A 57,671-nucleotide genomic window follows, 5' to 3' on the forward strand; every position below is an offset into this window, starting at 1 on the left:
TGAGATCGAGGACTCGCTGTCGGAGCGGATCTTGTTCAACGAGCTGAAGTCCGGGCAGAAGGTCGTCGTCGACTGCGAAGGCGACCCCACCGACGAGAACTCCAAGCTCGTGTTCTACGACCCTCGCGCCGCCGAGGGGTTGATCTCCACGAGCTGACGCATGGTCGAGCGCGCTGATGCATGATCAAGAGAGCTGGGAACGTCGTAGCACGCGTCAGGCGACGTTTTCAGCTCTCTCGATCACCCGCTTGTACGATCGTATGAGACGATTGTGCTACTGTCTTCGGCATGGGAAATCGCGAGGATCTACTCGAGGGCGCCAAGCGCTGCCTCTACGAGAAGGGGTACGTGCGGACCACAGCGCGCGACATCGCCACGGCGGCCGGAGTGAGCCTCGCCGCGATCGGCTACCACTACGGCACCAAGGACGCGCTGCTCAACGCTGCGCTGTTGCAGGCGCTCGAGGAGTGGGGTGAGGACCTCGCTCGGGCCATGACGGTCGACGGCGACCCCGCAGCGAGTCCCGAGGAGCGCTTCGCCGCCGCCTGGGACCAGGTTCTCCGGTCTTTCGAGAAGAGCCGGCCGCTCTGGCGGATCCAGTTCGAACTCGTCGGTCATCTCGACGCCAATCCCGAGTTGCAGGCGACCTTCGCGGCCGCCAATCAGGGTGCCCGGCTCGCGCTCGTCGAACTGTTCGGCACGCTCAAGGAGACCCTGCCCGACCCGGCCGCCCAGTTGGCGCTCGGCACCTTCTATCAGGCCTTGCTGGGTGGCGTCGCCACGCAATGGCTCGTCGACCCCGGCACGGCGCTGACCGGCGGCGACCTCTTGACGGCCCTCTCGGCCCTGGGTACGCCCCGGCCGCGGTGACTTGGGCCAGCCTCCTGACGATGTGGAGTAGCGCGTCAGACCGGCGGCGAGCTGGTGCTCGCGCGTACAACCAGGTGGGCGACCGTCTCCTGGGAAGAGCTGGGCGATCGGCCGTCGATCACGTCGAGCAACACTCGCGCCGAGTGCGCGCCGTACGACTGGATGTCCCAGGCCAGCGCGGTCAGCGCCGGGCGTACGAGAACGCAGAGCTGTGAGTCGTCACCGGCCACGATGGACAGTTCACCGGGGACGGACACACCCATCTCCTGCGCCACGTTGAGCGCGGCGACCGCCATCACGTCGTTGTCGAAGGTGATCGCGGTCGGCCGGTCACGCCGCGACAACAGCGCCCGGGTGGCGCGCGCGCCGTCCTCCCAGGTGTAGTCGGTGTCGATGATCTGCGGCTCGCCGAGTCCGTGGCCCCGGACGGCTTCGCGGAACGCGGCGATGCGTACCTGGGTGTGGTGCAGCGCGGGCAGTCCGGCGACTCGGGCGATGCGCCGGTGGCCGAGCGCCACCAGGTAGTCGACCGCCGCCACGACGGCCGCTGCGTCGTCGGTGCCGACCGAGGGCAGCTGCGTGTCGATCCGGGGACGCCCGACCAGGACCGCCGGCATCTGCAGCTCTTCCAGCACCGGGATGCGCGCGTCATCGGCCCACAAATCGGTCACGACCATGCCGTCGACCCGGCGCTCGGCCCACAGCAGGCGCATCGCGTCGATCGCCGCCTTGTGGTCCTCGACGACCTGCAGCAACAATGCCGTACGCCGACCGGCAAGCTCGCCTTCCAGCCCGGCGATGAACCGCATGAAGAACGGCTCCACCCCCAGAGTGTCGGCTGGGCGGGCGATGGCCAGGCCGACACAATGCGCGCGCGACCCCGACAGCGATCGGGCGGCGAAACTGGGCCGCCAGCCGATCTTGTCGGCGATCTCCAGGATGTGCTTGCGGGTTTGCGCGGAGACACCGGGCCGGCCGTTGAGCGCGTAGGAGACGGCCCCGATCGACACACCGGCGCGCGCTGCGATCTCCGCGATGGTCGGCCGTTTCATCTGCTTACCTCCAAGGCCAGGATGTCGGCGTTGGTCCGTCGCGAGGGCCGTCGCTTAAGCGCTTCAAGAACCGGGTCCGCGCCGCGAGTACACGGCGCGGCCCGGTGAATACCGTTTAAGGGTTCTGCGTCAGCAGGTGAGCCTTGAAACCCTCACCGAACGTCGCGGTCGGCGTACCGGTGTAATCGGTGATCAGGACGTTGCCGGAGCTGCAACCCCATGGGTTCCACGTCCAGGCGAGGTAGCTGACGCCGTGCGCGTCGGCCCACGCCATCACCTGGTCGATGTAGTCGTGCGCGCAGGTGTTCTGGCCGATCTCCCCCGCGACGACGGGCACCTGAGCGGCGACGGTGCCGATCTGGCTGTCCCAGCAGGAGGTCGTGACGCAGGCGTTGAAGTTGTACGAGTGCCAGGAGGCCACGATGTTGCCGGCCGGATCGGTCGGCTTGTACGCCAGCCACTGGGTGAGGTCGTTGGTCCAGGTCAGGCCGGCGACCATGATGATGTTCGTCGCCCCGGTGGCGCGGACCGCGTTGACGAGGGTCTGCATACCGGCGACCTGGTAGGAGAAGCCGGTGCAGGTGCCGCCGTCACGCAGGCACTTCCAGGCGGCTGCGGCATCGCTCCAGTTGTTGGCGGCGTCCGGGTACGGCTCGTTGAACAAGTCGAACACGACGGCGTTGTTGCCCTTGAACATCGTGGCGAGCTGCGTCCAGAAGGTCGGGGCGTACTGGGCGTCCGGCATCGGCTTCTGACAGGTGGCGTTGACGTCGGCGCAAGCCGATGAGGTGCCGGTGTACGCACCGTGGTTCCAGTGCATCTCGACGATCGGAGTGATCCCGTTGGCCACCAGCAGATCGGCGTACGCCTTGACCGCCGTCTGGTAGGTCGAGCCGCTCGGCGTGCCGAAGGTGCCCAGCCAGCAGTCCTCGTTGAGCGGGATGCGAACGGCGTGGATGTTCCAGGCCTTCATCGCGTCGACGCTGGCCTGGTCCGGTTGCGCGCTGTCCCACATGCCCTTGCCCTGCACGCAGGCGAACTCGGCGCTGGACCGGTTGACCCCCAGGAGCCGATACGTCGCACCGCTCGCGGTCACGATCTTGTTGCCGGAGACGTGCAGCGCGGGCGCGGCGGTCCCCGAGGTGCCGGTGACCGTGATCGAGATCGGCGTGGTCGTCTTGGTCGCGCCGAGGTTGTCGACCGCTCGGGCGCTGACCGAGTAGGTTCCGGCCGCGACCCCGGTCCACGTGTACGCGTACGGCGACGTGGTGTCGGAGCCGACCACGGTGGAGCCGTTGAGGAAGTCGACCCGGGCGACCGAGCCGTCCGCGTCGCTTGCCGTCGCGGCGAAGTTGACCGTCGCCGGAGCGGTGAAGGTCTGCCCGGCTGTCGGGCTGGTCAGGCTGACGGTGGGCGACTGGTTCGTCCCCGAGCTCGTGCTGGTGCTCGGGCTCGGACTCGGGCTGCCGGTGCTACCGGTGCAGGCAACTCCGTTGAGGGCGAAGTTGGTGGGCTGCGGGAACGGGTTCGGTGGAGTGGTGCCGGACGTCGTGCGGGTCCAGTCACCCTGGAGACCGACGCTCGCGTTGGTCTGGCCGGTGCCGATCGATCCGTTCCAGCCGGCATCGGTGGCGGTGACCGAGGTGGTGCCGGTGAAGGTCGCGTTCCAGCCACTCGTACGCGTGTGGCCGGTGGGCATCGTGAACGTCAGCGTCCAATGCGAGATCGGATCGCCGAGGTTCGTGATGGCGACAGTGGTGGTGAACCCGCCGGACGTGGGTGTGGATTGCCACGCGTTGAGGTTCTGGTAGGTGACCGAGCAGCCGGTGGTCGCCGCCGAAGCCGGTGACATGGCCGCGAATCCGGCCACCACCAGCGCACCGGCGGCGAGGGACGCCAGCAGGGCTTTTCGGTGATTCATCGAGGTCTCCTCGTTTCGGAGGGCTGTCGCATGGAGGATGATGCGCTTAAGCCTTTAAGTCAAGCGCATGAATATCGACGCACCTCCGGGCGACATCAGCCGGGGCTCCCCTGCTGTTAACCGTTTCAGCAGGAGTTCGGCGTACCCGGTCACGGTAGGCTGCTCGCAAAGGCAGTCAGGAGCCGTCCGTGTCCAAGGTACGCAAATCCGTCATCGTGGCGGCGCTACGAGATCGAGGGCTCAGCGAACGCGCGGATTGGGTGGACCGAGCGATGCCGGACGAGATCGACGTCCACCGCAACGCCAGTCTCTTCGACATGCTCGGGATCGAGCCAGACCTGCTGGGGATCGAGTCACTGGACCAGACGGAGCCGGAGACCCGGCCGACTGGCGACGCCGGCTAGCGCCGCGGGGCAGGACTCCCCGCCGCAACATGATCGACCTGGTTAGCTGGACTCGTTGTAGGCTGGAGACCACTCCGGGGATTCGGTGCCACGTCCGTGACACCAAGATGCTCCGGTTCCGGCAGGGCAAGGAACGGTCGGCCCGCAAAGCCGGCCCCCTCCGCATCGCGGCTCAGCTTCGCACACTGCGGTCATTCCTACGCCGTCTCGGTCAACGCGTACGGAGAGTTCCTGTGACTCGCGGCAACCGTTCACCGTCCACCTCCGCGTACGCCGGACCGGCGATGCCTGATCGTCGCCTGAGCAGCATGTTCGCCCCTCGGTCCACGAAACCGCCGGTCTCGGCCACCTCGATCGGGATGCTGGGCGCATACGTGCCGGACGACGATGGGCTGACCACGTTCGCCGCCGAGTTGCGGCAGGCGATGCTGCATGATCGGCCGGAGATCGTCATCAGCGTCGTGAGCGCCGGAGTCGCCGCGTACGCGCCAGAGGTAGTGCACGGACTGGATCCAGCGCCGGCGGGCAGCCGGCCCGCGGCGGCGATCCTGAATCAGAACGACGCGGTCATTCTGCACCTGCAGACCGGCGTCTACGGCGGCACCGAAGGCGATCAGGTACTCGAGATCCTGGAGTGGCTCACCGTCCCCGTCGTCGTGGTCATCCACGACGTCCGGTCACAGCCGACCGCACGACAGCGCTTCATCGTCGAGGTGCTCACCTCCTCGGCCGATGCCGTCGTCACCTTGTCCGAGACGGGCCGTCGCATACTGCTCGACGAATACCGGGTCGAGCCACGCAAACTCATGAAGATCCATCATGGCTCACGTCTGCCGGCTATGGCCCCGCTCGAGAAGGACACCCGGCCGCGCCGGCGGCCGCGGATCCTCTCCTGGGGCGTGCTCGGCCCCGGCCGCGGCGTCGAGTCGGGGCTCCGCGCCGTCGCGCATGCTCGCAGACTCGGCCCAGCGCAGCCCTTCTACTCCGTCGCCGGGCCGCTGGATGCGACGCTCGATGGCCCGCAGCAACAGGCTTTCCGCAGCTCTCTCCGGGTTCTGGCCGACGAGGTCGGCCTGACCGACAGCGTCGAATTCGAGATCGGCCCGCTGGACAACGAGCGGCTCGGCGCGCTGATCGAGCGCGCTGACATCATCCTGCTGCCGCAGGCGCCCCACGATCCCACGGCTTCGGCGATTCTGGCCGACGCCATCACCGCCGCGCGGCCCATCGTCGCGGCCGGCTTCCCTTATGCCACAGAGATTCTCGCGGAGAACCGGGGCGGGATCGTCGCAGATGATCCGGCCGAACTCGGCGACGCGCTCACCCGCGTCATCAGGGATCCGGAGCTCGGCAACGCGATGGCCCGACGAAACGAAGCCCTCGCCCCCGCGTTGAGCTGGCCGGTGGCTGCCGGTCAATATCGTCAGCTGATCAACGTGCTCCTGCGGCGGCCGGCGAACCACTGATCACGCACTGTGGCGTTTACTGGAGAACATGGACGACGACGAGCGTGCGGAGTTCGGTGTCCGGTACGCCGGAACGCTGTGGTGGACCGGGTTCGCGACGTTCATCCTCGGTACCCTCGTCCGCGTGGACGTGCTCGGTCCTCACCCGATCTGGCTGATACTGATCCCGGCGTCGCTCATCACGAACATCGCCGCGTGCATCGCGATGAGCTGGGCTGGGCCGATCGCCGAGGAGCGGTTCCCGTTCCGGATTCCTGCCCGCGGTGGCGACACGATATCGGGATTCGCGTTCCCCGTGGGGTTGGCGATCGCCTCGGGACTGCTCCTCCTGAGCGGCTTGAACCAGAGCTGATCCTGGTGCCGACGACGGCCGCCGGCACCAGAATCGCCGCATGAAAGTCTCAGCGCAAGTACGCCGCTAGGGGAATCTGCTGGTCGCGGAGTGCTTTGGCGACGACTCCGGCGATCTGCCGGGCACCGGCCGCCTCGAAATGGGTGTGGTCGTTGCAGAAGAAGGCACCCACCGGGCCGGCGGAGTAGTCGCCGTTGTTCGGGCAGAACCCGAGCGTGTTGTAGAGGGTGTAGCTGAGCCGATGCAGGTCGATGACCGGTACGCCGTTGGCGCTCGCGGCGTTGTTCGTCTCGGTGAGGAACCCGCGATTGCCGACGGCGGTGCTGCCCGAGCAGGTGATCGCAGCGACCGGGGTGAGGAAGATCGGATGGGCTCCCCGGGCCTTGACCGCAGCCGCCATGACCCCGAGTAGTTGCTGGTATCGAGCCGAACCGACGTGCCGCGGGCAGGTGCTGGTCGAGTCGTTGATCCCGAACTGGATCAGCAGGTAGTCGCCCGCCTTCAGGCCGTTGGTCGCGTCGAGCATCGCCTGCCAACGACTCGAGTATGTGACGGGACTGATGACGCATTCGCCGGACGAGTCCATGGTGCTGGTGACGTTGGGGTCGTACAACCAGGTCTGAATGCTGCGGCCGCCCACTGCGCTGTTGCGTACGGTCGCGTTGGCGGTGAAGTACTGGGCGAACTGATTGCCCCAGCCGACCGGGCATACGCCGCCCGACGGGTCCGCCATCGTCGAGTCTCCGGCCAGCCAGACGGTGACCTTCGGCTGCCCCGCGGTCGGGCTCGCTGAGGGAGGCGCGCACGGCGAAGGACTCGGTGCGGAGTCGGTCGTAACGTCGAGGTAGTCGATGTTGGCCAAACCGTTGGCGGTGGTGGGATTCAGCCGGATGGTGTTGCTTCCGGCGTCGACGGGGAAGGTGACCGTTCTGGTCGCCCAGGTGCTCCAGCTTCCCGTGCCGTCGAAGGCTACGGCCGACGCTCGGGTCACCCCGTTGACCAGCACGTCGGCGGGGCGGCCGACGGTCGTGCCGTTGGCGTACCGGATGCCGACGGTCGCTGTTCCCGCCGCTGCTGTCGTCACGGTGAATTGTGCGTACGCACCGACGGCGTTGGTGCCGTTGCAGAACCCGGAGCCGGAGAACCCGGGCCAGTTGGAGTCGATGGTGCCGGTGCAGACTGCCGCCTCCGCCTCGTAGCGCACGGTCGCCGCCGCCGCGGTCGTCGCCGTGACGACGGTGACCATGGCGACGGCGCTGGCGAGCGCGGCGACGCCGGCGAGGATCAGCCGAGATTTCATGTCTCACTCCTGCCGCGTCAGATGTACTGGTCGAGGATCGGGCGCAGTCGTTGCGCGATCTTCACGTGCCCGGCCTCGGTCGGGTGGACGTTGTCGCTCGTGTCGGTCGCCGGGTCGATCCAGCCCGTGGTGTCGACGAAGTGGACTTTTCCGTCCCCGGCTGCGTTACGAGCGGCGACGGCGTTGCGGGTCTCGGTGACGTAGCGGGCTCGGAACACGCCCGTCGCGAAGATCTCCGCGTTCGGGTACGCCTGACGCACCCGTTCCAGCATCACGACGTAGCCCTGCTGGAACTGCGTACTCGTGACGCTGTGGCCGACGTCGTTGGTGCCGAGATTGATGACGACCGCGGTCGCCTGGTAGGTGGCGAAGTTCCAGTCGTCGTAGGACACCCACGCCGACGAGCGGCGGAACCAGTCCATCATGCCGAAGCAGTCTTGGCTGACCAGGCACGCGCCACCTTGGGCGACCTGACTGTGCCCCGCGCCGAGCCCCTCGGCTGTCAGCCACGGGTACGCCGTGAACGGCCGGTCGGCGTTGGGCTGGCCGACGGTGATGGAGTCGCCGATGAACTCCACGAAGTTCACCGGCCGCCCGATCGCCGCCGTCTGCGCTCCACTGGCGAGGATGAGCCCGCCGAACACCGGATCACCGGTGTAGGAACCGGCCTTCTCGCGGTATCCGATCCGGATCGTGTGCGAGCTGCCGGACAGCCCTATGGCGAGGGAGACGTTGCCCGATACTCCGCGCCGCCATTGCAGGGGTGCCTGGTCGATGGAGTAGTACAGATCGATCATGTTGCGTTGGCGTACGCCGATGCTGCTGCCGGTGAACCGGGCGTCCAGATAACCACCGGCCCACCCCATCGAGAAGTACGCCGGATCCGACCGGTTCCACCGCCCGTAGTACTGGATGTTCGTGTCGGTCGGCGAGCCGTTGCCGCCTACCGGAGTGGAAGTGTCGACCTCGATGTAGTCGACGTTCGGCAGTCCGGCGCTGGTGGTCGGGCTCAACGTCACGGTGTTGCTGCCCTTGGCGACCGAAATCGTGGTGGTCTTGGTTGTCCAGCCCGTCCACGTGCTGGTGCCTTCAAACGACAACGTGGTGACCCGGACTCCGTCGACGAGAAGGTCGGCCGGTCGTGCAGTCGTCGTGCCGTTGGCGAAGCGTACGCCGATCGTCGCTGTGCCCGCTGTCGCGGCTGTCACCGTGAACTGCGCCGTCGCACCGACGGCGTTGGTTCCGTTGCAGAACCCGGAACCGGAGAAGCCGGACCAGTTCGAGTCGATGGTGCCCGTGCAGACCGCCGCCTCCGCCTCGTACCGAGTAGGGGCCGCGACGGCGGCGTTGCCCGCCACCGCCAGGACGGTCGTGGCGAGCAGAGTGCAGGCGAGAAGAGAAGTTCGGAGCCTCATGGTTCCTCCCTGGACCGTCGCCGTCGCGGGTACGCCGGTTCGCCCCGACCGGCGTACCCGCGACGGTGATCTCAGCGGACGTAGATGGTCGGCTGCGGTGGGGTGCTCATGCCGTCGCCGATGAAGTAGGACGGGTGCGGCGGCTGGTTGTAGGCGGTGTTCTGCCAGGCCAGGGCCACTCGGTACTGCGGATCGTGCAGCAGTGTGTACAACCGGCGATCGGTCGGCGTCGGAGTCGAGTAGATCCGCAACGCCGAGCTGTCACTCGTACGCCACACGACTTCCTCGCGCCAGTCCCCGAACAGGTCGCCGGAGATCGCCGGGGTCGACTTCGTGCCGTTGTTCGACGCCACGTTGCTGCCGGTCAGCAGCCGGGTGTCGGACGAGGTGCCGTACTTGTCGATGTGCGTACTGTCGAGCAGTTCGCGTACCGGGTCGCCGTCCCACCAGACGAGGAAGTTGATCGACCCGGGTTTGCGGCCGATGTTGGCTCCGGTCGCACCGTTTCGCAGGCCGTCGACCGCCGCCGACCACGCCTCCGCGCCCGGCGAACCCGCCCACACGTCGTCGGCGACCGCACGGCCGTTGTCACAGCCACACGTCGGGTTCGACCAGATGATCTGGCCGGTCCGCGCGTCGGCCATCCACGCCGCCACCTCGCTGGTGGTCTCGCTGGGCTTGAAGACCTCCAGGCCCGGCCGTGACGGGATCAGGTCGCCCACGTGGTACGCGTCCCCGTGGTGCGTGCCGTTGGTCCACAACCCCGTGCCGTTGTCGTCGACCGCCATCGACCCGTAAAGGACCTCGTCGCGGCCGTCGCCGTCGACGTCGGCGATGGACAGCTGGTGGTTGCCCCGGCCGGTCCACGTCGACCCGGACACGTTGCTGTCGAACGTCCATCGGCTCGTCAGCGCCCCGTTGCGGAAGTCCCACGCCGCGATCACCGTACGCGTGTAGTAACCGCGCGCCATGATCAGACTCGGGCGCTGGCCGTCGAGGTACGCGATCCCGGCCAGGAACCGGTCGACCCGGTTTCCGTAGGAGTCACCCCAGCTCGACACCGTTCCCCGGGGCACGATGTAGTTCGCCGTGGCGAGGATCGATCCGTTGGTCCCGTTGAACACCGTCAGATACTCCGGGCCCGACAGGACGTAGCCGGAGCTGTTGCGGTAGTCGGCCGACGAGCTGCCGATCACCTGACCCGTCCCGGAGACCGTGCCGTCGGCGGTCTTCATCGCCACCTCGGCCCGGCCGTCGCCGTCCAGGTCGTACACCTGGAACTGCGTGTAGTGCGCCCCGGCCCGGATGTTGCGCCCGAGGTCGATCCGCCACAGACGCGTACCGTCGAGCTTGTAGGCGTCCACATAGACGTTGCCGGTGTAGCCGGACTGCGAATTGTCCTTGGCGTTGGACGGATCCCACTTCACCACGAACTCGAGAACTCCGTCGCCGTCCAAGTCCCCGACGCTCACATCGTTGGCCGAATACGTGTACGCCACCCCGTCCGGCGTGGTGCCGCCGGCCGGGATCTGGAGGCGTACGTCGCGATAGCCGTTGGCGAAGGCGAGTGACGCGGCCGACGCCGCCTGCTCAGCCCCGTTGACCACCGCGCGAACGGTGTAAGAGGCGTCGGCCGCCGCTCCGGCGTCGAGGTAGTTCGTCAGCGCGCCGGAATAGATGCGGGTGCCGCCTCGATAGAGGTTGAAGGTGACCGAGGACGACTCGGTGCCGAGCAACCGCCAGCTCACCAGGTTTCCACTGCCGGAGCGGACGCTGATGAGGCCGCGGTCGAGGTCTTCCATCTGCCGGCCCGAGGTTCCGCCACCGCCGCCGGTGTCCGCGTCGAGGTAATCGATGTTGGCCAGACCGGCCGCCGTGGTCGGACTCAGCCGGATCGTGTTGCTGCCCGCGGCCAGAGAAACGGACACCGTCTTGGTCGCCCAGGTGCTCCAGGCTCCGGTGGGATCGAACGCCGACGCCGACTGCGCGACCGAGCCGTTGACCACGATGTCGGCCGGCCGTCCCGTGGTGGTTCCATTCGCATACCCGATGGTGATCGTGAAGGTGCCGGAAGCGGCCGCGGTGAGGGTGAATTGCGCGGCCGCGCCCACGGCGTTCGTGCCGTTGCAGAAGCCGCCGCCGGAGTAACCGGCCCAGTTGTTGTCGATGGTGCCGTCGCACGTGGCGGGCGAGTTCTCCGCCTCGTAGCGAGTCACGGCGGCCGCTGCCGGCCCACCGGCGGTGAGCAGGGCGCCGACGGTCACGGCCGAAGCCGAGAGCGCGACGAAACGATGTCTTGATAAGTAGCGTGCAGCCGACGATGAGGGTGATTTCATCCGTGGACTCCTGCGGGTGACGAGACGGCGACCGGCCAGTGGGCGCTGGTATGGCTCCGGTCCGCCGCATGAGCGGTGCAGCCCGGGTGGCTGCCTGATGCTCGCGAAACTAAAACGTTCCAACTAGCCCGTCAAGAGTTGGGGTGGATCGTGGCACACGCTTCTGGCGTCTCCGATGGGGTTCTCCCAGGTGCTGCGTCCGGGTATCCATCCAACAATCGACAGTCCTTGACATCCTGCCCAGTCGCCGCCCACCGTCCGACCCGACCTTGTCTTTCAAAACGTTTCAATCGGCGGAGGGACGGCTTGGGCCGACGCCCCCCGGCGTCGGCCCAAGTGCGAGCTAGCGGAGCGTCACGCCCGGAGGTTGTAGAAGCCCGCCATGAAGTCCGACTGCGACGAGTTGTCGTAGAGGTTGACGTAGATCTCGGTGCCGTCGATGTACGAGTAGTTGCCGTCCTTGCAGTTCCCGGACGACGTGCCCAGCAGCGACTCGTAGTACCAGTTGTACGACTTGTACGCGAGCTTGGCGTAGATGGTGTCGCCGTCACCGGCGGTGTCGCAGATCTTGAGGTGCTCCCCGTTCGGGTGCCACTCCACTCGGAACGCCTTCGAGGTGTTGCAGCAGGGGTTCGGCGTGAACGTGGCGTAGAGGGCGACGCCGCCCGGGTCCTTCTCGTACGAGACGCCGTCGACGATGCAGTAGTTGCCGCTCGACCGCACGGTGTAGTCGAAACCGTACAGCGAGCTGCAGGTGCCGCTGTTGAAGCTCACCCATCGCCACGCGCCGTCGCTGTACGCGTTGGCCGGGGCGGCGGCCGTCAGCGTGGTGGCGATTGCACTCACGAGCGTGAGCAGCGCCATGAGCAGGATTCTTCTGGTCTTGTGCATGACTTCCCTTCGGTTCTGCGGGCCGGTTAGGGCCAGCACCCACCGAAAGGTAGGCGGTCGATCTTGCACCGCCCTTGAAGGAATCTTGAATCCGCAGGTGCCGGGGCTGCTACCGGCGCAGGCGCAGCCGGGCGGCGACGGCCATGACCGCGCCCAGGACGAAGACGATGGCGGGCAGGTGGTCCAGGGCGAGGAGGCGGCCGGCGAAGCCGGTCGCGACGAGCAGTTCACGCCCATGACAACTGACCGTCCCGGGTCCTTCGACGTCGATCAGCACGCCCCGATAACGGGTGTCGTAGGTGGACGCGCCGGACGGGGGTGGCAGCTCGACGGCCGAACTCTGCCCGTCGGCGAGCGAGATCTGGCAGGACGATCCCTCGTGCCCCAGTCCGGTCTCCGCGGCGAAGACCGTGCCCGCGCTGGAGAGGCGTACCGTCTTCTCCTCGGAGCCGGACGACGCGATGTTCACGAACGTCATCGCCGCCACGCCGAGTCCACACAGAATCACTCCGAGCACGAAGGCGATCACCCATGGGCGGCGGCCGGCTGTCGGGGCCGGCCCCGGCTGGCCGGTCATCGCTCGTCCCGCCGTTCCCGGTCGCCGCGCTCGCCGGCGCCCTCGTCGTCCGAGGAGGCGGACGGTTCCAGGTAACGGCGATACTTCTCGTCTGCTGCGTACGGGTCGTCTTCGCGCTCACGTTCGTAGTCAGCGACGACCGAGTCGAGCTCTTCGTTGAACCGGCGTACGTCGAACGACTCCAGATTGCGCAGCCCCCGTTCGAGCACCTGCCGATACTCGGGGACGGCCCACATGTCGCGTACGCGCATCGCCCCGTCCCGCAGCTGACGGCCGATCTCCCGCGTCACGGGGTCGGAGCTGGCCGCCATCCGCTCGTAGACGAGCTTGCGGCGGGAGTGGTCGTCGGCGAGCTGGGCGGCGAACGGCAGCCGGCTCACTTTCGCCATGAGCATCTCTGCGGTAGGCGTCGGCTCGGACAACGGAACTCTCCTTAGCGGCTGACGGTCAGTACGCGTACGGGGGCGTCGGGGACGGCTGAGGCGTCGCGGTCGGCGACGGCTGGGTGTTCGAAGGCGTGTTGGAAGGAGTCGGCGTCGGGGACGGCCCCGGCGAGGGAGTCGGGTGCTCCGGCTCCGGCGGCGGCGTCGGCGCCGGGTTGTTCGGCAGCTGGACCGACAACCAGGGCAATTCTGGCATCGCCCCGCCGTTGGGCGTGCCCATGCCGTTGGCGGCGGACTCGAAGAGCTCGATGAGCGCCTGGGCCTTCCGGGGGATCTCGAAGATCTCCTTGAGGGTCTTGAGCAGCTTGTAGCACTCGTAGAGCGCGACGCTGCCGAAGATCACCCCGCCGATGATCGTCTCGCTCGTGGCGGCGGCGGCCGCGCCGTCGGCGGCGACCAGGATGGCCTCGTCCATGGCGTCGGCGACCAGGTCCGCCACGACCGCGCCGAGCTTCTCCATCGCCTCGGCCGACTTCTCGTACTCCTCACCGAGCTTGCGCAGCGGCTCGGCGGCCTCGGTCATCGCCTCATTGATCTTGAAGATGTGGTTCTCGCAGCCCTCGGCGGCGTTGCCCTCCCAGCAGTTCTGGATCGAGCGAGCCGCCCAGTGCAGGTTGGAGGCCATGTCCTCGCAGGCGTCGGCGACGTTGTCGAAGACGTCCTTGCACCCGCGGAAGGCGACCCAGTCGCCCGCGAAGACCTTCATCATCGCGTCGAAGAGGTCGTAGGGCTTGTCCAGCAGACCGAACTTCACCAGGACTTCCGACGCCTCGAAGATGATGTCGCGAGCGAGCATCGTCGGGCTGCCAAGGTCCAACATGGACGGTTGGTATTGGAACTCGGCGGAATGGTCTTCGATTTCCTTGTAGCGAGACTGCGGCTCGGTCTTGTCGGCGAAGTCGGCCACGCGGTTGTACGCGTAATACTGATAACCCTCATAGGGCGTCTCGACCTCGGCCGACGGATAGGTCGAATCCAGCTTCGCCGCCGACGCCTCGTCCGTCTGCCGGTAGTACACAAGAGCGTTGGTGACCGCGGTACTGGTCCCCTTCGCGCATTCGCGGTCGACCTTGCTCAGCCAGTCGGTGACCGTCGAGACGCTCTTGTCGTGCGTACCTTCGAGCAGGTTCAGCAGACCCTGACCGGACCACCCGATAGCGGTCTTCTCCTTGACGTAGTCCTTGCCCTTGGACGCGTCCTCGCCGAACCTGTCCAGCATCTGCGGCAACTTCGCCAACGATGCCGGCTCGACCGTGAATGACATGTGCCAAACCCTCCCCAGTGCGCATGGCCGAGCACACTGTAGGTGCTGAGTCGGGGTTGCACAGGCACGTCGAGCGAACCGCTGTCGCGGCCACCCGGACTAGTTGATCATGGACACAGACCGACCGTACTTGATCGATGAAAGGACTGAACTGGAGATCCATCCGAAATACCACTCAGCCTCGGGCACGCATTTCCTTGCCGAATCCGGTGCCGGTGGGCTCGCACATGACAAAGTCGTCATCCATTCGCCGCCGGAATCGCAGCGCAAGCGCCGAACCGCCACACCGCCGGGGCGGCAGCGTATATCGTCACCTTATGGCCGGTTTGCACGCCGGAACCGGCCCGGCAGGCAGCTCGACGTCAAGATCAGCGCCGCAGCGGAGGGGACGAGAAGAGATGCCGTACGGCGAAGAACCGACCGGCCAGGCGAACCGCGGTCAGCTGGCCGCCAAGCTCCGGCAACAGCGGGAAAACGCCCAGCTCTCCATCGAGGAACTCGCGAGCCGGATCGGCATCACGCCCGCCGACGTGGAGGCGATCGAGGGCGGCACCCAGCCGACCGCTCGCCAGCTCGTCTACGGCTGGCTGAACGCCTGCGGGATGCTGGGCCCGGAACGCCGGGCCATCATGGACCTCGCCGGTAAACCCGCCGCCCGCTGACCTCCCAGACGGCCGACGCTCGATCAACGCACAGGTCACGCTGTCTCGGGCAGCGAGACGTCCGCCGTAAAAGCGTTCTGCTCACGCGCCACGACGCTCGCCTCGCGGATCTCGGCATTCTGCTCCCGCGCCTCGATCCAGCGTTCGCGCGCGTCCAGTTCGTGGTGGCGTACCGTCGCGCGCTGATCGTGGGAACTCGCGCTCTGCTCCAGCGCCGCCGCCCGGAGTTCGCGCTCCTCGGCCGCCTGCTCCCGATCGTCGACCACCTGTTCGCGCAGGTCCGCGTTCCGCTCGCGGGCTGCGACGGCCAGCTCCCGCGGCCCGAGAACCCGTTCGCGGGCCTCCGTCTCCTGCGTCCGGGCGTCCAGCGCAGCATCGCGGTCCGCCGCCGCCTGCTCCCGCTCCCCCAGCTCACGGTCGCGGGTCAGCGCCGCCGCCTCGTGAAGTTCGAGCACTTGCTCTCGGGCGTTGACTCCGCGCTCCCACGCGTCCACTCGATACTCGCGCCCCGCGACGTCGTGCTCACGCGACTCCACGGCCTCTTCGCGTACCTCCACGCCGTGCACACGTGACTCGATCTCGGTCACCACGTCCGCGCCCATCTGCCAGCGGTCCACGGCGTCCGCGTACAACTCGATGGCCTCGATCGCCTCGGGCCCGCCGGCCTCGCGGACCGGCCAGGGTGACCACTTCAGCGCGTGTCGGTCCAGGTTTCGGACCATGATCTGGTACGCCTCGGTAGCCAGAATGATCGCGTTGTCCGCGGCCCAGTACACCGGAGACTCCTCGCCGAGCAGGTCGCGGAGTTTGGCGCGGTCGAACTCGGCCAGCGTCAGCCGCCGCTCGACCTCGGGCAGGTCGTCGGCCAGGTCAGCGGAGATCCCGGATTCCGCCGCGCTGACCAGGAACCCGCGGACGAAGTCGAGGTCGGCGAGCAGCGCCGATGGAATCTCGGCGAGCGGACGGTCCAGCACTGGCGGTCCCGCCTTGAGCTTCGCCCAGCGCTGGATCGCCCGGATCATCGGGAAGACCACCACGACGGCGAGCATCACGACGGCCGCGATCACGATCGACCCGGCCCACGGCCCGGTGACGTCGACGATCGGACCGGTGCCCGCAGTCAAGTCGGGACCGGGAAGGGAGTCGGCGACGTGCCACCCGATCGTCAGCAGCGCCCTGGGGGCGTCCAAGTTGGTGCTGCCGAGTAGGAGCAGTGCGCCCGCCGCAGCCGTCACTACCTGCAGTCCCACGTACGCGTACCCGCCGAGCTCGCGGCGCAGATCGTTGGCTCCGCCGACCGGCAGCCGGGCGTTCGCCGAGCGAGCGAGACTCCGTGAAAGCAGATACGCAAGGTACGCACCCGTCAAGCTCACGGCCGCCGTGGCGAGGGCCGAACCGAGGGCGAATCCACCCGGCGTCCAGCCGATCGAGGTCAGCAGCCGATCCCGGCCCGGTGCTCCGGCACCGGCGAACGCGACCAGCAACCCGAGGCCGAGGAGGCTCTCCGGAAGCTGCGGATCCACCCACACCGGCAGCAGCAAGACGGTCAGCACCGCCCAGAGGCCGAGGGTGACGACGATCTTGCCGGGCGCGCCCCATCCGTCCACTCTCGACAGCAGCACCTGACGCACTGGAGTGTCGATCCACACCAGCCCGGCTGCCACCACTAGCTGCATCCACGGCCCGCCCGAGATCGGGGCCCACACCGCAGTCGCCAGGCTCATCGCGATCCAGAGCAACGCCGCCAGCAGGACACCCCCGACGACGGCCACGACGACGGCGATCCCGCCGAGCCGGGGGCCGGCGGTGACGCCACCGACGACGAAGCCGGCCGACGTCACCAGCGCAGCGAGCAGGCTCGACCGGCGCAGGCGTACGCCGAAAGCGGTGAGCGACAACGACTTCGGACGGCTGGGCGGAGCCGCCCGATCGGCAGCGTTGCCACCGGTCAAGTGATAGCTCGCGAGCAGCATCCGCAGCAGCGGGACGACGAGCGCCACGAGGAAGACGACGTAGATGGCGTGCTCGCCGGGAACCGCGTCGACGACCGGCTGACTCCACTGCAACCGTCGCGGGATCGCCAGCACAGGTACCGAGTCGGCCAGCCGCCACGCGTACAGCTGCTCGGCCTGCCACAGATCGATCGTCCGCCCGGACAAGGCGACCGTCGCCGCCGCGCTCGCCTGCCCGGCTGCCACCAAAGTCGCCACCGACACGAGCAGCGCGATGAGATGGGCTCGGCGACGAGGCGTGGTGGCGAACGACCGAACGGTTTCGCGTACGACCATCACCAGCAGCACCGCAGCCGTCGCCGCGATCGCCGCCACGGCGAGCCAGCCCAGGGCGGCACCGGAAGCCAAGGCCACCCCGAGAACGGAATGCACGGCGGCCGCCGCGACCCCGATGCCCAGCGCCGACACCGCGACCTGACCCAGCCACGTACGCAGCGGCAAACCGCCGGAGTCGAACCGAGTGCCGTCCCGTCGCCGCCAGCCGTCCAGCCATCGAGCCGGGCTCCGCGCCCACGTCGTCGCCTGCTGACCCCACGCTTCTAGCGGATTCACGGCGATCTCCCGACCGGAGCGGCGTACTCGGCGACTTGCGGTACTTCGACGCGTTCCGATCTGATCCTGCGCGACGGACGGAGGCTCCCGCAAGCGCTCATTCGAGTGGCGGACACCGATCCCCGCGCGTCCGGGAGGCCGGATCACGCTCCCACTTCTACCGTATATCGGACAAGTGGGCTTGCGGCAAGACCCGGGTCGTGGCGCAGAATCGTCGGCCGGAGCCGCGGCCTGCGGCACAGCCGACTCGGAGGTATCACGTTGATCGATCGCTACGTCTTGGACCTCCAGGAGGTCGACGAGGGTCAGGTCGCCCTGGCCGGCGGGAAGGGAGCACAGCTCGGCGGCTTGTCTCGCGTCGAGGGCATCCGCGTGCCGGCCGGCTTCTGCGTGACGACGGAGGCCTTCCGGCGGGTCCTGGCCGACGTGCCGTCGATCGACGAGCAGCTCGCCGAGCTGGCGCGCGTTCGCCTGGACGACCTGGCCGCGATCCGTACGCTCAGCGCGGCGATCCGCGAAAGCATCGAAACCGCCGTCCTCCCGGAGGAGGTCGCGTCGGCCGTCACGAGTGCGCTCGCCCGCGCCGGAGTGCAGGCGGCGTACGCCGTCCGGTCGAGCGCGACCGCCGAGGATCTGCCCACCGCGTCCTTCGCCGGGCAACAGGACACTTACTTGAACGTCACCGGGCCGGACGCGATCCTCCGGCACGTCAGCCGGTGCTGGGCGTCGCTGTTCACCGAACGAGCGGTGGTCTACCGCCGGCGTCAGGGCATCGACCATCGCATGGTCCACATGGCCGTCGTCGTTCAGCAGATGGTCTTCGCCGAGGTCGCCGGCATTCTGTTCACGGCCGACCCCGTGACCGGCGACCGCCGGACATCCACTGTGGACGCTGGATTCGGCCTCGGCGAGGCGCTCGTCTCCGGCCTGGTGAACCCGGACGTCTTCCGAGTACGCGACGGCCGAGTCGTCGCCGAGACCGTCGCCGCCAAACAGCGTGCCGTCCGCCCACTGCCCACCGGTGGTACGCACACCGTCGAGATCGCACCGGACCAGCAGGAACAGCCGACGCTCACCGAGGCGCAACTATTGCGGCTCGTGGAGCTCGGACGGCGGATCGAGGCGCACTTCGGCCGGCCCCAGGACGTCGAGTGGTGCCTCGTCGGCGATGAGTTCCAGATCGTGCAGAGCCGGCCGATCACGACGCTGTTCCCCGTTCCAGCGGCGGCCGACGACGGCAATCACGTCTACCTCTCCGTCGGACATCAGCAGATGATGACCGACCCGATGCGCCCGCTCGGCATCTCCGTCTGGCAGCTGACGGCGATGGCTCCGATGCTCCAGGCCGGTGGACGGTTGTGGGTGGACGCCACCCAGCGCCTGGTCACGGCGGCCGGGCGTACTGCCCTGCTGGATTTGGTCGGGCGATCCGATCCGCTGACCAGGGACGCGCTGGAGACCGTGCTCGACCGAGACGACTTCCTCTCGCTCGCTCCTTCGGCTCATGCGGCCGGCCCGTCGGCCCCGGCCGCGCCGAAGCCGCCGCCCATCGAGACCGATCCGGCGATCGTCGCCGGGCTGATCGAACGCAGTCAGGCATCGCTGGCCGCTCTCCGCCGCGACGTCGAGACGCGGACTGGGCCGGAACTGTTCGAGTACTTGCTGACCGCCTTCGGCGAGCACAAGAAGATCCTCGGCGAACCGCTGAACTTCCAGGCGATCATGGCGGGGATGGAGGCCACCTGGTGGCTCAACGACCAGTTGCTCACCTGGCTCGGTGAGAAGAACGCGGCCGACACCCTGACGTTGTCGGCTCCGGACAACATCACCTCGGAGATGGGGCTGGCGCTGCTCGACGTCGCCGACGTGATCCGCCCGTACCCGGAGGTCGTGGCGTTCCTCCAGAGCGTCGCTCTCCTGCCGGGCGTCGACCAGGACGGCTTCCTCGACGAGCTCCCGAAGTTCGCCGGTGGCGTCGAGGCGCGTACGGCGATCGAGGCCTACCTAGAACGGTATGGGATGCGCTGTGTCGGCGAGATCGACATCACCCGGCCCCGGTGGAGCGAACGCCCCGCCACTCTGGTGCCCGTCATCCTCGACAACATCCGCAACTTCGAACCCGGTGCGGCGAAGCGGCGCTTCCAGCAAGGGCAACAGGCCGCCTGGGACAAGGAGCAGGAGGTGCTCGCCCGACTGCGTACGCTGCCGGACGGCGAGCAGAAGGCCGACGAGACCAAGCGGATGATCGACCGCGTCCGGACCTTCATCGGCTATCGGGAGTACCCGAAGTACGACATCATCAGCCGCTACTTCATCTACAAGCAGGCCTTGCTGCGGGAGGCGAAGCGACTCGTCGAGTCCAATGTGCTCGCCGAGGTGGAGGACGTCTACTTCCTCACCTTCCCGGAGTTCCACGACGCCGTACGCACCCATGAGGTGGATGACCAGCTCATTCGGCACCGGAAGGAGGACTTCCAGGCGTACGCCGCCCTCACTCCGCCCCGGGTGCTGACCTCGGACGGGGAGGCACTGTCGGGTGCGTACCGGCGCGACGACGTGCCCGAGGGTGCGCTGGCGGGGCTGCCGGTCTCGGCGGGAACCGTCGAAGGCCGGGCTCGCGTCATCCTCGACATGGCCCAGGCCGACCTGGCGGCGGGCGACATCCTCGTCACCGCCTTCACCGATCCCAGCTGGTCTCCCCTGTTCGTGGCGGTCGCCGGGCTGGTCACCGAGGTCGGCGGCCTGATGACGCATGGTGCGGTGATCGCCCGCGAATACGGGCTGCCGGCCGTCGTCGGAGTCGTCGACGCCACTCGGCTGATCAAGGACGGGCAGCGTATTCGCGTACACGGGACCGAGGGTTATGTCGAAATCCTGCCGTGACCAGCGAATTCGTGCCATGGGGTTTGCCAGATTGGCTGGGTTCGGCGCATAGTTGCAGCAAGACCCCCTTTCGTGAGGATGGCTCTCGTGCCTGTCGATGGTGATCGTTCCGAATTCCCCGATGTAAGCCGATCTAGCGAGATGACGCACGCGGCGATGATGGAGCGCTGGCAGCTGGGTCTCGTGACGCCGATGTCGGCGACGATCAGCACGTTCGCCAAGACCGACGGCAGCTGGTGGACGGCCGTGGAAGCGATGTGGCAACGCGTCTCAGTCGCCGCGGAAAACGATCGCCTCGACTTTCACCACGATCGCTTCGGCCGCAGCGAGCAGGCGTCGGGGCCGGCGACGGCCGTGCCGGCCAGCCCCTGGGACAAACGTCCGCCGTCGTCCCTGTTCCGGGCACCGGGTACCACCGCCTGACGGCGGAGCGACGTCAGCCGCGGTTCCCCAGTAGTTTCGCCTCGAGTCGCTGGGGCACCGGCCAGCGCACGTCCCGGGCCCAGCCGAGCTTCTCGAAGATCCAGATCAGCCGGGCAGACGGATCGATCTGACCCCGCAGGACGCCGTGCCGGGCTCCGGTCGGGTCGGCGTGGTGCGAGTTGTGCCAGCTCTCCCCGAACGACAGGATCGCCAGCGGCCAGAAGTTCGTGGCCTTGTCGCGGCTCTCGAAGGGGCGCTCGCCGAAGACGTGGCACACCGAGTTCACCGCCCAGGTGACGTGGTGCAGCAGCGCCATGCGTACCAGTCCGGCCCAGAAGAAGGCCGTGAGCGCCCCGGTCCAGGAACCGCTGATCAGCAGCCCGCACACCGCGGGCGCGAGCAGCGAGAGCGCGGCGAGCGGGCCGAACAGCCTGCCGACGAGGCGCATGTCTTTGTCCCCGAGCATGTCCGGGGCGAACCGCGCGCGGTTGCTGAGCTCACGCCGGAGCATCCAGCCGACGTGGGCGTGGCCGAGGCCCTTGAGCAGTGCGCCGACTGACGTGCCGTAGCGCCACGGCGAGTGCGGATCGCCGTCACGGTCGGAGAAGGCGTGATGGCGGCGGTGGTTGGCCACCCACTGGATGGGCGAGCCCTGGACGGCGAACGAGCCGGCCACCGCGAGCGCCACCCGCAGCCCGCGACGGGCCTTGAACGAGCCGTGCGTGAGCAGCCGGTGATAACCGGCGGTGACGCCGAATCCGGCGATCAAGTAGATCGTGACCGCCATCGCGATGTCGACGCCGGACAGCCCCCAGCCCCAGGCGAGCGGAATCGCCGCTGCCAGTGCCACGAACGGGAGTACCACGAAGATCCACATCGTGATCGCCGCGGCGGTGCCCTGCCGTGCGTCCAGCAGCGGCTTCGGGCCCGGACGGACGTCGGCGGCCGGCGGGGTGTTGAGCGTCGTCATCTGCTTCCCAACGAGATCGGGGGTTCGGGCGTCCGACGCTACCCGCCCGAACGCCGAAATCGTCAAGATCACCTCATAATTCGCGCATTTGTCATTTTCGGTGATCTCGGTCGCTCGGCACCGGTGCCGGCCGCGCCTCGCCGATCATGCCGTACGCTGGACGGAGCGGTCCGCTCCGTTCTGCCTCGGACCGCCTCGCATGTCGACCACCACGCGCCGCGGCCGAGACCGGTCTGCGCCGGGCAGGACGACCCTTCTACGTTCGGAGTACGCATGGCGGCTCGCCGCCCCTCTTCCACCACTTCTCGCCCTTCCACCCCTTCCCGCGTCGCCTCGCCGCCCGGAGCGCAGTCGTCCGGTGCCGCTTCCAAGGCTGAGCAACCGGCTGGCAAAGCTCAGTCGGGGTTCGCGCAGCTGGGCCTGCCCACGGCGCTCGTCGCCGCGCTCAGCGGGCAGGGGATCACCTCGCCGTTCCCGGTTCAGCAGTTGACCATCCCCGACGCGCTCGCCGGACGCGACGTGCTGGGCAAGGGCCAGACCGGCTCGGGCAAGACCTACGCCTTCGTCCTGCCGATGCTGGCCCGGCTGGCCGCCAGCGGGCGACCCCGGCGGCCCGGCCGTCCGCGCGGCCTGATCTTGGCCCCGACCCGCGAACTCGCCGACCAGATCGACGCCAGCCTCGCCCCGCTGGCGAAGGCCATGTCGCTGCGTACGCTCGTCGTCTACGGCGGCGTCGGGCACGGCCGCCAGATCAAGGGCCTGCGTGACGGCGTCGACGTCCTCGTCGCCTGCCCCGGACGGCTCGCCGACCACATCGACGCGGGCCACGCCGACCTGCGCGACGTCGAGATCACCGTCATCGACGAGGCCGATCACATGTCCGACCTCGGCTTCCTCCCCGGCGTACGCCGTCTGCTGGAGCAGACGCCCGCCGGTGGGCAACGGCTGCTCTTCTCGGCGACGCTCGACGCAGGCGTCGATGTTCTCGTACGGCGTTTCCTGCACCAGCCGGTACGGCATACGGTCGACGCCGCTCAGCAGGTGGCTCCGGCGATGGACCACCATGTGCTGCATCTGGAGGCGCAGGATCGGTTCTCCGTCCTCGTCGATCTGACCAGCGCACCCGGCCGGTCCGTCGTCTTCACGCGGACGAAGTACGGCGCCAAGGCGCTCGCCCGCAAGCTCGTCGCGGCCGGCGTGCCGGCGGTCGAGTTGCACGGCAACCTCGGCCAGACCGCCCGCACGCGCAATCTCGGCGCGTTCTCCGACGGCACGGTGAACACCCTGGTCGCCACCGACATCGCCGCCCGGGGAATCCACGTCGACGACGTCGCACTGGTCATTCACGCCGATCCGCCGCTGGAGCACAAGGCGTACCTGCACCGATCGGGACGCACCGCCCGAGCCGGGGCGGCCGGGACGGTCATCACCCTCGCGACCGACGACCAACTGGGCCAGGTCCGGGATCTGACGCGCAAGGCCGGGGTCAAGTCGACCACCACCAGGATCAAGGCCGGTCATCCCTTGCTCGCCGAGATCGCTCCCGGCGATCGCAGCCTCGCTGCCCCACCGCCGCCGGCCGCCGCGACTCCCGCCGCCCCGAGTTCGCGGGGACGGCGTCGGCGTCCGGCCCGCCCAGCAGCAGATTCAGCTGGTACGCGAGCCGGACAGCCCAGCGCTCCGTCGGGTGCGGCGGCGTTCTCCGCGCGTACGCACGGTGGATCTCGCCGGGGCCGCCGGAGGCCGGCTGCCGGGTCCTGAGCCGCTCCGATCCGACGCGCGTAGCATCGCGGGCGGATCTTGGAGGTAACCGGTGTACGGACGCGACGAGGAACGCGCCAGGCTGCGTACGCTCGCCGAACAGGTCTGCGCCGGTAACGCGACGGCGTTGGTCCTGCGCGGCCCGGCGGGCATCGGCAAGACCGCGCTGCTGGACGATCTGGCAGCGCGGGCCGGGCTCGACGTCCTCCGGGTGACCGGAGTCGAGACCGAGACCGAGCTGCCGTACGCCGCGCTGGATCTGTTGCTGCGCCCGGTGTTCGATCGCATCGACGCCCTCCCCGAAGCACAGCGGGCGGCGATGCGGGGAGCGCTCGGGCTGTCGTCCGACGGAGTCAACCGGTTCCAAGTCGGGCTCGGCGTGCTGACCCTGTTCGCGGAGTCGTCGGCCGACCGGCCGCTGCTCTGCCTGGTCGACGACGCCCAATGGCTGGATCGCGAATCGGCCGACGCGCTGCTGTTCGCCGTACGCCGATTGCACGCCGAGCCGGTCGGAGTCGTGTTCGCCGCCCGGGATGACGGCGGGTTCGCCGAAACGTCGGGGCTGCCCGAACTGCACCTCGGGGGCATACCGGCGGACGCCGCCGAACGACTGCTCGCCGAGCACAGCGCCGACCTGGCGTTGGGCGTACGCGATCAGATGATCCGGGAAGCGGAGGGCAACCCGCTCGCGCTGCTGGAGTTGCCGCGGTCGTTGACGGCCGAGCAGCGTGCCGGTGGGTTTGCGCCGCTGACTCCGGCGTTCGTGGAGGTCGGGACGCTGCCGAGCCGGGTCTTGCGCGGTTTCCGCGAGCGCATCGCGGCGTTGCCCCCGGGCGTGAGGATGTGCCTGCTGGTGACAGCAGTGGCAGGCGACGACGAGCGGGACACGATCCTGCGCGCGGCGCTGGCGGCGGGCGGCTCGCTGGACGACTTCGCAGTGCTGGAACGGGCCCGGCTGATCCGCTCCGACCCGTCGCGGATCGCCTTGTGGCATCCGCTGATCCGGGTCGCGGCCCAGGTCGGGGCGGATATCAAGGAGCGGGTGGACGCCCATCGGGTGCTCGCCGACGCGGCCGGTGACGATCGCGGTCTGCTGCATCGCGCCGCCGCCACGTTGGGCATCGACGACGAGCTGGCCGACGCCCTCGACGGAGTGTCCACCCGGGCGGAGCTTCGCAGCGCGCTGTCGATCGCATCGTCCACTGCGGAGCGAGCGGCCGGTTTGTCGAGCGAACCGGTGGATCGGTTCCGCCGGCTCGCGTACGCGGCGACGACTGCGCTGGAGGCGGGCCAGCTCGACCGGGCCGAGCAGTTGGCCCGCCGGGCGGGGAAGCGCGACGACGACCCCGCGTCGACTCGGCGGCTGGCCGGAGTCCGGGCGTTGCTGGAGTTCGAGCGCGGAATTCCGGGGACGGCGGCGCGCATCCTCGTCGACGAAGCGGTCCCCGCAGCAGCCGGAATGCCCGGCTATCTGGCCTCGGTGGTCGCCCGCGCCGCCGTGTACGCCTACAGCGGTGCTCAGCAGGAGGACGTGTTCGCACGCCTGACGACGGTGGCGACGGGGCCACTGACCGGACTTGTGGCTGGGTTGGGCCGAGCAGCCGCCGGAGAGCCCGCAGCCGCCGTGGACGACCTCAGGTCCTATGTGGATGCAGTCGAGCAAGCGGGTACGCCGATACCGCAACGGTTGGCCGCCGCCCATGCCGGATTACTGCTCGGCGACCACCGACGAGTACGCGACCTGGCCGAGGGTCTCGTCGCCGACTGCTATCACGAGGGCCGGGCGACGATGCTCCCCCAGCCGCTCGGCCTGCTGGCCGTCACGCACCTGCTGCTGGGCGATGCGGAGGCAGCCGTCGCCGCCCGGGATGAGGCTCTGCGTACGGCGGTCGACACGGGGCAGCAGCATCGCCGGGCTCAGCTGACCGGGCTGACCGCCTGGATGTACGCCGTCCACGGTGAGGTCGACCTGGCCCGCCAAGCGGCTCAGCAGGCACTGGCCGTCTCCGAGCACCGGCAATGGACGGCCGTCGTCGGCTGGGCCGTGCACGCGTCGACCACGCTCGACCTTCAGCTCGGCCGGTACGACAGCGCGCTCGATCGGCTGCGATCGGCGGCGACCGGCCCGGCTCGGCACAGTCTCAGCATCCAGCTGCATACGCTGCCCGACCTGGTCGAGGCCGCGACGCGGCTAGCCGGTCACCCGGAGGCGGCCGCCGCGAGTGTCCGATTTACTCGGTGGGCGCAGGCGACGGACCGAGGCTGGGCGCTGGCGGTCGCCGCGCGGTGCGCCGCCCTGCTGACCGAGGACGCTGAACCGCACTTCGAACGCGCGCTCGCGCTGCACGCCACGGATCCCCATCCGATCGAGCACGGCCGGACCCATTTGCTGTACGGGGAATGGCTACGGCGACGGCAGCGGCGAGCGGAGGCGGCTGCGCAGCTGACCGCCGCCCGCGACCTGTTCCACCGTCTCGGCGCGGCCGGCTGGCAGTCTCGCGCCGATCGTGAACTCGGCGCGGCCGGGTACGCCCCGGCCCCGGTCACGGCGGATCCGCTCACCCCGCAGGAGCGGCAGGTCGTCCGGCTTGCCGCCGCCGGGATGTCCAATCGCGACATCGCCGCCCAGCTGTTCCTCAGTCCGCGTACCGTCGGGTACCACCTGTACAAGGCGTACCCGAAGCTGGGGATCTCGTCGCGAGCGGAGCTGGCGGACTTGCTTAAGCAGACCGATCCGGATACCTAAGCGACGTCGCCGCCGCCGTCCCGAAACCAGGTAATGCGACAGACGCCCTGGTCGGGTGCGGTTTCCTACCGTTGACGGCATGATCACCTCTGTACCGCGCTTCAGCCTCGCCGAGCGGGATCGGCGCTGGGGACTGGCCCGCGACATCATGGACGCCGAGGGGCTCGACGCGCTCATCGCGTACGGCGAGCACGAGTGCGCCGACCTCGCTCCGTTCGCGCCCGACGCGTACTTCACCAACGACCGGCCCGGCTCGATCGTCGTCTTCTGCCGCGACGCCGACCCGATCCAGCTCACCTGGTCGAACCTGCCGATCACCGACCACATCGAGGCGGCCAAGCGCGGCGACGACTTGTGGATCGCGCCGCAGAACATCCGGGTCGCGAAGAACGCCGCCGGAGTCGTCGAGGTGCTGCGGGAACATCGCCTCGAATCGGCCACTGTCGGCGTCCTCGGCCTCGATCCCTACCCTCCGTTCCACATCAACCCGATCCTCCCCTATCGCATGTGGACAGAGGTGCTGGCCGAACTCCCGGGCGTCACCTTCCTCCCGGTCGGGCTGGGCTACCTGTTCGCCACCATCTGCCAGTCCGACGAGGAACTCGCGGTGATCCGGTACTCCGCCGCCGCCGGTGATGCGATGGCGCAGGCGATGCTCGACGCCGCCGGTCCCGGGGTCAGCGAAGCCGACGTCTACGCGGCCGGGATGGCGGCGGCGTTCCGGCTCGGCGTCGCCGCTCCCGACATGCTCATCTCGTCCGGTCCCGGCTTCGTCTCGTGGGGTCCGGCGGTCTGGTCCTACCGGCCGCAGGCTCCCCGAATCCTCGCCGACGGCGACGTGATCATGGCCGAGGTGTTCTGCCGCTTCGGCATGAAGGAGACCCAGCACCAGGTGGCCATCGCGATCGGCGAACCCCACCCGGACGTCAAGGCGGCCGCCGAGATCGCCCGCGCCAGCTACGACGCCGGCCTCACCGCCGCGCAGCCGGGCAACACCTTCGGCGACGTGGTCGAGGCCATGGAAGCGCCGCTCCGCGCAGCCGACGCGTGGAACGTGCACCCGCTCATCCACTCGCTCAACCCGATGGGCCCGGTCTGCGGCTTCGGTTCCGGCCTGCGCCGCCTGCCCGAGGCCCGCGCCTACGGGCGGCTCTTCGACGTCCCGACCATGGGTGGCGAACTCCCGCTCGCGCCCGGCATGACCTTCGCCTTCGAGCCGAACGCCGTCGTGGGCGGCCGGCTCGCGAACCTCGGGGGCACGGTCGTCATCGGCGACGACAGCGCCGTCGAGCTCAATCCATTCACTGCCCAGATGTTGTACGCGAAGAAGTAGGAGCCTTCTCATGATCGTCGTCGAGCACGAGACCACGTATCTAAGCGAGCCTGCCAAGGTCGCCGACGCAGTGGCCGATCTGGCCGGTTACCCGGCCTGGCAGGCCGACGTCCTCGAAGTGTCCCGTCCGGACGCGGCCCCGATCGCCGTCGGCACTCGGCTCACCCAGACCCGCAAGGTGATGGGCCGCCGCACCGAGGTCACCCTCACCGTCACCGACTATCAGCCCGGACACGGGATCACACTGCGAACCGACCCGGGCGCGAAACCGGCCGTCAGTCAGGCGTACGCCGTCCACCCGGCCGGCCAGGGCAGCCGCCTGGTGTTCCGGCTGGAACTCGACGGCGTGCCCAAACTCGCCGAGCACCTCGTCAAGGCGCAGCTCGGCAAGCAGGTTCCGGCGATGTTCGAGCGCCTCGGCGTACTCCTCAACCGCTGACCGCGACCAGTCGGCATTGCTGCACTTATCGACGGATCCGATTGCAGCCTGAGTACGGTGGCCGTTCCCAGGCTGCAATCGACCGACCCTGCACATCATGCAACCGCAGTCATCGGCCGCCGCAGCGAAATCGCCTGTAGGGCGTGATATCCGTCCGCTGCGATCCGAGCCAGAAACCTGTCACGGCAACCATATGTCGTCCCGTCCGCTGCCATGACCAGGAACAGATCTCCCCCAGCCGCCTGTCCTATCGGGCAGATCGTCTGCCCGATACGCCTTTCGTACGTGGCCGCCAGCGAACGCGGAATCCGCCTAGTTGCTGGCGACGCTGAGACGTAGCAAGTGTAAGAACCACCAACAACAGGATTTCGCGGATACTCGAATTCGAGGCCTCCGCACGAGGACATGAATTCGAGTATCGCGTCCGTCACGATATAGTTCCGTTCATTCCATGCATCGATGTCGGGCCTAATATCGTGAGTTCGAGCCGCGGTCCATCCAATCCTTCCCAGAAACTCCCTCAGCTGCGAATCGGGCGGGATATCTTCCTGTCGCACTAATCCCACCTTTCTGTCGCGCCACCGCCTCCACGATTTCCCGGCGTTCGCGAAAGACCGGGGCCTCGAGCGCTTGACTCAATCCATTAGTGGAAAGCCGATGGATGATGGCTCGCAAGAGCCGGCGGAGTTCGGGCCGCGACGCCGATCGACGTCGCGGCCCGAGTCGCCGAGTCGGTGGTTAGGCCGGGAGGTTGTCGTAGCTGTACCAGCGCGACGCGTCGAGCACATCGGCCGGGCGTAGCGCCTCACCGAGCAGGGTGACCATGGTGTCGTTCAGCCCTTGGCCGCTCGGGATCTGCTGATCGCCGTCGCCGGGAGAATAACGGCGGCCGTTGCGACCCAGCCAGGCCTCCCACAACCGGTCCACGTTGCAGTGGTTGAGGTAGAACAGCGGATCGTTGGGCGAGCTGCCCGGTCCCATGTCGCCGCCTATCCAGACGTGGACCCGATTGTGCATCTGCGGCGCGGAGGCCTGCCCGGGGCGACGCGGATCGATCCAGCCTTCGACCCGGTTGCGGAAGCCGTCGGCGCTGACGTCCCACGGGACGGTGTCGTATCCGATGCCCTCCTCGAGGGCCGTCTTGACGTCATCGGCGACCGGCAACCCGGGCACGTCCGGATCGCTGCCCGCGTTGCGCTGCAACGGTCGTGGCGCGGCTGACCAGAGTTGCGTGCCGTGCCCGACGAGGCGTACGCGCATCGCCGCGAGTGGGCCGCTGACCACGTCTCCCCGGGCGTCGCCCAGTCCGGCCGAGCCCCAGAGTGAACTCGCCGGCTGCTGATCGGCGGGCAGCCCGCCGTCGGCGGTCCAGTCCCAGTAAGGCAGACCGGCCTCGGCGTCCCCGGTGACGCGCTGGATCTGCTGCTCCAGGCGGAGCAGGAACATCCGGTGCCAAGGCAGGAAGATGGGTCCACCATGGGCCAGGTTCCGCATCGGCCGCGGCGGGGTGCTCGGCATCTGCATGGCCACGAAGTGCCACAGCACGAAGAGGTCCCAGGTGGTCAGCGGCTGATCCACCCCGTAAAGCCGGAAGCCCGGAATCGCCGGGGACAGGATCTGGTTCAGCTGCGACGTGGTGTAGCCGGACCGCTCGGCGTTCAGCGCGACGACGCCGGCGAGGTACCGGTCACGGGCTTGCGCAGAGGTCTGGATGTTCGCGCGTACGGCGGTCACTGGTGGGCCTCCCCGTGCTCGTGCACATGGCCCTCATGCGAGTGGGAGTGGCCCTCGTGCGAGTGAGTCTCGTGGGAGTGGGAGTCGTCCTCGTGGGAGTGGGGGTGGGAGTCGCCCTCGTGGGAGTGGGGGTGACCCGGCTCGCCTTCGGGGCAGGCGCAGTTCTCGCCGTGCTCGCCGACCAGGCAGCCGAGCTCGTCGGCCGCGGGCGGCTCGGTGCCGAAGTAGTCCAGCACCCGCTTGCACAGGTCGATCGCCGACGGCAACGCGTACTGCGGCAGACCGTGGTAGTGCACCGCGCCGTTGTCGAGGACCTCCAGGCCGCCCTGTAGCGGCTTGCCGTCGATGGTGATCGCGTACGTGGTCTCGATGCGGATCTCATGTCCGTTGTGGACAGCCGTGCGAACCGAGGTCGACACCCCGTTGGTGCCATGATCATGCGCATGGGCCGCGCCGCCCGGCGGCAGCCCGTAGCCGCCGCTCCGGAGCGGGGCGGTGAACTCGGCGAGCACGCCGCCTGAGTCCTCGACAGGCCTCACTGTTCCTCCAGTCTGATGTGGTCCGCGTACGCCCGCAGGCATACGCGCACAGCACTGTGACACCGGAGGACGACCGGGACAACGAGCCGACGGCATTCCGACAGCCCGGCCAGCCTGCCCCATGATCAGCGGAAGTTTCGCGGTGCTATAACCCCACGAAACCTCCGCTGATCATGGCAGCGCAAGATGCGCAGAACAAAAGCAAGGTCAGACGATCTCCAGGTTCGCCATCATCCCCATGTCCTCGTGCTCGGCGTTGTGACAGTGGAATAGATAGCGCCCGCGATACCCGTCGAACCGAGTAATGATCTCGGCGGACTCCCCCGGCCGCAGCGAGATGGTGTCCTTCAGCCCGGCGTCGTGAGCCAAGGGTTCCCGGCCACCCCGCGACAACACCCGGAACCCGACGAGGTGCAGGTGGATCGGGTGGTGGACGTCGGCGACGAGCCGCCAGACCTCGACGTCGCCGAAGCGCGCGGTCACGTCGGTGCGGCTCGGATCGAAGGGCTGGCCGTCGATGAGCCAACCGTGGCCGCCGTTCATCCGACCGGCCCGGAACGCGAGGTCGCGTACGACCGCCGCTGCTGAGCGGTCCCATTCGGGGAGATCGTTCGCGAGCGTCGCGGGAATCGGGGTGGCAGCGCCTTGGCGTACGACGTGGAACTGCATGACATCCCCGGTACGCCCGCTGCCAAGACGGTTCGCGAGGCGTGCGCGTGACCCGATCGGCAGCCCACCGAAGTCGACCAGGACGTCGTAGCGTTCGGCGGGGGCGAGCGGCAACCGGTCGTGCCGCACGGGAGCGGCGAGAAGTCCTTGGTCGGAGCCGATCTGGATCAGCGGCAGCCGACGGCCGTCCTCGGCGACCGCTTCGAGTTCGTAGTGCCGGGCGTTGGAACCGTTGAGGATGCGCAGCCGGTAGACCCCGGTGTCCACCTCGTGCACGGGCCAGGGTGCGCCGTTGACCAGGATCACGTCCCCCAGCACCCCCGCAAGGTACGCCGAGGTGACGCCGGGCTGGTGAACGAGCGTCGGATCGACCGCCGGGTACGCCAATCGCCCGTCGGCGTCGAAGGCGCGGTCGGCGATCATCAGCGGGACTTCGTGGTCGCCTCGCGGGAGTTCCAGCGCGTCCTCGACGTCGTCGCGGACGAAGTGGATTCCGGCGAGCCCGCGCCAGATGGCCGGGGCGGTGAAGTCCATCCGATGGTCGTGATACCACAGCATCGTGGCCCGCTGATCCACCGGAAACTCGTACGCACGCTGCACGAACGTCTGCACGGCACGGGGGTCGGTGTGACCGCCGTGGGCAGCGTGAACGCGCCATTCGGCGGGGAGCACGAAGTCGGTCGGATAACCGTCATGCTCAGCCGGCGTACGCCCACCGTGCAGGTGCACGACGGTCGGCACGGGCAGTTCGTTGCGATGGTTCACGACTATCGGCCGGCCGCGCCGCGATTCGATGGTGGGTCCCGGAAACGTGCCATCGTATGTCCACATCGGAGTCTTCACGCCCGGCAGCAGCTCCACAGCGGCTTCCCGCTGCGTGATCTCATACCGGTCCACTCCCCCGGCTGTGCTGACCGGCCGGAGCACGGAAGGCAGCGGCAGCGGAGTCCGGAACGCCGGCGGCAGCACGAGACCACTGCTCAGCTGCGCGCCGGTGACCGCGGGCCGCCGGGAGAACGCGGCCGCCGCCGACATCCCACCGGCCGCGATCAGTCCCAGCGCACCGCCGATGCCCAGCACTCGACGCCGCGAGATTCGCGTGTCAGACATTGCCATCCTCCGAAAAGGACGGTCGCCAGACCGCGATGAACTGCACGACGAGCGCGGCGATCGTGAACACGCCCAGCGGCAGGTGCAGCCACAATGCGCCGTCCATGCCCGCGAAATACTGCACCGTCTCCGCCGCCACCACGCCGAGCGTGGCGAAGAACTGGCCGCTCCGCCGCCGCCGCACCCAGACCACAGCGGCCGCGATCAGCTGCACGTAGCCAAGCGAGGTGACGACGTCCGCACCGACCGCGTGCCAGCGCAGGCCGTCGAAATCCCCACTGAGATACACACCCGCGAACACCGGCTGCGCGACGATCGCCACGACGTGCGCGCTGATCAGGGCCCGCACAATCCATTCCGACAAGCTCAACCTGTACGCCCCGGGGCGGGCCGGGTCTCCGTGCGTCAGTGCGGTCTCGACTGATTCGGTCATGGCTGCAGGTCGACGATGCCCTTGCCGCTGCGCACGTCGAGCGGCACGGAAACCTGGTCGTGTGTGATGAGCCACGCGCCGTCGATCTTCTGCAGACCGTAGGTGACGCGGACCCACATCCCCGGCGTGGTGACGCCGTTCTTCAGCGTTCCCCGAAGTCGGGCGAAAGCGTGCCCGAAGGCGACCTCGTCGCCGGCCGTGATCGTCAGATCGCGTACGTCGTAAGTCACTTCGTCGAAGACGTCGAACACGTTCGCCCAGTTCTTCAGCTTCGCGTCGATGCCCACGTGCTGAAGCGGCGGCTCGACGTCGAATGACACCACATCGACCGAGTACGGCTCCTTCACCTCGTCGAGGTTCTTCGCGTGCAGCCCGTTGACGATCTTCTCGATCAGTCCCCGGATCTCGGCCTCGTCCTTCTCGCTCATCGCGGTATCCCTTCCCTCATCGGGTCGTGGCTTGATGCCTACGACGTTATGACTCCCGAGTTATCTTGTCTAAGATCAGTATTGCTATGGCGTTATGCACTCAGGAGCATGATGGATCTGAACTCGCTCAAGCAGTTCCTGGTCGTAGCCCGGTTGGAGCACCTCAGCCGGGCCGCCGAGGAACTGCGGATCGCCCAGCCCTCACTGAGCCGGACCATCGCGCGATTGGAGAGCGAGCTCGGCGTACCGCTCTTCGATCGCAGCGGCCGCCTGCGGCTCAACGATCTCGGCAAGGTCTTCCAGCAGCACGTCGAACGGGCGCTCGGCGAGCTGGACGCCGGACGGCGCGCGGTCACCGACGCAACCAGCCACGGACTAGGTACCGTCAGGGTCGCCTCGGAAACCTTCCTCACGCTCACCGGGCCGCTGGCTGCGTACAAGCGGGCACATCCGGCCGCCGACGTGCAGCTGCACTGGTCGCCGGCCGAGGACATGGCCCGCCGATTGCGCGCGCAAGAGGTCGATCTGTGTCTGGCCTCGCAACCGATCCAGGCCGAAGGACTCGAAGCGGCGCACTTGTTCCGTGAGGCGGTCGGCGTCGGCGCGCCGCTAGACCATCCGCTGGCGGGCCGGACCTCGGTGAGCATCGAGGAGCTCGCCGACCAGCCGTTCGTCACCGCCCGCAAAGGACACTGGCTGCGCCGGCTGCTAGATCGGCTGTTCGCGGCCCGCGACCTCACCCCGCGGATCGTCTGCGAAAGCGACGAGCACAGTGCCATCGCCGACCTGATCAGCGCCGGTCTCGGCATCGGACTCGTGCCCGATCTCGCCCGCCGCAGCGCGACCCGGGCCCCGGCCGCCTGGATCGACGTCGACGATCCCGACTGCTCCCGCACCGTCACCCTCTACTGGGGCGCCGACAGCCACTTGTCGACCGCGGCTCGGCTGATGCGTACGACGATCACCGGCTGGAAGTGGTTGCCGGACGCCCCCCGGCACGGCTAGTTGCGCGGCCTAGCTCCCGCCGGCCTCGGCCAGGAGGATGCGGGCGAGCTCGACGGGCTGGGAGAACATCGGCCAGTGCCCGGTGTTCATGGTGACCAGCCGCCAGGACGGGCTCTCCAGCAGGACTTTCACCTCGGCGCTCGGCTCGGGCCCGTCCATCAGGCACTTGATGTAGGTCGCGGGCAGCTCGCCGAGCGAGCCGATCAGCCGAGCGGGTTCCGTCACCGCCGCACCCGGATGCGGTGTCGACCGCCCGACCACGTACGCCACCTGCTCTTCGGTCATGTCGTGCCCGGCATAGTCCTCGGCGCGAAGCGGCGGCCAATATCCACCGGACTCCGCCATCGCCTCGCGCAGCCACTTCTGCCCGTCCTCAGACCACCCCTCGGCGAACGACCGACCGTCGACGGGGATGTTCGAATCGACGAAGACGACCCGGCGCAGCCGGTCGCCGATCCGCTGCGCCGCCTGCCCCACCGGCACACCCGAGTAGCTGTGCCCGGCGAGCACGACATCGCGCAGGTCGGCCTTCTCCACGACGTCGACGACGTCCTGCACGTGCACGTGTTGCGCGGCCGGCTGTCCCTGCCGATCGGCGAGACCCGACAGGGTCACCGCATACACGTCGTGACCGGCTGTACGCAGTTCCGCCGCCACGTCGTCCCACGCCCAAGCGCCCAGCCAGGCGCCGGGCACCAATACGAATGCCGTCATGATCGACACACTAGAGCCCGGATCATGAGGTTGCCGCACCCGGGATTGTCATCAGTTCGTCATAGATCTGCGCGCTGACCGCGATGACCAGCCCACACCGTTGTCAGCGGGGACTTCGCCGGGACCAGGGGGCGTGCGATGGGCGATTTCGACGGCCGTATGCGCGCCTGGCTGCTGCTCGCCGCAGTCGCAGCCGTTCTCGTGATCTCCGCCTGGGTACGCGCACGGCGGCCGCACCCGGACGACGCGCGCGGCTGGAAACCGGCGCAGGCAGCGATCATCGAACGCATCCTGGTGTCGCGGGAGAACCGCGAGTTCTACCAGCTCATGGTGCGCTTCCAGACCTGGCGCGGTGGCTGGTCGCAGTTCGTCGCGGAGGTTCCCGCGTGGCAAGCGCCGGCCGACGACTCCGTGACTGTCCTGTACGACCCGCTGCGACCCGAGCGCGCCCAGCTCGCCCCCGACGGAGGAACCCAGTAGCGGAAGCGCGTCACCCATCCGATGTCGGCCGTTACGCCAGGTCAGCGGAGTTTTTCGAACACATGTTCGCCGTCGCGTTGTCGAGAGCGGATCACGAATGTCAATATGAAGCCGACCGATCGACCCGGTCGGATTCGGAGTTCCACCCCCATGACCTCACCCGACGTCGGCACCACGACCTCACGAGGGTCCGCATTCGACATCATCGGCCGCACCGTCGCTTTACTGGAGACGGTCGCCGCCGCCCCACACCCGCAGACCCTCAGCTCGCTCTCTCGGCGGATCGGCGCGCCGAAGACCACCGTCCATCGCCTGCTCGACGTGCTGGTACGCCAAGATCTGCTGGAGCGTGGCATCGACGGTTACCGCCTCGGAACCGCGATGCGGCGGCTGTCGCACCTGATCGTCGAGCAGACTCCGAGTGACATCGTCGACCTGCTGGAGCCGTTCGCCGGTGACCTCTTCGAACGCACCGGCGACTACATCGTCATCGGCGTACCGGACGACGAGTTCATCACGACCGTCCACAGCATCCGCAGCCACCGGCACTCGACGATGCCGGCCGCTGCGGGGCGCGTACTCACCGAGCACAGCGCGATCGGGAAACTGTGGCTGGCCGAGCGCCTGACGAGCCCCGTCGACCGCCGTATGCCGAGAGAGCTCCAGCGGATCCGTCAGACCGGCGTCGCCACCACGATCGAGCAGCTGGACGTCGGTGTCGTCGAGATCGCCATGCCCGTCGTCGGCGTACGCGGAATGGTCGCCGGAATCGCCCGCCGTTGCCCGACCGGCGAGCCGGCGACGATCGAAGCAGCCCTCGCTCACCATCACATCGCGCTGGCCGCCTCGGCCGCCGCCCGCCGGTTCGAAGCGCGTACCGGAACCCTGATCTGACTGTGAGAAGACGCAGGTCAGAGGGAAGTGATCTCGAGGGTGCCGACGTTGTAGACGCTGCTGACCGTGCCGAGACCAAGCGTGCACAACGTGATGTCGGTCGACGGCCCGGTGAAGTCGGTGACAACGGAGTCACCGGCGAACACACCGGCCGTGACCGTGCCGGTCGCGAGGATCTCATAGACCGCGCCGACCACCGTACGCGTGAAGTTGCTCGTGATCGTGCTGGTCTGGCCGGTGTTCCACGTGATCGTGTAGGTGAGCGTCCCGGAGCCGAGCAGGTCCAGACAGCTCGCGGTGAGCGGCACCGTCGCCGTACGCGACCCCGAAGTGATCGCCGGATGGGACACCGAGGTGCACGGTCCATAGAGGGCGGTGGTAGACGCCGTGACCGGCTGCGGTTGGTTGGTGAGCGGCGGACTGTAGGAGTTGACGTTGCTGCTCGGCGGCAGGCAGGTGACGTCGAGCGCCCCGGCGGCGGCGGGCGAGGCCGCCACCACGGTGGCACCTACGACGGCGAGGGACATTGCGGCGATTGCGCGGAAGATCCTCTTCATACGCCCGACGTTATGCGCGCTGACCTGCGGAAGCAGCTCACCGTTCCGCAGCGAGGAACAGAAATTCCGCGGGATCTCGCGGGAACGCCGCCATGGCGCACGTGACGCCGGGCAGCGGACGGCTCAACGGGCGATGGCGCGGCGTCTCGACCGGCTTTACCTTGTCCGCCATGGAGCCCGAAATCATCGAAGCCGTCCTGTTCCCGCGAATCTTCGCCGCAGTCGGCGCCGTGACTCAGCTGTTGATGCTCGCGACCACGTATGCCGTCGTGGAAGGCCGCGGCTGGCCGTCGACGGCGATCACGCTGATCATGGTCGCCATCGCCCTGGTCGAGAGCTTCATGGTCCTCGTGCAGCTGCCCCGCCTGCCCCGCCCCGCGGCGTCGCGCGAGACGATCCCGGCCGGCGTCCGGACACACCTGCTCATGCGTACGGCGATCGCGATCGCGCCCGGCCTGTTCGGCATCGTGCTCGCGTTCCAGGCGGACACCATCACTCCGGCGATCGTGCTGTGCGCCGTTTCGCTCGTGCTGCTCGTACTGGTCTTCCCGACCGAGCGCACGGTTAGCCCGCTCGTCGCGCGGCTCACCCCGCAATAGGCACGCCAGACTGGGCGCGCTGGATCAGCACCAGATCACGGATATGGGTCGTATTTCGCGCAAGATTCGACCCACATCCCTGATCTGGTGCCTAAGCCGAACCTAGAGCGACCGCGTGAACATCTTCCGGTTGGCGAAGTTCCGGAACCCAGCCCGTTGGAATGCCTTGAACATCGCGATGTTCCCGGCGTCGCAGTCTCCCCGGATCTCCGTAGCCCCGGCGTCGGCCAGCACCTGTGTTCCCCGGGCGACCACGCTGGTGGCGTACCCCTGTCCTCGTCCGGCCCGGGCGACGGCGACCAGCCCGATCACCGCCGACGTCGGCGTACGCGCAGGCAGGCTGACCGCGACGGGAGTGCCGGCCGCGTCGTAGCCGATCTCGAACCAGCCGGGCTCGTGGATCATCTCAAGCATCTCGGCGAAGTTGCGTTCGGCCGCACCGCGTACGCCGTGCTCGGCGATCTCAGCCTGGAAGATCGAGTCCTTGGTCTCGGTGAACGTGTCGGCCAGCAACTCCACGAACGGCGCCTGCCCCAAATCAACCAGAGATCGCCAATGCAAGCGCGAATCCTGGACCGGCATCGAATCATCCGCGGTCCACAGGAACCGGCAGCCGTCGCGGGCGACGGTGAACCCGGCGCTCAGCAGCAGTTTCTCCCGCAACTCCGGATCACGCTGGAACTGCGGCGCCTGAGCCGGGCTGTCCAGGACATGCCCCTGGGTATCCGCCCCCAGCTCGCGCGCCTGCTCGGCGGCGTACGCCAGCAAAGCCTCACCGGTGTCCGCGTCACCCGGTTCCAGCAGCACGAGGTCCATCGGCACGGTACGGCCCGGAATCGTCCACAGCACCACGTTGCCGACCAACCGGCCGTCCCGTTCGGCGACCAAGCACCATTCGGGCCGGGTGCAACCGGCCTCCAGCAGGCCGGCTAAGTACGCGGCAGTCGCCGCATTGCGTTCCTCGTCGTCCGGATAAGTCGTCAGCGCGGGAAGCTCGCCGGGATGGGCGGCACGAATTGTCAACATCAACTACAGCGTACGCGAGGCGTTGACAGCGCCGCGCTGCCCACCTCGGGAAAAGCCAGCCCGATGACCCCGGTACGCCCAGACCGAAGCGTCCGCGCCGAGAGGTTGAGCCGATACCGCGACTCGGCGATCAACCTCCAGCACCCGGTTTACCGATAAACGAACGCCGCGACCGCCCGACCACCCGATTCCCCGCCGGCCGATCTTGGCAGCCGATCTTGACAACCGTTCGGGACCCCGAGCCTGTGTACATCGTGGACAGAGCGGCCGATCGCCGGCTCGCCACCTCGTCACAGCGCATGGGAGAGCAGAAAATGCACACAGCACGACGAACTCTCGTCGGAGCCGTCCTCACCGTACTCGGCATCCTCGGATCAGTACTGGTGGCTCCGTCACCGGCTCAGGCATACGGCACCCTCACGGTGAAGTATGCCGTCGTGGACACCGGCAATTGCGCTCGGCTACGCGGTTCGCTGCCGGTCACCAAGGTCAGCGGTGGCTGCATGCTCTATGACAGCTTCGACGACACGTACTTCGAGACGGATGACGGTGGCATCGCGGTCAAGATCGAGCTGTACGACAGCTACGGCATGGTCGCGAAGGTCGAGTTCCACCCCTCCGGCGAGAAGCTCTGGGTCTATGACACCCGGAACGACGGTGACACCGTCTACGTTTTCATCAACTACTCGCTGAACGGCGCGACATACGGTCCGTTCAACGCGGAGGGCACGGATGACGTGCTCGACTACGACGTATTCGACTTCGACTGGATCGAGGACAAGCCCTTCGGCGTCCAGGTGACCGATAGCGCGAGCGTCTATGACCCCATCTTCAGCGAGCGCGGCCGCTCGTAATCCGACACAGGCGGCCGGGGCTCGACGCCCCGGCCGCCTGCTGCTCAGCGGAGGGTGCGGAGGTCGATGGCTTCGGCCATCACCCGGTATCCCGCGTCCGACGGGTGCAGGTGGTCGCCGGAGTCGTACGCCGGATCGATGCGCTGCGGGTCGGCCGGGTCGCGTACCACCGCGTCGAAGTCGATGACGGCGTCGAAGTCGGCGCTGGTACGGATGTAGGAGTTGACCGCCTGCCGGACGGCGTCGCGCTCTTCGGTGTAGGAGCGCCAGCCCTTGATCGGCGTGATGGTGCCGACGATGACACGCAGTCCTTGGGCGTGCGCCTGGGCGGCGAGCTGCTTCAGGGCCAGCTTCAGCGCTTCCGGATCGGGGTGGGCGAGGTTGAGGATGTCGTTCACGCCTTCGAGCACGATGACGGTACGCGCACCGGACGTGGTCAGCATGTCCCGGTTGAGCCGGGCGTACGCGTTCGGCCCGCCGATGCCGGTGCCGGTGCTGCTGTCCAGGATGCGGTTGCCGCTGAGGCCGCTGTTGACCACGCCGAGTTTGGTGGGCCCGTTCTCGGCGGCGAGCCGGTCGGCGAGGATGTCCGGCCAGCGGTGATTCGCGCTGGTCGTCGAGCGGTCGCCGTCGGTGATCGAGTCGCCGAAGGTCACCACGGCGCCGTGTACGCCACTCGAACTGACATCGACTCCGGTCACGTAGTACCAGGCCGTCGTCGGCTGGGTGAACGCGCTGCCCTGCTCGTCGGCCGCGTGGTCGCCGTCCGCCGTGCGGAACGACGTCTGGTACGAGCGCGGATGCTCGGTCACCGGTCCGGACGGGCTCGGCGTGTAGACCGTCACCAGCAGATCCGCGTCGGCCGGCACGTCCAGCGCGATCGGATCGCTGAGCACCTCGGCCCCGGCGGGGATCGTCACCGACGGCAGCCCGCCGAACGTCACCTCGCGCATGGTTCCGGCGACCGCTTCCGGTCCGTCGGGCCGCGTCGCCAGCGCGGCGGTCACCCGGCCCATCAGGACCGGCGCACTGCCAAGGGCATTGGACAGTCGTACGCGAGCCGCATCGCCGCCGACGCTGGTGTGGACGACGTTGCGGATCGAGTAGTTCGGCATACCGAGATCGGCGCCGGGAGTGGTGCGGGCCATAGCGGTCTGCCACGTGCTGACCCAGTGCCCGGCCGGGCGGCTGTCCAGCTTGTCGAGGTCGACGACGGCCGCCATCGCCTGGTAGCCGGCGTCCTTGGGGTGCAGGTGGTCTCCGGAGTCGTAGTCCGGTCGCAGGCGAGTGGGGGCGGCCGGGTCACGCAGGGCCGCGTCGAAGTCGGCGACCGCGTCGAACACCCCGCTGTCCCGGATGAACGCGTTCACCGCCTGGCGTACGCCTTCCAGCTCCTCGGTGTAGTTGCTCGACCCGCCGAACGGGGTGAGCGTACCGCCGGTGATGCGCATGCCCTTGGCCTGGACCTGAGCCGCGACCTGGCGCAGCCCGGCGATGATCTCGGACGGCTCGTGATGCTGGGGCTGGCCGCCGATGTCGTTGATGCCCAGCAGGACCACCACCGAGCGCGCGCCGGGCGCGGTCAGCACGTCACGGTCCAATCTAGACAGAGCATTGGGGTTCCAGGTGTTGCTGAGCAGGCGATTCGAGCTGATCCCGGCGTTCAGTACGCCCAGCCGAGTCGCGCCCGGTTCCGCGATGAGCCGATCGGCGAGGTAGTCGGGCCAGCGGTGGTTGGCGTTGCGGGTGGACGCGTTCCCGTCGGTGATCGAGTCGCCGAGCGTGACGACCGCTCCTTCAGCCTCGCCGAGCACGTCGACTCCGCTGACGTAGGGCCAGAACGTGATCGCCGACGTGAACGCCGCGCCGGACTCCTCGGCCGCATGGTCGCCGGTCACTGACAAGTACGACGTCTGGTTGGCCACCTGGTGGTAGGTCACCGGTCCCGACGCCGCTGGCGTGTAGACGCTGACCAGGAGGTCGCCGTCCTCGGGGACGGCGTACGGGATCGGGTCACTGAGCGCCTCACCGCCGGCCGGGATGGTCACCGACGTCGCACCGCCGAAGGTCAGCGACCGCATCGTGCCGGCGACCGCGTTCGGTGCGGTGCCGACCGCCGCCACCGCCACGGTCACGGCGTCCATGCGTACTGCGGTTGTGCCGAGGACGTTGGTCAGCGTCACGCGTACGCCGGAACCGCCGACGCTGGTATGCACGACGTTGCGGATGGTGCGGTCGGCGTACCCGGTGGGCAGGTTCGGCACCGTCCCGGTGGCCGCAGCCGACCAGGTGCCCACCCAGCCGTCCGGCGGAGGGGCCGCCGGATCTGCCGAGACGGCGGTCGTCGAACCGAGTACCAGGGCCACCACCGTACCGGCGGTTTGCAGCATCTTCCGGACATAGGACATAGGATCTCCTCCCCAGTTCCGGACGAGTCTGCCCCTCGATCTCCGCTGGAGTCAATAGCCACCCGACGATCTGTCCACAACGGACTGCCGTGCGTGGCCAGTATTAGCAGCGGCATTAGTGGCACAGTGCCGAGCAGGGTCTTGTGACGGCGAGGACATGGGACGTAGGATGTCCGTGTTTCGAGCATGTTTCAAGAGTTCGCGCTGACACGCGGACGTCGGAGGTAAACGCACCTATGACGAGACATCGACTCTTATCCGCATTCGTGGTGGCGGCGATGGCCGCGACCGCGCTGCTCAACGGCGGGACGGCGTACGCCGCCGAGCCGTATCACGAAGCCGGGGCGGTCTACACCGCCAAGACCGACGGCTACTTCTGCTACCGGATTCCGGCGATCGTCAAGGCCACCAACGGCGACCTGCTGGCGTTCGCCGAGGGCCGGATCAACAACTGCGACGACCGCGGCAACATCGACTTGGTGCTGAAGCGGTCGCACGACGGGGGCCGCACGTGGGGACCGCTGCAGGTGGTGTCCCGGGGCAACGGCGACACCCACGGCAACCCGATGCCGATCGTCGACGAGCGCACCGGCCGGGTCGTGCTGTTCACCACGCACAACCCGGGCACCGGCAGCGGCGGTCGCGTCCCGTATCTGCAAGTCAGCGACGACCAGGGCGCGACGTGGAGCGCACCCCGGCAGATGCCGGAGCTCCTGCAGCCGGAGTGGACCGCCTGGTACGCCACCGGCCCGGTGCACGCCATCCAGCTCAAGCGCGGCCCGCACGCGGGGCGGCTGGTGATGAGCGCCAACCACGAGTCGCGGGCCGCCGACGGCAGCAGTGTCGCCGGGATCAACCTCGGTTACAGCGACGACGGCGGTGACACCTGGCATCTCGGCGCGATCGCCGGCGGTGCGTCGCCGGACATCTTCGTCAACGAATCCACCCTGGTCGAGCTGACCGACGGGCGGGTCTACGTCAACGTTCGCGAGGCCGGCACGTCCGCAGGCACGCGTGCGTACGCGATCTCCAGTGACGGCGGCGAGACCTTCGACGCGCCGTTCCAGATGGAGCCCGCAATCGTGATGCCGGTCGTCCAAGGCTCACTGCTCCGGCTGACCGCCACCGACGAAGGTGACGCGCAGAACCGCATCCTGTTCGCCGGCCCCGCCAATCCCGGCAAGCGTGAAGCGCTCACGATCCGGTCCTCCTACGACGAGGCCCAGACTTGGGAGACCTGGCAGGAGGGCAAGGTCATCAGCTGGGGTCCGGGCGGCTACTCCGATCTCGTGAAGATCGATGACGACCCGGCGCTCGGGCCGGTGGCCGGTGTCCTCTACGAAAGCGGCGCGGTCGCGCTCTACGAGGTGATCCAGTTCGTCCGGTTCAACGAGGCGTACCTCGACACGCCGAACGACTCGCCACCGAACCTGCCCCCGCCACCGGCTCCGGGACCGACGACTCCGGACGCCGCACCGCGCTACGACAACACGGCGTACGTGCGGGGCAACGCGACCCTGGGCACCGGCCGGTTCGGCACCGGGCTCGCGGCCGACGGCGTGGACGACTACGTCGAGATGCCCTACAACCAGAACGTCGACCTCGACGACGACCAGTTCACCATCATGACGTGGTTCCGCTACAGCGAGACCTCCGGCAGCATCGTGATCTGGTGGTTCTATCAGGTGGGCACCGGGGCCGCCCAGATCTGGCTGCGGGCCGAACCGGCCAGCAACCGCATCCGGGGTGTCGTGGGAACCGGCCAAGGCGATGCCAACATCACCATTCCGGGTGCGTACAACGATGGAAAATGGCACCACGTCGCGATGCAGCGGACCGCGACCCGAGTCACGGTCTTCATCGACGGCGCAACCGTCGCGGACCTGGCCGCGCCGCGTGGTTCGGTGACCACGGGCAAGGATTTCGGCATCAACAGCGTGTTCCTCGGCCGGCGTGTCGACGGCCTCAACAACACGTTCAAGGGTGACTTGGACGAGTTCCGGATCTACGGCCGGGCGTTGACCGCCGACGAGCTGCAGGACATCCGCGAGCACAACACGCCGATCGCCGGTCAGCTACGGCTCCGGCTGCCGTTCGACACGATAAATCCGCAGCAATGACGGCGCGTTGATCATGAACCTAAGGTTCCACTCCGACCCGGAGCCGGACCTTAGGTTCATGATCAACGCGGACGCGGGTCAGCCGAGCGCGGCGACCTCTCGGATGGCGGTGGCGATGGCCGGGGCGTCCTTCTTCAGAATCGCGCCGTGGTTGCTCGGCACCTTGGCGCTGACCTTGATGTTCGGGTTGCGCTCGAGGACTTCGGTGACGCTGGCTCGGATGATCTCCTGTTCGTCGCCCTTGCTGCCGAACGAGCGGCCCGAGCCCAGCACGTACCGCGTCGGCACGGTGATGGCGTCCAGCACCGGCCCCAACGCGCTCTTGCGGGAGATCTGGCCGACCTCGATGTTGCTCTCGGCCTGCTGCGCGGCGCTCATGCGCGGGGTCAGGCCGGTCGGGCGCAGCAGCACCGTGATCGGGCGCATCATCTTGAACAGCTTGCGGATACGCTGCTCGACCTCCTCGGTCAGCCAGTCGTACGGCTCCGCCCCCTCGACGAGGACGGCACCGAGGGTCCGGCCGGGGTTGGCACTGGCCCAATGCGCGGCCACGAACGCGCCGTAGGACCAGCCCACGACGACCGCCCGCTCGACGCCCCGAGCGTCGAGGACGGCCTCGACGTCGCGCAGCGCGGCGGCGAACGAGTAGTCCTTCGAAGTCTTCGACTTGCCGCGAGCGCGCTCGTCGAACGTGATGTGCCGGAAGCCGTTGCCCAGCTCGGCGATGACCCGCTTCCAGTAGCCCTGGGTCGCGAACTGGCCGTTCAGGTAGAGCACGGGGATTCCGGAGCCGCCGGTGTCGGTGACGGCCAGCGAGGTGTCCTCGATCGGCAGCATGCCGGTCCAAGCCGAGGTCATGATGGGTTCCCTTCGTCGTCGATGGCTTTACGTTCGGCCGTCGTCCTGTCATGGGGCCGTCTTCGAGCTGTCACGGCGACGCTGGGGCCGCCGCCGGCATCGCAATCGCCCCGAACTCGTCGGAAACGCTAGGTTCGGCCAGGCCGGAAGTAATGAGTAAGGTGACGCATGATCCGCGAGTAGGTATGAGGGATACGCGATGCTCCGAGGTGGGCGCGGGAGATCCAGGCCGTCGAGGCGCTCCTGGCCGACGCTTCGGCCGGGGTCAGCGGCGTACTGGTGATCAAGGGTGATCCCGGGATGGGGAAGTCCGCCCTTCTCGAATACGCCGTGCAGACCGCTTCGGCGGCGTACGTGCTGCGGGGCACCGGCGTGGAAACCGAGGTGGAGCTTCCGTTCGCCGCGCTGCACCTGCTGCTCAGGCCCGCTCTCGACCGGCTCGGTACGCTGCCGGCTCCGCAGACTGCCGCACTGCGTGGCGCGTTCGGGCTGGCCCCGATGGGTCAAGCCGACAAATTCCTCGTGGGGCTGGCCACGCTCAGCCTGTTGGCGGAACTGGCGGAGGACCGCCCGCTGCTGGTAGTCGTCGATGACGCCCAGTGGGTCGACGAGGCTTCGGCCGCAGCGCTGCTGTTCGCGGCGCGACGGCTCCAGTCCGAGGGGATCGCCGTCTTGATCGCCGCGCGCGACGAGCCTTCCTTTCCCACCAACGGATTGCCGGAACTGCGTCTCGGCGAGCTCGGCCGCGAGGACGCCGAATCCCTCCTGAGCGCCGAACTGCCCAGCGAACTGCGGGAGTCGGTGCTCGCCGAGGCCGGCGGCAACCCACTCGCCCTCGTCGAGCTATCCAAGGCCGCCGACCAGGGCGAACTCGACATCGCCGGACCGCTCCCACTCACCGACCGGCTCCAGGCCGCCTTCGCCGGCCAGCTCGACCGGCTCCCCGAACCCACGAGACGCATACTCGCCGTGGCGGCCGCCGAGGATTCCGGCTCGCTGAGCATCGTGCTCACCGCGGCCCCGACCTTGGGCATTCCCGCCGACGCGCTCGAACCGGCCGAGCTGACCGGGCTCGTCAAGGTGACCGGGGGTGTCATCCGCTTCCGCCATCCTCTGCTGCGCTCCGCGGCGTACCAGATGATCTCCTCGTCGCAACGCCGCTTGATCCATCACGCGCTGGCCGGGGCCGTCAGCGGCGATCGGCGGGCCTGGCATCTGGCACTGGCCGCAACCGGCCCGGACGACCAGGTCGCCGACGCCCTCGAAGAGTCGGCCGAGCGAGCCGGCGCGCGCCTCGGGTACGCGGCCATGGCGACCGCCTACGAGCGATCCGCGCAGCTCAGCGAAGATCAGCGGCAGATCGCCCGCCGGCTGGTAGCTGCGGCGACGGCGGCAAGCGAGGCCGGTCAGTTCGCACGCGCGGTGGCCCTGAGCGACCGCGCCGAGAGGCTGACCGGGGATCCCGCGATGTTGGCCCGGCTCGCGAGAGTGCGATCGGCGGCGGCGTTCAGCGAAGGTTCGTCCCGGCACTCGGCTCGCATTCTCATCGACGGCGCGGCGCTCGTCGCCGAGATCGATCCGGAGTCGGCCGCGAACATGCTCATGACCGCCTCACGCGACATCTGGCCTACCGGGGACGCCCCTTTCACGACCGAAGCGGCGAGCGCGCTCGACCGGCTCGGCCTGCCCGCCGACGACCCGCGACCTGATTTGGCCCGCGGCCTCGCCGACATCTACGTGCGCAATCTCGAGTCCGGTTTCCCGCTCGTGAGCGACTTCCTTCGCCGCCCGCCGCCCGAGGACGTCGAGAGCCAACTGGCAGTGTCAGCCCATCCCGTCTTCGTCGCCGGCCGCCTCGACCTGGCTGTTTCGCTGTCGACTGGACTGGCTGCCCAGTGCCGGGCCGAGGGTCGCATCCGGCTGCTCCCCGCTGTGCTCGACTATCTCGCGTACTCGCAGCTGCTGGCCGGGCGTCATCGCGACGCCCGGACCAGCGCCGAGGAAGGACTTCGGCTCGCCTACGACACCGGCGATCAGCATCCGGCGACGAGCCTGCTCGCCTGGCTCGCCGCCGTCGAGGGAGACGAGCAGCGCTGCCGGCCGTTGGCCGAGGAAGGGCTCCGGCTCGCCCTCCGCCATCAGCTGCCCGTCGCGGGCCTGCTCTCGACCTGGGCGCTGGCCATGCTCGACCTGACGCAGGGCCGCGATCAGGCCGCGCTCGACCGTCTCCTGGCCCGGCCCCGCGGCTCGTCGCACTTCGCCACCCGGGTGGTGGTCGACGAGGTCGAGGCGGCGGTACGCCTCGGCACGCCGGAATGCGTACGCGAATCGCTGGCGCTCTTCGAACGATGGACCGCGTTGTCGGGCGAGGCCTGGGCGCTGGCCCTCGTCGCCCGGTGCCACGGCATCCTGCACGATTCCGAGGAGGACTTCCTCCGCGCGCTCGACTGGCACAAGCTCGCGCCGCAACCGTACGAACAGGCCCGAACCCAGCTCGCGTACGGCGAATGGCTGCGTCGCCGGCGTCGCAAGGCCGAAGCCCGGCCGCATCTGCGCGCCGCCAACGAGGCGTTCGATCGGCTCGGAGCCCGGCCGTGGGCCGACCGCGCCGCCGCAGAGCTGCGGGCCTCCGGCGAAGCCACCCCCACTCGTCGTCGCGCCGATCCCGGCAGTGTGCTGACCGCTCAGGAATTGCAGGTCGTACGCCTCGCGGCAACCGGCGCGACGAACCGGGACATCGCAGCGCACCTGTTGCTCAGCCCGCGCACCATCGGGCAGCACTTGTACAAGGCGTTCCCGAAGCTGGGCATCTCCTCCCGGACGGAGTTGGCGCGGCTCGAACTCGACCGGCTCTAATCGCGTCGCCCGACGCCGCCTCTATTCCTCCGAACTCGGTCGAGGATGCGACCGACCAGCGTTGCCACGCCGACGGCGCACGACACCAGGACGATGCTGCCGATGACGTCCAGGACGTAGTGGTTCGCCGTGGTGAACACGACGCCGATCATCAGCAACGGGAAGATCCAGGCCGCCAGGGCCGCCTTCGGATGCGAAGACCGCAGGGCCACCCAGACCGCGTACGCACTCCACAACGACCAGCCGACGTGCATACTCGGCATGGCGGAGAAGGTGTTCTGTCCATCGTGGATTGTCATGGTGGACTGCCCCCAAACGATGTCGACGACACCGGCAAGCGCGAGCCGTGGCGGCGCCAACGGATAGAGCCAGTAAACCGGCAGCACCAGGGCTGTCATCGCGACTAGAGTCCGCCGCACTTGCGGATAGACCGCGGAACGCCGCAGATACCCCCACACCAGTACGCCGAGCACGACGACGTAGTACGTGCGGTACAGGTAGACCGCAGGCTGGATGAGGATCGGATGCTCGGTGAGCCACCGATTCGCCGCCCGTTCGACGTCCAGGTGCAGCGCCCGTTCAACGGTCTGCACCGTACGCGCGTGGGCGTACGCGGCGGCGGCGTCCTTGCCCAGCATGTCGTGCACCCGGGTGAACACGAAGAGCCAGAGCGCCAACCCGGCGACCTCGAACGTCGCCTTCTTCACCCGATCACGTCCGGCGTGCATACGTCCTAGACGGCGAAGCACCCCCGAGGGTTGCATCTGGTCATCGGAACGACCACGTGCTGATATCGGTGTCGTCGAGGCACACCAGGTGCTCGTCGTCCGCGGTGCACAAGCCGGTGCCGTGAATCTGGCCGAGCTCCCCGATCTCGCCGTCGCGCGTGATCGCCGCGAACCGCAATGTGCGCGCCGAAGACGACGTTCCCAGCGGACCGAGGATCACACCGTCGCGGAGGACGTCGACATGCTGGTCGTCCTGAACCGGAGCATAGGTCGCCACCAGCCTTCCGTCTCGGTCGACGACCTTGTACTGAGTGTGGTCGCTGACCCGGCCACCGGCCACGACGTATCGGGCGCCGATCTGCGTGACCCGCCCCTGGGGCTCGAACCCGAGGTCCGTACGCCAAGCCGGATGGTCGACGCCAGCTTCCACGGCGACCAGTTCCGAACCTTCCATGAAGCAGAGGAACGTGTCCAGGCAGACGGAGACCGGAACCGGCGACTGCGACGTCCACGTTCCTTTGTAGAGGTCTCGACTGCCCGTGGCGTTGATCCCGGTGATCTTAAGTGGCGTACCTGCTGGGCTCGTCACGTAGACCTCGCCATGTGAAGCCCCCGCAAGACGGCTGCCGATCCCCATGAGGCGCCTGCCCGCCTCGGACCGTCCCTCATCGGCGGATCCCCTGCTCGCGCTGAAGAGATCGACCTGCCCGGCCGCGTTCATCACCGCGATCCACGTGGCGTCCTCCGCGACGAGCGGGCCGAAGGCAGACGGTGCCGCCGCGAGGTCGCTGGGCAGGACGTCGTCGGCTCGGGCGGCGGTCGTCTGATACCGCCATCGGCGGCTGCCGGTCCGGACGTCGCGGCCGATCAGATCGGCACCCTCGATCGCGACGACGACATCGCCCGCGACGAACAAGATCGCCCCGGTATGCCACAACTCCGCACCCGATCCGGCGTCGACGAAAGTCGTCCGCACCGGCTGGGATATGCCCGACGTCATTATCAGTACGCCGGAGTGCCGTGCGATGGACAGCCCGCTCACCTCTCCCTGGGCGGCGATGGTCGTCGGCCCCCAGACGACCCGGCTCGTCCAGAGGTCGATGCGGGCCAGCACAAGCGAGTCCGGCGTACGCGTATGCCAGGCGACGTAGCCGCTGCCGAAGGCGGCCAGCGTCAACGCGTCCCCTTGCCGCCCGGGCGCTCCGAAGGTGAGAGCCGTGCCGGTCCGTTGCAGCGAGCTGAACCCCGACGGTGCCGCTGTAGGCATCGGCTGTGGACCGTCACCGGGTTGTGGCTGCGAACGCTGTCTCGACGTCAGCGTGACGCCGCCCAGGGTGGCGACGACGACCGCGAACACCGAGAACACGATGATCGCCGTCTGCCGACGGCGACGGCGATCGCCGCGGCGGCGCATCTCGGGAGCGTCGGCGATGGAGACAGAGTCGGCGGCGGCCCGCGCACGGGCGAAGAACTCGTCCAGGTCAGTAGACATCGATCTCCCCCTGTTCGGCGAGCCGGGCGGCGAGTGCGGCGCGGCCCCGGGACAGCCACGATTTGACGGTGTTGGGGTTGGCCTTCATCTCGGCGGCAACCTGGTCGACGGAGAGGTCGGACAGGTAGTGCAGCGCCATCGCCCGGCGCTGTTCCAGCGGTAGCCCGACGAGGAGCGACGCCACGAACATGCGATCGTCGCCTGGTGGTGGTGTCGCCTCGAGCACGGGTTGCGGCCGGGTACGCCGCAAGGAGATCCGCCGCCAGCGATCGGTGGCCAGCCGGGTGACGACCGTACGCAGCCAGGCCTCCGGGAGGTCGTAGGCGCGTACGCGTTTCCAGTGGTGCCACGCCCGGGCGTACGCCTCCTGCGCGAGATCCTGTGCCTCGGCGGGATCCGCCGTCAGCCCGTACGCGTACCGCACCAGACGCTGGGCGGTGCCGCGATAGAACTCGTCGAACTCCTCGCTGCCGTCCATGTCCCCCGTCTCTCAACGCGCCTGCGAACGGTCTCTCAGCCGTTGCGAACGTAAACACGGATGGCCTGCCGTCCCGGTTGCGGAGCATCCATGATCCTTTGAGCGCGCCGTACGCAAGCCACGCGCCGTACCCAGGCACGCGGTACGCACACCGGTACGGAGTCCGTCTCCCCCACGGATTTCCGTACGCACCCCGATGCCCCGAATCCGCGTACTCCCTAGGTTTCAGGCCAGTGTTCCCAGCCCTAGGAGAGTTTTGAGATGGCAAAGCGTTGGATGGCCGCGGCAGTGATCGCGGTGGCGCTCGCGGCGGGTGCGAGCGGCTGCGGCGACGACTCGACGACCACCGGCTCGGGGAGCGGCCCGGCGGCCTCCACGGGCAAGGACGCCAAGGCGGGCAAGGTCAAGGCCTGTGATCTGCTGACCCCGGCTGACGTGGCGGGTCTGCTCGGAGCGGATTCACCGAAGCCGTCGAAGCAGTCCGCCAAGGAGTGCGTGTACACCAATGGCACCAAGCTGGCGCAGATCGCCGTAGAGCCGGGCACCTTCGACGCCGCGGTCATGAAGACGGTGCTGGGCGATCGCGCGGTGAAGGTCGAAGGGCTGGGCGACGTCGCGTACACCTTCCAGAACCAGGCGATCGGCCAGACCCACGTCTGGGCGAAGGGCCAGTATCTGACGCTGTCGGTCTCGGCGACCACCGCCGACGACACGGTCGCCGCGTCGAAGCAGCTGGCCGAGAAGGCCGTCGGACGGCTCTGACCTCGCTCGCCGGAGGCGGCCATCCCGCCTCCGGCGACATTGCCAAGACGAGGCGAAACATCCATCGAAAACTATTTGACGCGGTTGATACGTTAATCCTCCGTGCTTCCGGCGGGTGGGGAAACCCACTCACCCGAAGGAAACACGCATGCGACGTACGCCCGCTCTGGCGTTCCTCCTCCTCACGATCTTCATCGACGCGCTCGGCCTCGGCATCGTCGTGCCCGTCGTGCCCGCCCTGCTCACGTCGGTCTCCGGTGGCACCGCTCCGGCGGCGTACTGGTCGGGGCTGATCAACACCGGGTATCCGGTTCTCCAGTTCCTGTTCGTGCCGTTGCTCGGTCGCCTGTCCGACCGCTGGGGCCGGCGGCCGATCCTCATCGGCTCGCTGACTCTGCTGGGCGTCGATTATCTGGCGCACGCCCTGGCCTCCGCACCGTGGCTGTTCGCACTCGCTCACGCCCTGGCCGGAGCCTTCGCCGGAACCTGGACCGTCGTCAACGCGTACGTCGCCGACGTGATCCCCTCCGAGGATCGACTCCGCGCGTTCGGCCTGATCGGAGCCGCGTTCTCGCTCGGTTTCGTCGCCGGACCCGCCGTCGGCGGCCTGCTCGGTGATCTTGATCTGCGGCTGCCGTTCCTGGCCGCCGCTGCGCTGGCGTTCGCCAACGCCGGGTACGGCCTGCTCATCCTGCCCGAGTCGCGGCGCGGCGACGGCACGACCAGCCTAAACTGGTCGGTGGCGAACCCGTTCAGCTCCATCCTGATGGTGGTACGCCGTCCCACCCTCCGCCGCGTCACGCTGGCGCGGTTCCTCGGCGACCTGGCCCGCATGACGAATCAAGTCATCTGGGTCTTCGTCATGATCGCCCGGTTCGCCTGGCCGACCAGCCGAGTGGGCCTGCTGATGGCCGCCTCCGCGATCGTGGGCACCGCGGCTTCGGCCTGGCTGTCCGGCCCACTCGTACGCCGCCTCGGGCACCGCGGCGCAGCCGTCCTCACCTCCCTCGCGTCAGCGCTCAGCTTCGTGGGGTTCGCCGTCGCGCCAGCCGATCTCCTTTGGCTGGCGATCGCCGCCGGATGCGTCGGCAGCATCGCCGGCACCGCCCTGCAAGCCTGGGTCACCGACCTCGTCGGCCCGGACGAACAAGGCACGGTCCAAGGAGCGCTCGCCAGCCTCGGGTCGTTGGCCGAGATGTGCGTACCCATCGTCGCTAGCGCACTGTTCGCGTGGTCGCTGACGGTCGGCGCGCCCGGCCTGATCCTCGTCGTGGCAGCCGGCTGCGTCCTTGTCGCGACCGTCGTGATCCACCACGCTCCTAGCTCGTGATGATCGACATCCCGATCCGTGTCAATTCGGGGCCCGGTTTCGACACGGATCGGGATGTGGATCACCCGCCGCGACCGTGCCACGACCGTGGCGCGACAGGCGCAAGACGGCTCGGTGACAGGACGGCGGCGCATCGTGGTCACACCACAACGAGCCAGGAGGCAATCGTCATGCCGACGTTCCAGACCCCGACGCCGATCACCGCCACCGTTGACATCGTCCTCGGCGACATTCGCTTCGTCGCCGGTGACCGGTCCGACACCGTGGTCGAGGTTCATCCGATAGATCCCACCCGGCGGCTCGACATCGAGGCGGCCGAGGCGGTGGTCATCGCGTACGCCGATGGCAGGCTGCATGTCCGGCAGCCCAGGCTGCGTACGGTGTTCCCCAGGCGCTATGGATCGGTGCGCGTGCTGGTCCATCTGCCGACCGGATCGGACGTACGCGGTGACACCGCCGAAGGCGAGTACCTCGTCCAGGGTGTGGTCGGTTCGTGCCGGCTCACCACCGCCATCGGAGACATCCGGGTGGACCGGGCTGACGACGTGCGCCTGACGACGACCAGCGGCAAGGTGCACCTCGACCATGTGACCGGACGAGCCGACGTGTACGCCAACGGCGACGTACGCATACGTCGCTTGGACGGTGACCTCATCGTCCACCCGGCCCGGCAGCTCACGGCGTGACGGTACGCTCGGCCAGCTCCTGCCAGTCCCGGGCCTGACCGTCCCGGAGCGCCTCGGCGAATGCCGACTCGTCGAGGCGGCCGCTCGCCGCTTCCATGATCCGGTCGGCGTCTGTCTGCGTACGATCAGGCATTCCACGAAGGACTTCCGCGGCCGCGACCAGACGCACGGCCTGCGCGTCGTCGCCTTCGCGCAGGGCGAGATCGGCGATCCCGACCAGCACCTGCGCGGTCATGGGCCGATAGCCGAGCTGGACCGCGGCGTGGAGCGCCTCCGCCCGGTACGCCCGCGCCTCCGCCAGGCTCCCGGCGAGGTAACCGCGCAGGTCTTGGGCGAGCAGGAAGAGGCCGCTGCTGTCGTCCCCGGGGCGGGCCTGAAGCGTCGCGAGGTGCGCACGAGCCTGTTCCGGCTCGCCGCGCAACCGGGCCAGCTGGGCCTTAGTCAGGGTGACCTCCGCGAGCGTGTCCGGCCAGGTGATGCCGTCGGCGGCGCGCTCGGCCTGGGCCAGCGCGGCGGCACTGGCCGGCTCGTCGCCGAGCAGCCGATACAGCTGCGCCTGCCGGGCTCGGATGCTCACGACCTCTTCGTTCGCGCCCACCTCCTGCAGCACGCCGACCGATTCGTCGTAGTACGCGCACGCGGCGGCGAACTCGCCACGCAGCGCGAGCCGATCGGCGAGGAAGGTCAGGGCCGCCGAGATGCCCCAGCGGTCGCCGAGCGTACGGAACTCAGCGAGCGCGATCTCGATGTCGCCGTCCACTTGCGACTCATCCTGACCGAGGGCCAGCCGCAGCCGGTTACGGGTCAGCCGGGCCTGGGCGCGTACCCACGGATCGGCGTCGGCGACCACCGAGTCGAACGCGGGCAGGAAGTCGGTCGGCTCGCGCAGCATCCGTTCGAGCGGCCGGGCGAACCCGAGCAGCGGATGCTGATAGCCGCTGCGCTCGGCCGCCTCGTACGCCTGCACGATCCAGTCCTGAGCCTGATATTGGTCACCACCTGCGCCGGAGCTCACGAACAGCGTCACCAGCGTGCACGCCAATGCGCGTACCTCATCGGAGACCTCGCCGGGCAACGACGCCGCCGCGACACACAGCTCCGTCCCCTCGGCTCGGTGTCCACTGAGGAACCAGTACCAACCCGCCGCCCCGGCCAGCCGCATCGCCTCCTCGGCCCAGCCCTCGGCGATCGCGAGGCGCAGGGCCGCGCTGATGTTGTCGTGCTCGGCCTCCAGGACCGCGAGCCACTCCAGCTGCTCGCCCCGGCGCAGGTGCGGGTCCGCGGTCTCGGCCAGCTCGATAATGAACATGAGGTACGCACGACGGGCGGATTCCACCTCACCCGCCTCGGCGAGGCGCTGGGCGGCGTACTCCCGGATGGTGTTGAGCATGCGATAGCGCGGCGCGCCTTCGCCGTACGAGTACAGCAGGGACTTCTCCGTCAGCGCGGTCAGCAGGTCGAACGCGTCGGAGGCATTGCCGCAGACGTGTTCGGCCGCTTCCAGACTCACTCCGCCGGAGAACACCGACAGCCTGCGCAGCAGGTCCCGTTCGGCCTCGCTCAGCAGATCCCAGCTCCAGTCCACCACCGCGCGCAGTGTGCGGTGCCGGGCCAGCGCCGTCCGGCTGCCCCCTGTGAGCAGGTGAAAACGGTCGTCGAGCCGATCGGCCAGCTGCTCGACCGACATGGTACGCAGCCGAGCCGCCGCCAGCTCGATGGCCAACGGCATACCGTCCAGCGCCCGGCATATGCGGGCCATCGTCGCCAGCGTCTGTTCGTCCGAACCGACGTCACGGCGTACCGCATCGGCTCGGTCGCGCAGAAGGCGTACCGCCGCCGAATCGCCGATCTGCGCGGAGCTTGCGCCCGGCGCGGGCAGCGCGAGCGGCTCGACCTGCCGCAGGGCCTCGCCGGTGATGCCCAGGGGCTCCCGGCTTGTGGCCACGATCCGCAGTCGGCGGCACTCGCCGAGGAGCCGGTCGGCGAACTCGGAGACGGCCTCGATCATGTGCTCGCAGTTGTCGAGGACCAGCAGCATCACGCGGTCACGCACCGCGGCGACCAGCCGATCCACGGCGTCGCCGCCGGAGGCCGCGGCGGGCGACTGATCGCGCAGCCCGATCGCCGTGAGCACCGCCTGCGCGAGTTCGGCGCCCGCCTGAAGCGAGGCGAGTTCGACGAGCCAAGCGCCATCGGGCAGATCGCCGAGCATCCGCCGCGCGACCTCGGTGGCCAGCCGCGTCTTGCCGGAACCGCCGGCACCCGTCACGGTGACCAGCCGATGCCGGGCCGCAAGCTCGGCGACCGCCGCGACGTCGTCGTCCTTGCCGACGAACGAGGTCAGCTCGGCGCGCAGATTCGTGCGGCGGTTCTCCGCCCGGCCTCCGATCTCGCCGCGCAACACCGCGGTGTTCAGGGCGGACAAGTCGGCCGAGGGATCGACGCCGAGCTCCTCCCCCAGCCGCTCGGACAACTGCTGGTAAACCGTCAACGCCTCGGCGCCCCGGCCCGCCTCGGCCAGCGCTCGCATCAACGCCGCGACGAAGCCCTCCCGCAGCGGATACGTCGCCACCAGCTCGGTCAGTTCCGAGACGAGATGAGCGCCCCGGCCGAGCCGGATCTCGGCGTCGACGCGGTCACCGAGGACAGCCAGATGGCGTTCGCTCAACCCGGAGACGGTGTTGTCGAAAGCCTTGCTGCCGAGCAACGCGATGCCTTCCATCGCGGTCCCGCGCCACAGATCCAACGCCGAACGGAGCAGGTCTACGCGTACGGGGTCGTCGGCGGTGCGGGCCTCGTTGACGAGCCGCTCGAACCGGCTGACATCCACCGCTTCCGCCTCGGCGACCAGCCGGTATCCCCCGGACTTCGCCTCGATCGAGCCCTCCGGCAGCACCCGGCGCAGCCGGGAGACGAGCACCTGCAAGGCGTTCGCGGCGTCGGCCGGCGACTCCTCGCCCCAGATCCAGTCGACCAGCCGAGCCCGGGTGACGACGCGCCCCGGTTCGAGAGCGAGCGCCGCCAGCAGCGCACGCAGCCGCGCGCCCGGCACTTCCACCGGTACGCCGTCGCCGGTTCGCACCTCGAACGGCCCAAGCAACCCAATCCGCACCTGGTTGATCCTTCCGCATGGACGGCCGACCATCTTCGCCGCCTATCGGTATGCCTGCTCCTCGGTGATCAGACTTCGGCGGTCGCCGAGGTCGCCGAGTAGACGTGCGGGGCGAGAACGGCGCACTCGCGCAGATTGCGATAGCGGCCGTCGAAGTCCAAGCCGTATCCGACGATCATGCCCTCGGGGACGTCGAAGCCCACATACTGCACTGCCTCCTGATTGCGCGGCGCTTTCGGCTTACGGAACAGCGTGCAGAACGCGAGGCTCGCCGCACCCCGCGAACGCAGATTCGAGGTGACCCACGAAGCGGTGAGCCCGGTGTCCATCACGCCATCCACGATCAGTACGTGCCGCCCGGTGATGTCGACGTCGATGTCCTTCAGGAGGCGTACCGATCCTGAGGAGTGCACGCCCGAACCGTAGGACCGGACCGCCATCCACGCGATCTCGACGTGCCGGTCGAACGCCCGGGCCAGGTCGACGGTGACCATCGCGGCGCCGCCCAGCACCCCGATCACCACCAGGTCCCGTCCGGTGAAATCCCGTTCGATCTCCTCTGCCATTTCGCGTACGCGAGTGAGGATCTGCTCCTCGCTGAACAGGATCTCCGCAAGATCGGACGCAACGTGGTGGTGGTTCATCAGTCAACCTCGCCAGGTCGGGGTGCCACGGGCTGCTACAGCGTCTCAGAGATCCACTGCGCCCGCACCAGCAGGGCAGCGCGCCCGCCCGCTCCTTTCCTCGCCCCGCCGGCCGCCGCGCGAGTGCTCACGGCAGGCTCCCACGGCATGATCGTCGGAAGCCGACAATCATGGGCGTTTTTGTGCGATGAATGTCGGAAGCCGACGATCATGGGCGCGCTGCCGCGAGGCGAGGCAGCCCCAGCCCTTGATCATGTGCCCATGGTCAGCGTTGAGACGCCTTTTTCGTAGATCAAGTGCCGGTGGTCAGCGGAAAACGGGCTCTCAACGCTGATGACGGGTACTGGATCTACGAATCGGGCCACAGATCGCAGGTCCAGGGCACTTGATCACGGCAGCCTTGATCTAGGAGTTTCTACGGCGACGCACCGCTTGTCGCCACCGGCCCGGGCACGTAACGCGCTGAGTTCCCACCTTCGACGCCGAGCGCGGTGCGCGCCAGAGACCGGCCGACGGGCGACGAGGTGGCCGGACTGCGTTCACTGTGACGTTGTGCAGGTATCGGGGCGCGGGAAACCTGCGTAACGTCACACCGAGCCCCGGGCCCGCCGAGCGAAGCGGCCCCGTCGAGCGAAGCGCCCGCGTCCAACTAAGCCGCCGCGTCCAGCGAAGCGCCCGGGTAGGGCGAGGCCCACTCGGCGCGGTCGACGGCGTCAAGCCGAGCCAGTTGCGAGGCGCTCAACTCCAGCGAGACACCGTCGAACGCGCTGTCGAGCTGGTAAAGCTTGCTCCCACCGAGCATCGGCGTGAGCCCGCGTCCGAGCAGCCAGGCGAGCACCACCTGACCACGCGCCGCGCCCACCTCCCCCGCAACCTCGTCCAACACACGTAGCCGAAGACTGTTGCCGGGATGGTCGTACACCGAAGGGATTTCCTTCTCCGGGTTGTCGTACGCCCCGGACAACAACGGCGTGTAAGCCCACACGTCCATCCCATGCGAGGCGGCATAGTCGGCCTGCTCATCGCTGAGTACGCCGAAGCGGTGCGAGACGCCGGGCGGCAAAGTGCCCGGCCGCGGCCGCA

The 57,671-nt window shown here is 68.5% G+C and carries 49 protein-coding genes (1 of these 49 running past the window's edge); 21 read left to right on the plus strand and 28 right to left on the minus strand.

Annotated features, from left to right (window positions below; all coding sequences use genetic code 11):
* Positions 1-288: 288 nt before the first annotated feature.
* Positions 289-870, plus strand: a complete 582-nt coding sequence (locus HOV77_RS12275) for a TetR/AcrR family transcriptional regulator (protein WP_290861515.1) — start codon at positions 289-291, stop codon at positions 868-870.
* A gap of 35 nt (positions 871-905) precedes the next feature.
* Here HOV77_RS12275 and HOV77_RS12280 read toward each other — a convergent pair whose 3' ends face one another.
* Together HOV77_RS12280 and HOV77_RS12285 are read right to left on the minus strand one after the other, a co-directional pair.
* Positions 906-1,922: a LacI family DNA-binding transcriptional regulator gene (locus HOV77_RS12280; protein WP_290861518.1), complete on the minus strand. Its 1,017-nt coding sequence runs from the start codon at positions 1,920-1,922 to the stop codon at positions 906-908.
* Positions 1,923-2,037: 115 nt separating this feature from the next.
* Positions 2,038-3,843 carry a cellulase family glycosylhydrolase gene (locus tag HOV77_RS12285; protein ID WP_290861520.1) on the minus strand — a complete coding sequence of 602 codons (1,806 nt, stop codon included), beginning with the start codon at positions 3,841-3,843 and terminating at the stop codon, positions 2,038-2,040.
* Positions 3,844-4,031: 188 nt separating this feature from the next.
* Here HOV77_RS12285 and HOV77_RS12290 point away from each other — a divergent pair, with 188 nt between their 5' ends.
* The 3 genes from HOV77_RS12290 to HOV77_RS12300 all read left to right on the plus strand — a co-directional run bounded on the left by HOV77_RS12290 (position 4,032) and on the right by HOV77_RS12300 (position 6,065).
* Complete coding sequence (locus HOV77_RS12290; protein ID WP_290861522.1) at positions 4,032-4,247, plus strand: hypothetical protein; 216 nt, start codon at positions 4,032-4,034, stop codon at positions 4,245-4,247.
* Between the two features lie 233 nt (positions 4,248-4,480).
* Positions 4,481-5,713 carry a glycosyltransferase gene (locus tag HOV77_RS12295; protein ID WP_290861524.1) on the plus strand — a complete coding sequence of 411 codons (1,233 nt, stop codon included), beginning with the start codon at positions 4,481-4,483 and terminating at the stop codon, positions 5,711-5,713.
* Positions 5,714-5,741: 28 nt separating this feature from the next.
* Positions 5,742-6,065 carry a hypothetical protein gene (locus tag HOV77_RS12300; protein WP_290861526.1) on the plus strand — a complete coding sequence of 108 codons (324 nt, stop codon included), beginning with the start codon at positions 5,742-5,744 and terminating at the stop codon, positions 6,063-6,065.
* A gap of 49 nt (positions 6,066-6,114) precedes the next feature.
* Here HOV77_RS12300 and HOV77_RS12305 read toward each other — a convergent pair whose 3' ends face one another.
* The 7 genes from HOV77_RS12305 to HOV77_RS12335 all read right to left on the minus strand — a co-directional run bounded on the left by HOV77_RS12305 (position 6,115) and on the right by HOV77_RS12335 (position 14,291).
* Positions 6,115-7,365: an SGNH/GDSL hydrolase family protein gene (locus tag HOV77_RS12305; RefSeq protein ID WP_290861528.1), complete on the minus strand. Its 1,251-nt coding sequence runs from the start codon at positions 7,363-7,365 to the stop codon at positions 6,115-6,117.
* Positions 7,366-7,382: 17 nt separating this feature from the next.
* Entirely contained in the window at positions 7,383-8,780 is a 1,398-nt protein-coding gene (locus HOV77_RS12310) for a GDSL-type esterase/lipase family protein (RefSeq protein WP_290861530.1), read from the minus strand.
* A gap of 71 nt (positions 8,781-8,851) precedes the next feature.
* On the minus strand, positions 8,852-11,116 hold the full coding sequence (locus tag HOV77_RS12315) for a CBM35 domain-containing protein (protein WP_290861532.1): 2,265 nt from the start codon (positions 11,114-11,116) through the stop codon (positions 8,852-8,854).
* A 354-nt stretch (positions 11,117-11,470) separates the two neighbouring features.
* A complete protein-coding gene (locus HOV77_RS12320; protein ID WP_290861534.1) occupies positions 11,471-12,046 on the minus strand; it encodes a hypothetical protein in 576 nt (191 codons plus the stop codon).
* A gap of 70 nt (positions 12,047-12,116) precedes the next feature.
* A complete protein-coding gene (locus tag HOV77_RS12325) occupies positions 12,117-12,584 on the minus strand; it encodes a hypothetical protein (protein ID WP_290861536.1) in 468 nt (155 codons plus the stop codon).
* Positions 12,581-12,973: a hypothetical protein gene (locus HOV77_RS12330; RefSeq protein ID WP_290861538.1), complete on the minus strand. Its 393-nt coding sequence runs from the start codon at positions 12,971-12,973 to the stop codon at positions 12,581-12,583. Before HOV77_RS12330 ends, HOV77_RS12325 begins: the two co-directional genes overlap by 4 nt.
* Positions 12,974-13,031: 58 nt before the next feature.
* The gene (locus tag HOV77_RS12335; protein WP_290861540.1) at positions 13,032-14,291 is read right to left on the minus strand and encodes a WXG100 family type VII secretion target; all 1,260 of its coding nucleotides are present in this window, start codon (positions 14,289-14,291) and stop codon (positions 13,032-13,034) included.
* Between the two features lie 398 nt (positions 14,292-14,689).
* Between HOV77_RS12335 and HOV77_RS12340 the strand changes: the two genes are divergently transcribed.
* On the plus strand, positions 14,690-14,953 hold the full coding sequence (locus HOV77_RS12340; protein WP_290861542.1) for a helix-turn-helix domain-containing protein: 264 nt from the start codon (positions 14,690-14,692) through the stop codon (positions 14,951-14,953).
* Positions 14,954-14,988: 35 nt separating this feature from the next.
* Here HOV77_RS12340 and HOV77_RS12345 read toward each other — a convergent pair whose 3' ends face one another.
* The gene (locus tag HOV77_RS12345; protein ID WP_290861544.1) at positions 14,989-17,517 is read right to left on the minus strand and encodes a hypothetical protein; all 2,529 of its coding nucleotides are present in this window, start codon (positions 17,515-17,517) and stop codon (positions 14,989-14,991) included.
* A gap of 261 nt (positions 17,518-17,778) precedes the next feature.
* Between HOV77_RS12345 and rph the strand changes: the two genes are divergently transcribed.
* A complete protein-coding gene (rph, locus tag HOV77_RS12350) occupies positions 17,779-20,400 on the plus strand; it encodes a rifamycin-inactivating phosphotransferase (protein WP_290861546.1) in 2,622 nt (873 codons plus the stop codon).
* An 87-nt stretch (positions 20,401-20,487) separates the two neighbouring features.
* Complete coding sequence (locus HOV77_RS12355; RefSeq protein ID WP_290861548.1) at positions 20,488-20,823, plus strand: hypothetical protein; 336 nt, start codon at positions 20,488-20,490, stop codon at positions 20,821-20,823.
* Positions 20,824-20,836: 13 nt separating this feature from the next.
* On the opposite strand, the gene HOV77_RS12360 is transcribed toward HOV77_RS12355, so the two are convergent.
* Complete coding sequence (locus tag HOV77_RS12360) at positions 20,837-21,793, minus strand: acyl-CoA desaturase (protein WP_290861550.1); 957 nt, start codon at positions 21,791-21,793, stop codon at positions 20,837-20,839.
* Positions 21,794-22,066: 273 nt separating this feature from the next.
* Here HOV77_RS12360 and HOV77_RS12365 point away from each other — a divergent pair, with 273 nt between their 5' ends.
* From HOV77_RS12365 to HOV77_RS12380, 4 genes are all read left to right on the plus strand, one after another.
* Complete coding sequence (locus tag HOV77_RS12365) at positions 22,067-23,554, plus strand: DEAD/DEAH box helicase (protein WP_290861551.1); 1,488 nt, start codon at positions 22,067-22,069, stop codon at positions 23,552-23,554.
* 52 nt (positions 23,555-23,606) lie between these two features.
* On the plus strand, positions 23,607-26,300 hold the full coding sequence (locus HOV77_RS12370; protein WP_290861553.1) for a helix-turn-helix transcriptional regulator: 2,694 nt from the start codon (positions 23,607-23,609) through the stop codon (positions 26,298-26,300).
* A 79-nt stretch (positions 26,301-26,379) separates the two neighbouring features.
* On the plus strand, positions 26,380-27,633 hold the full coding sequence (locus HOV77_RS12375) for a M24 family metallopeptidase (protein ID WP_290861555.1): 1,254 nt from the start codon (positions 26,380-26,382) through the stop codon (positions 27,631-27,633).
* 10 nt (positions 27,634-27,643) lie between these two features.
* Positions 27,644-28,072: an SRPBCC family protein gene (locus HOV77_RS12380; RefSeq protein WP_290861557.1), complete on the plus strand. Its 429-nt coding sequence runs from the start codon at positions 27,644-27,646 to the stop codon at positions 28,070-28,072.
* A gap of 95 nt (positions 28,073-28,167) precedes the next feature.
* On the opposite strand, the gene HOV77_RS34770 is transcribed toward HOV77_RS12380, so the two are convergent.
* The 6 genes from HOV77_RS34770 to HOV77_RS12405 all read right to left on the minus strand — a co-directional run bounded on the left by HOV77_RS34770 (position 28,168) and on the right by HOV77_RS12405 (position 32,985).
* Positions 28,168-28,638 (minus strand): SUKH-3 domain-containing protein, encoded by a 471-nt coding sequence (locus HOV77_RS34770; RefSeq protein WP_363260110.1) that lies wholly within the window; start codon positions 28,636-28,638, stop codon positions 28,168-28,170.
* Positions 28,639-28,810: 172 nt separating this feature from the next.
* Positions 28,811-29,806: a tyrosinase family protein gene (locus tag HOV77_RS12385; RefSeq protein WP_290861559.1), complete on the minus strand. Its 996-nt coding sequence runs from the start codon at positions 29,804-29,806 to the stop codon at positions 28,811-28,813.
* The gene (locus HOV77_RS12390; protein WP_290861561.1) at positions 29,803-30,345 is read right to left on the minus strand and encodes a hypothetical protein; all 543 of its coding nucleotides are present in this window, start codon (positions 30,343-30,345) and stop codon (positions 29,803-29,805) included. The genes HOV77_RS12385 and HOV77_RS12390 overlap by 4 nt, the downstream gene beginning before the upstream one ends.
* Before the next feature lie 207 nt (positions 30,346-30,552).
* Positions 30,553-32,124 carry a multicopper oxidase domain-containing protein gene (locus tag HOV77_RS12395; RefSeq protein ID WP_290861563.1) on the minus strand — a complete coding sequence of 524 codons (1,572 nt, stop codon included), beginning with the start codon at positions 32,122-32,124 and terminating at the stop codon, positions 30,553-30,555.
* Positions 32,117-32,473 carry a hypothetical protein gene (locus tag HOV77_RS12400; RefSeq protein WP_290861565.1) on the minus strand — a complete coding sequence of 119 codons (357 nt, stop codon included), beginning with the start codon at positions 32,471-32,473 and terminating at the stop codon, positions 32,117-32,119. Before HOV77_RS12400 ends, HOV77_RS12395 begins: the two co-directional genes overlap by 8 nt.
* Before the next feature lie 80 nt (positions 32,474-32,553).
* The gene (locus HOV77_RS12405) at positions 32,554-32,985 is read right to left on the minus strand and encodes a nuclear transport factor 2 family protein (protein ID WP_290861566.1); all 432 of its coding nucleotides are present in this window, start codon (positions 32,983-32,985) and stop codon (positions 32,554-32,556) included.
* A 108-nt stretch (positions 32,986-33,093) separates the two neighbouring features.
* Between HOV77_RS12405 and HOV77_RS12410 the strand changes: the two genes are divergently transcribed.
* On the plus strand, positions 33,094-33,990 hold the full coding sequence (locus HOV77_RS12410; protein WP_290861568.1) for a LysR family transcriptional regulator: 897 nt from the start codon (positions 33,094-33,096) through the stop codon (positions 33,988-33,990).
* A 9-nt stretch (positions 33,991-33,999) separates the two neighbouring features.
* On the opposite strand, the gene HOV77_RS12415 is transcribed toward HOV77_RS12410, so the two are convergent.
* Complete coding sequence (locus HOV77_RS12415) at positions 34,000-34,704, minus strand: alpha/beta hydrolase (RefSeq protein WP_290861570.1); 705 nt, start codon at positions 34,702-34,704, stop codon at positions 34,000-34,002.
* A gap of 138 nt (positions 34,705-34,842) precedes the next feature.
* Between HOV77_RS12415 and HOV77_RS12420 the strand changes: the two genes are divergently transcribed.
* Both HOV77_RS12420 and HOV77_RS12425 read left to right on the plus strand, forming a co-directional pair.
* On the plus strand, positions 34,843-35,184 hold the full coding sequence (locus tag HOV77_RS12420; RefSeq protein ID WP_290861572.1) for a DUF3592 domain-containing protein: 342 nt from the start codon (positions 34,843-34,845) through the stop codon (positions 35,182-35,184).
* Between the two features lie 150 nt (positions 35,185-35,334).
* Positions 35,335-36,078, plus strand: a complete 744-nt coding sequence (locus HOV77_RS12425) for a helix-turn-helix domain-containing protein (protein WP_290861574.1) — start codon at positions 35,335-35,337, stop codon at positions 36,076-36,078.
* A 17-nt stretch (positions 36,079-36,095) separates the two neighbouring features.
* Here HOV77_RS12425 and HOV77_RS12430 read toward each other — a convergent pair whose 3' ends face one another.
* On the minus strand, positions 36,096-36,635 hold the full coding sequence (locus HOV77_RS12430; RefSeq protein ID WP_290861576.1) for a hypothetical protein: 540 nt from the start codon (positions 36,633-36,635) through the stop codon (positions 36,096-36,098).
* A 170-nt stretch (positions 36,636-36,805) separates the two neighbouring features.
* Between HOV77_RS12430 and HOV77_RS12435 the strand changes: the two genes are divergently transcribed.
* Positions 36,806-37,234, plus strand: a complete 429-nt coding sequence (locus tag HOV77_RS12435) for a hypothetical protein (protein ID WP_290861578.1) — start codon at positions 36,806-36,808, stop codon at positions 37,232-37,234.
* A 102-nt stretch (positions 37,235-37,336) separates the two neighbouring features.
* On the opposite strand, the gene HOV77_RS12440 is transcribed toward HOV77_RS12435, so the two are convergent.
* Positions 37,337-38,260: a GNAT family N-acetyltransferase gene (locus HOV77_RS12440; protein ID WP_290861579.1), complete on the minus strand. Its 924-nt coding sequence runs from the start codon at positions 38,258-38,260 to the stop codon at positions 37,337-37,339.
* A 314-nt stretch (positions 38,261-38,574) separates the two neighbouring features.
* Here HOV77_RS12440 and HOV77_RS12445 point away from each other — a divergent pair, with 314 nt between their 5' ends.
* Positions 38,575-39,114: a hypothetical protein gene (locus tag HOV77_RS12445; RefSeq protein WP_290861581.1), complete on the plus strand. Its 540-nt coding sequence runs from the start codon at positions 38,575-38,577 to the stop codon at positions 39,112-39,114.
* A 44-nt stretch (positions 39,115-39,158) separates the two neighbouring features.
* On the opposite strand, the gene HOV77_RS12450 is transcribed toward HOV77_RS12445, so the two are convergent.
* Positions 39,159-41,522, minus strand: coding sequence for an SGNH/GDSL hydrolase family protein (locus HOV77_RS12450; protein ID WP_290861583.1), 2,364 nt, complete (start codon positions 41,520-41,522; stop codon positions 39,159-39,161).
* Between the two features lie 278 nt (positions 41,523-41,800).
* Here HOV77_RS12450 and HOV77_RS12455 point away from each other — a divergent pair, with 278 nt between their 5' ends.
* Positions 41,801-43,642 carry a sialidase family protein gene (locus HOV77_RS12455; RefSeq protein WP_290861585.1) on the plus strand — a complete coding sequence of 614 codons (1,842 nt, stop codon included), beginning with the start codon at positions 41,801-41,803 and terminating at the stop codon, positions 43,640-43,642.
* 78 nt (positions 43,643-43,720) lie between these two features.
* On the opposite strand, the gene HOV77_RS12460 is transcribed toward HOV77_RS12455, so the two are convergent.
* Positions 43,721-44,500, minus strand: a complete 780-nt coding sequence (locus HOV77_RS12460) for an alpha/beta hydrolase (protein WP_290861587.1) — start codon at positions 44,498-44,500, stop codon at positions 43,721-43,723.
* Between the two features lie 222 nt (positions 44,501-44,722).
* Here HOV77_RS12460 and HOV77_RS12465 point away from each other — a divergent pair, with 222 nt between their 5' ends.
* The gene (locus HOV77_RS12465) at positions 44,723-47,356 is read left to right on the plus strand and encodes a LuxR family transcriptional regulator (RefSeq protein WP_290861728.1); all 2,634 of its coding nucleotides are present in this window, start codon (positions 44,723-44,725) and stop codon (positions 47,354-47,356) included.
* On the opposite strand, the gene HOV77_RS12470 is transcribed toward HOV77_RS12465, so the two are convergent.
* The 3 genes from HOV77_RS12470 to HOV77_RS12480 form a co-directional block, all read right to left on the minus strand.
* A complete protein-coding gene (locus tag HOV77_RS12470; protein ID WP_290861589.1) occupies positions 47,353-48,063 on the minus strand; it encodes a phosphatase PAP2 family protein in 711 nt (236 codons plus the stop codon). The genes HOV77_RS12465 and HOV77_RS12470 overlap by 4 nt on opposite strands.
* 61 nt (positions 48,064-48,124) lie before the next feature.
* Positions 48,125-49,576 (minus strand): hypothetical protein, encoded by a 1,452-nt coding sequence (locus HOV77_RS12475; protein ID WP_290861591.1) that lies wholly within the window; start codon positions 49,574-49,576, stop codon positions 48,125-48,127.
* Positions 49,566-50,054, minus strand: coding sequence for a SigE family RNA polymerase sigma factor (locus tag HOV77_RS12480; RefSeq protein ID WP_290861593.1), 489 nt, complete (start codon positions 50,052-50,054; stop codon positions 49,566-49,568). Before HOV77_RS12480 ends, HOV77_RS12475 begins: the two co-directional genes overlap by 11 nt.
* 261 nt (positions 50,055-50,315) lie before the next feature.
* On the opposite strand from HOV77_RS12480, the gene HOV77_RS12485 reads away from it, so the two are divergent.
* From HOV77_RS12485 to HOV77_RS12495, 3 genes are all read left to right on the plus strand, one after another.
* Positions 50,316-50,816, plus strand: coding sequence for a hypothetical protein (locus tag HOV77_RS12485; protein WP_290861595.1), 501 nt, complete (start codon positions 50,316-50,318; stop codon positions 50,814-50,816).
* Positions 50,817-50,964: 148 nt separating this feature from the next.
* On the plus strand, positions 50,965-52,146 hold the full coding sequence (locus HOV77_RS12490) for an MFS transporter (protein WP_290861597.1): 1,182 nt from the start codon (positions 50,965-50,967) through the stop codon (positions 52,144-52,146).
* 170 nt (positions 52,147-52,316) lie between these two features.
* A complete protein-coding gene (locus tag HOV77_RS12495; RefSeq protein WP_290861599.1) occupies positions 52,317-52,832 on the plus strand; it encodes a hypothetical protein in 516 nt (171 codons plus the stop codon).
* On the opposite strand, the gene HOV77_RS12500 is transcribed toward HOV77_RS12495, so the two are convergent.
* The 3 genes from HOV77_RS12500 to HOV77_RS12510 form a co-directional block, all read right to left on the minus strand.
* The gene (locus HOV77_RS12500; protein ID WP_290861601.1) at positions 52,822-55,944 is read right to left on the minus strand and encodes a BTAD domain-containing putative transcriptional regulator; all 3,123 of its coding nucleotides are present in this window, start codon (positions 55,942-55,944) and stop codon (positions 52,822-52,824) included. The genes HOV77_RS12495 and HOV77_RS12500 overlap by 11 nt on opposite strands.
* Positions 55,945-56,012: 68 nt before the next feature.
* A complete protein-coding gene (hpt, locus tag HOV77_RS12505) occupies positions 56,013-56,588 on the minus strand; it encodes a hypoxanthine phosphoribosyltransferase (RefSeq protein ID WP_290861603.1) in 576 nt (191 codons plus the stop codon).
* Positions 56,589-57,237: 649 nt separating this feature from the next.
* Positions 57,238-57,671 carry the 3' portion of an aldo/keto reductase gene (locus tag HOV77_RS12510; RefSeq protein WP_290861605.1) on the minus strand. The gene runs 547 nt beyond the window's last position, so the window shows 434 of its 981 coding nt (coding positions 548-981); its start codon lies beyond the right edge, outside the window — the gene reads right to left on this strand; it ends in the stop codon at positions 57,238-57,240.

The sequence above is a fragment of the Hamadaea sp. genome (assembly GCF_013362815.1).
In the GTDB taxonomy this organism is placed as follows: Bacteria; Actinomycetota; Actinomycetes; order Mycobacteriales; family Micromonosporaceae; genus Hamadaea.

Excerpts from the sequence above, each read along its gene's own strand:
- HOV77_RS12275 (WP_290861515.1), top strand. The coding sequence starts at position 289 with ATGGGAAATCGCGAGGATCTACTCGAGGGCGCCAAGCGCTGCCTCTAC.
- HOV77_RS12280 (WP_290861518.1), bottom strand. The coding sequence starts at position 1,922 with ATGAAACGGCCGACCATCGCGGAGATCGCAGCGCGCGCCGGTGTGTCG.
- HOV77_RS12285 (WP_290861520.1), bottom strand. The coding sequence starts at position 3,843 with ATGAATCACCGAAAAGCCCTGCTGGCGTCCCTCGCCGCCGGTGCGCTG.
- HOV77_RS12300 (WP_290861526.1), top strand. The coding sequence starts at position 5,742 with ATGGACGACGACGAGCGTGCGGAGTTCGGTGTCCGGTACGCCGGAACG.
- HOV77_RS12305 (WP_290861528.1), bottom strand. The coding sequence starts at position 7,365 with ATGAAATCTCGGCTGATCCTCGCCGGCGTCGCCGCGCTCGCCAGCGCC.
- HOV77_RS12310 (WP_290861530.1), bottom strand. The coding sequence starts at position 8,780 with ATGAGGCTCCGAACTTCTCTTCTCGCCTGCACTCTGCTCGCCACGACC.
- HOV77_RS12315 (WP_290861532.1), bottom strand. The coding sequence starts at position 11,116 with ATGAAATCACCCTCATCGTCGGCTGCACGCTACTTATCAAGACATCGT.
- HOV77_RS12325 (WP_290861536.1), bottom strand. The coding sequence starts at position 12,584 with ATGACCGGCCAGCCGGGGCCGGCCCCGACAGCCGGCCGCCGCCCATGG.
- HOV77_RS12330 (WP_290861538.1), bottom strand. The coding sequence starts at position 12,973 with ATGGCGAAAGTGAGCCGGCTGCCGTTCGCCGCCCAGCTCGCCGACGAC.
- HOV77_RS12335 (WP_290861540.1), bottom strand. The coding sequence starts at position 14,291 with ATGTCATTCACGGTCGAGCCGGCATCGTTGGCGAAGTTGCCGCAGATG.
- HOV77_RS12340 (WP_290861542.1), top strand. The coding sequence starts at position 14,690 with ATGCCGTACGGCGAAGAACCGACCGGCCAGGCGAACCGCGGTCAGCTG.
- HOV77_RS12360 (WP_290861550.1), bottom strand. The coding sequence starts at position 21,793 with ATGACGACGCTCAACACCCCGCCGGCCGCCGACGTCCGTCCGGGCCCG.
- HOV77_RS12365 (WP_290861551.1), top strand. The coding sequence starts at position 22,067 with ATGGCGGCTCGCCGCCCCTCTTCCACCACTTCTCGCCCTTCCACCCCT.
- HOV77_RS12375 (WP_290861555.1), top strand. The coding sequence starts at position 26,380 with ATGATCACCTCTGTACCGCGCTTCAGCCTCGCCGAGCGGGATCGGCGC.
- HOV77_RS12380 (WP_290861557.1), top strand. The coding sequence starts at position 27,644 with ATGATCGTCGTCGAGCACGAGACCACGTATCTAAGCGAGCCTGCCAAG.
- HOV77_RS12395 (WP_290861563.1), bottom strand. The coding sequence starts at position 32,124 with ATGTCTGACACGCGAATCTCGCGGCGTCGAGTGCTGGGCATCGGCGGT.
- HOV77_RS12405 (WP_290861566.1), bottom strand. The coding sequence starts at position 32,985 with ATGAGCGAGAAGGACGAGGCCGAGATCCGGGGACTGATCGAGAAGATC.
- HOV77_RS12410 (WP_290861568.1), top strand. The coding sequence starts at position 33,094 with ATGATGGATCTGAACTCGCTCAAGCAGTTCCTGGTCGTAGCCCGGTTG.
- HOV77_RS12415 (WP_290861570.1), bottom strand. The coding sequence starts at position 34,704 with ATGACGGCATTCGTATTGGTGCCCGGCGCCTGGCTGGGCGCTTGGGCG.
- HOV77_RS12420 (WP_290861572.1), top strand. The coding sequence starts at position 34,843 with ATGGGCGATTTCGACGGCCGTATGCGCGCCTGGCTGCTGCTCGCCGCA.
- HOV77_RS12425 (WP_290861574.1), top strand. The coding sequence starts at position 35,335 with ATGACCTCACCCGACGTCGGCACCACGACCTCACGAGGGTCCGCATTC.
- HOV77_RS12430 (WP_290861576.1), bottom strand. The coding sequence starts at position 36,635 with ATGAAGAGGATCTTCCGCGCAATCGCCGCAATGTCCCTCGCCGTCGTA.
- HOV77_RS12435 (WP_290861578.1), top strand. The coding sequence starts at position 36,806 with ATGGAGCCCGAAATCATCGAAGCCGTCCTGTTCCCGCGAATCTTCGCC.
- HOV77_RS12440 (WP_290861579.1), bottom strand. The coding sequence starts at position 38,260 with ATGTTGACAATTCGTGCCGCCCATCCCGGCGAGCTTCCCGCGCTGACG.
- HOV77_RS12445 (WP_290861581.1), top strand. The coding sequence starts at position 38,575 with ATGCACACAGCACGACGAACTCTCGTCGGAGCCGTCCTCACCGTACTC.
- HOV77_RS12450 (WP_290861583.1), bottom strand. The coding sequence starts at position 41,522 with ATGTCCTATGTCCGGAAGATGCTGCAAACCGCCGGTACGGTGGTGGCC.
- HOV77_RS12455 (WP_290861585.1), top strand. The coding sequence starts at position 41,801 with ATGGCCGCGACCGCGCTGCTCAACGGCGGGACGGCGTACGCCGCCGAG.
- HOV77_RS12460 (WP_290861587.1), bottom strand. The coding sequence starts at position 44,500 with ATGACCTCGGCTTGGACCGGCATGCTGCCGATCGAGGACACCTCGCTG.
- HOV77_RS12475 (WP_290861591.1), bottom strand. The coding sequence starts at position 49,576 with ATGTCTACTGACCTGGACGAGTTCTTCGCCCGTGCGCGGGCCGCCGCC.
- HOV77_RS12480 (WP_290861593.1), bottom strand. The coding sequence starts at position 50,054 with ATGGACGGCAGCGAGGAGTTCGACGAGTTCTATCGCGGCACCGCCCAG.
- HOV77_RS12485 (WP_290861595.1), top strand. The coding sequence starts at position 50,316 with ATGGCAAAGCGTTGGATGGCCGCGGCAGTGATCGCGGTGGCGCTCGCG.
- HOV77_RS12490 (WP_290861597.1), top strand. The coding sequence starts at position 50,965 with ATGCGACGTACGCCCGCTCTGGCGTTCCTCCTCCTCACGATCTTCATC.
- HOV77_RS12495 (WP_290861599.1), top strand. The coding sequence starts at position 52,317 with ATGCCGACGTTCCAGACCCCGACGCCGATCACCGCCACCGTTGACATC.
- hpt (WP_290861603.1), bottom strand. The coding sequence starts at position 56,588 with ATGAACCACCACCACGTTGCGTCCGATCTTGCGGAGATCCTGTTCAGC.